Source organism: Hymenobacter rubripertinctus (assembly GCF_003583925.1).
Lineage (GTDB): Bacteria > Bacteroidota > Bacteroidia > Cytophagales > Hymenobacteraceae > Hymenobacter > Hymenobacter rubripertinctus.
On record NZ_QYCN01000017.1, the window covers coordinates 1 to 56,378 of the forward strand.

The following is a 56,378-nucleotide window of genomic DNA, read 5'->3' on the forward strand; positions in this document are numbered from 1 at the left end:
GCAGGACGATAAGCAAAATGTCGCTCAGGGCGTGGGAGCAGCGACCCGCTACGCGAAAGTCCTGGACGTCGGCAAAATGGTGGTGCAAGTTCATCTGACGAAGGTACCATCCCAGCCAAAATCACCCTATTTGGTGCGGTAGCCCTATACTGCCACCCACAACCGCACAGGACTTACGCGGAAGACAGGTGGCGGAAACCGCCGTATAGCACAGCTGCCGCTTCGCTTGGCGTTGCCGATGGCCTCTTTTTGCGGAAGTCCTACGCCTGCATAACCCAAGTGCGGCGGGAGCTTATTGAAACGACGTGGGGTGCGGGGCTTTGCTTCGCACCCCACGTCGTTTCAATAAGCTCCCGCCGCACTTGGGCTAGATAAGATAAGGCCCAGCGGCGAGTCGGCCGTGCCGTCTGGGTGCAGCCCCAGGTCGCGCTTGCCATTGCCGTAGTGGCTGCCTGCTTCAGCCGGCGCAGAAAGTCGGGGAGGCGGGCGGGTTTCGCCGTGGCGCTCAGTGTTGGTGGGGCCAGGGGGCGGCGGCGCGGATCAGCCGTCATAGCGGGCGGGAGGATAACGGGGAGCAGCCGGGCGCCTACCAGATACGGGCCGCCCCCACAATGCCTCCGCCCCCAGGTAAACACCTGTCCAAAAAAACGGCAGGTGTTTACCTCATAGGTAAACACCTGTTCAAAAAAACGGCAGGTGTTTACCTATGAGGTAAACACGTGTCCAAAAAAGCGGCAGGTGTTTACCTCATAGGTAAACACCTGTTCAAAAAACTGGCAGGTGTTTACCTGGGAGGCCGCAGCCTGCCGCCGCGTCGCACCCGGTGGCCGGGAATGTGCATGATTTCGGGTGAATCCTGTACGCCCTGAACCATGGGGTGGCCGTATTATTGTACCCTAGCACAAAAGGCCGCGTGGCGGCCGCTTCTCTTTTCACCTCGAACTTCTTTGCTGATGGATACGCTCCAATTCAAGACCAACATCAACTGCGGCGGCTGCGTTAAGGCCGTAACGCCCACGCTCAACGGCGAAAAAGCCATTGCCAAGTGGGAGGTAGATACCGCCAACCCCGCCAAAACCCTGACCGTAACCGGCGACCTGACGGCCGCCCAGGTAGTAGCGCTGATAGTGGAGGCCGGCTTCGAGGCCCAGCCGGTTTAGGCAGCTTATTCGACCCGTAAAACCAGCGCTCATTACCCGGGGCGCTGTTTTTTTTGCTCCCCCAACAACATGCCAGGCGCGTGGGGTTGGGGGGCGGCGCAATCGGGCGGCCTCGGTTTTTCCCTTTCGGCCGGTTTGCGCGTATCTTTGCCGCGTTGGCTTGCTTACTTTGCAATGTGAAACGTTTCACCGGTTTTTTCCTGCTCGTTGCCTACCTGTTGGCCAGTCCCGGACTGGTCTACAGTCTGCACCTGTGTGGGGAGCAGGTAACGGGTGTGTCGCTGCGGGCAGGGGAGGAGCCTCCGGACTGCTGCGCGGGCCGCACGAAGCCCACAAAAGGCTGCTGCCACAACGAGCAGGTAAGCAGCACGCTCAAGGACGTGAAGCTGGCCAGTGCCCAGCTCAAGCTGCCGGCGGCCGTGGCCCTGCCCGCCCCGCCGGCCCTGCGGCTGGCCCTGCGCCTGGCCCTTACCTATCCGGCCGAAGAGCCGCTTACCCGGGGCGCCGCCACGGCTGCCCCGCCGCCCCGGTGCCCCGCCTACGTGCGCGGCCACGCCTTCCTGATCTAGCTTCCTGGTTTTCTGCCTTGCCCCCGGCCCCTCGGCCGTGGGCTTTTGTGGCTTGTGTTTGAGCTGTTAGCTGATAGCGGTAAGCTGTTGGCTCTTAGGTTCAGAAACGCCGCCAGCCAGGATTTCGACCCATCCTGAATTCGGTCGAAAAAAGCTAACGGCTAACAGCTGTCAGCTAAAAGCCAAAAAGCGTGATTGAACGGCTTATTTCCTTTTCCCTGCGCAACCGCGTGCTGGTGCTGCTGCTAGCGGGCGTGCTGCTGGTGTGGGGCTCGCTGGCGGTGCGGGCCAGCAAGATCGACGCCATCCCCGACCTGTCCGAAAACCAGGTTATCGTGTTTACGGAGTGGATGGGCCGCGGTCCCCAGATTATTGAGGACCAGGTGACCTACCCGCTGGTGACCAACTTGCAGGGGCTGGCCGAGGTGAAGGCCGTGCGGGCTGCCTCCATGTTCGGCATGAGCTTCGTGTACGTCATTTTCAACGACAACACCGACATTTACTGGGCCCGGGAGCGGGTGCTGGAGCGCCTCAACTACGCCCAGCGCCTGCTGCCGGCCGGCATCACGCCCACCCTCGGCCCCGATGGTACGGGCGTGGGCCACGTGCTCTGGTACACCCTCACGGCCCCCAAGCTGGACCTGGGCGAGCAGCGCGCCCTCCAGGACTGGTACGTGAAATTCGGGCTGCAAACGGTGCCCGGGGTGAGTGAGGTAGCCAGCTTCGGCGGCTTCCAGCCCGAGTACCAGGTAACCGTGGACCCCACCAAGCTTACCTACTACAACGTGAGCCTGCCCCAAGTGCTGGCCGCCGTGCGCAGCAACAACAACGAGGCCGGCGGCCGCAAATTCGAGCAGGCCGGCGTGGGCTACATCATCAAAACCAATGGCTACATCCAGGACGTGGCCACCCTGGAAAACGTGCCGGTGCTCACCCGCCCCGGCGGCGTGCCCCTGCGCCTCAAAGACCTGGGCACGGTGCAGATGACGGGCGAAAGCCGCCTCGGTATTTTCGACTATAACGGCCAGGGCGAGGCCGTGGGCGGTATTGTGGTGATGCGCTACGGCGAAAACGCCGACGAGGTAATCCGGCGCGTGAAGGCCAAGATGCAGGACGTGGCCAAGGGCCTGCCGGCGGGCGTGTCGTTCAACATCGTGTACGACCGCAGCGGACTGATTGAGGAATCGGTGACCAACATCCGGCACACGCTGCTCGAGGAAATGGCGGTGGTATCGGTGGTGGTGCTGGTGTTCCTGTTCCACTGGCGCAGCGCCCTGAGCATCCTGCTCCAGATTCCGATAACCATTGCCGCCAGCTTCATCCTGCTCAACGCCTTCGATATCTCCTCCAACATCATGTCGCTCACCGGCATTGCCCTGGCCATCGGCGTGATTGTGGACAACGGCATCGTGATGGCCGAAAATGCCTACCGCAACCTGGCCCTGCACCAGGCGGCGGAGGAAGCCGCTGCGAGTGGGAGCGGGGAGCCTTAAGCAGGCGTCGCGCCTCACCCCCTGACCCCCTCTCCTCAACAGGAGAGGGGACACCGGTTTCGCTTCTAACGCTTGGCACCCCCTCTCCTGTTGAGGAGAGGGGGCCGGGGGGTGAGGCGAATCGTTGAACATCATTCAAGACTCCACCAAATGACCAACGACGAGCGTCTCGCCATCATCGAGAAATCCAGCAAGCAGGTGTCGCGGGGCATTTTCTTCTCCACGATTATCATTGTGGCGTCGTTTCTGCCGGTTTTTCTGCTCACCGGGCAGGAGGGCAAGCTGTTTCATCCGCTGGCCTACACCAAAACGTTTATCCTGCTCATTGATGCCGTGCTGGCCGTGACGCTGGCCCCGGTGCTGCTGTCTTTTTTTATGAAAGGCAAGTTCAAGACCGAGGAGCAAAACCCCCTCAACCGGGGCCTGGAGCGGGTGTACGCGCCCCTGATTAACTGGTGCCTGACCTGGCGCAAAACCACCATCGGCATCAACCTGGCACTGCTGGCCATCAGCATTCCGTTGCTGCTGAGTTTGGGCACCGAGTTCATGCCCCCGCTCGATGAGGGCTCGATTCTGTTCATGCCCATCACCCAGCCCGACGTGTCGAACACCGAGGTGAAGCGCATTTTGCAGGTCCAGGACAAGATTATTATGCAGGTGCCGGAGGTGAAGGGCGTGCTGGGCAAGGCCGGCCGGGCCAGCACCGCCACCGACAACGCCCCGCTGAGCATGATTGAAACCATCATCCAGCTCAAGCCCCGCAGTGAGTGGCGGGCCGGCCTGACCAAGGCCAAGCTCATCGAGGAGCTCAACCAGAAGCTCCAGATTCCGGGCGTCGTCAACGGCTGGACCCAGCCCATCATCAACCGCATCAACATGCTCTCAACCGGTATCCGGACCGATGTGGGCGTGAAAGTGTACGGCCAGCAGCTCGATACCATTTACCGGGTGTCGCAGCAGGTGCGGGCGGCCCTGAATGGGGTGCCGGGCGTGCAGGACCTGTACGTGGACCCCATCACGGGCGGCAAATACCTGCAAGTCGACCTCAACCGGCCCCAGCTGGCCCGCTACGGCCTAAGCGTAGACCAGGTGAACGAGGTAGTGGAAACGGCCATCGGGGGCGCGCCGGTGGCCAGCACCGTGGAGGGCCGCCGCCGCTTCAGCATCAATGTGCGGCTGGCGGAGGATTTCCGCAACAGCCTGGCCGCCCTGGAGCGCATTCCTATCCAGACGACCGCCTACGGACCGGTGCCGCTGTCGGCCGTAGCCACGCTGCGCTTTGAGAACGGCCCGCCCATGATCAACTCCGAAAATGCCCAGCTGCGCGGGGCCGTGCTCTTCAACGTGCGGGGCCGCGACCTGGGCAGCACGGTGCAGGAGGCCATGGAGCGGGTGCAGCAGCTTAATGGCCGCCTGCCCGCCGGCTACTACCTGGAGTGGAGCGGGCAGTACGAGAACCTGATCAGCTCCCAGCGCACCCTGCTGCTGATTCTGCCCCTCGTGCTGCTCGTGATTTTCGGGTGCCTGTACTTCGCCTTTCACTCGGTGCGCGAGGCCCTGCTGAGCCTGGTTACCATCCCGTTTGCCCTCATTGGCGGGGCCTACATGGTGTATTTCTACGGGGTGCATTTGTCGGTGGCCGTGGCCGTGGGCTTCATTGCCCTGTTCGGGCTGGCCGTGGAAACGGGCGTCATCATGGTTATTTACCTCAACGATGCCATGCAGCAGCTGGTGGCCCGTAAGGGCAATTCGAGCGAGACAATTACCCGGCAGGATTTGCGCGAGGCCGTGTTCAACGGGGCTGCCAAGCGCCTGCGCCCCAAGCTGATGACCGTGTCGGTGGCCCTGTTCGGGCTGGTGCCGGTGCTCTGGGCCAGCGGTACGGGCTCCGATGTGATGCTGCCCATCGTGCTGCCTATGATTGGCGGCGTGTTCACGTCGTCGACCCACATTCTGCTCGTTACGCCCCTGATTTTCCTGATGACCAAGGAGTACGAGCTGCGCAAATTCGGCAAGCTGGACGTGCTGGACGTGACGCATTGACCTCACGGGACCCTTCAAGGGGCAGAGGCAGTCCGTTCTGACGGTGCGCCTCACCCCCCGGCCCCCTCTCCGAAAAAGGAGAGGGGGAGCCAGCAGATTTTTGTATCAACCCGAACCCGAATTCGTTCAGCATTGAATTGAAGAACCGCCTCGATACCTGATAAAAGCAACCGCGCCGCCGTGGCTCCCCCTCTCCCCGAAGAGAGGGGGCCGGGGGGTGAGGTCCACACCAGCACGACGACCATGAACCGGATACTTCTCTTCCTCTTACTGCTGCTGACCAGTACTCCGCTGGCCCGCGCCCAGCAGGTGCTGCCCCTGGATTCGGTGCTGCGCGCGGTGGCCCGCGCCAACCCGGCCCTGCGCGAGTACGACTACCGCAGCCAGGCCCGGGAAGCGGCCGTGGCGGGGGCCAGCAGCTGGGAAGCGCCCAAGCTCAGCGCCGGCTACTTCATGAAGCCCTACCGCGCGCCCGGCGGCGCCGAAATGGCCGGCGAGCGGGGTATGCGTATGGTGTCGGTGGAGCAGATGATTCCGAACCCGGCCAAGCAGCGCAGCCGCCGCGCCTACCTGACGGGCCAGGCCGCCGTGGAGCAGGCCGACCAGCGCAGCCTCTACAACCAGCTGCGCGCCCAGGCCCGGGAACGATACTTCACCCAGGTCATCCTCACCCGCCAGCTGCGCGTGCTCGACGAGAGCCAGAAGCTGCTGGAGTTTCTGCTCAAAATTGCCCAGGCCCGCTACCCCTACAACCAGAGCACGCTCGGCAGCATCTACCAGGCCCAGGCCCGGGTGGCGATGCACGACAACGACCACGCCCGGCTCTACGGCCAGCTGCGCGGCAACACCATTGCCCTCAACACCCTGATGGCCCGCGACGCCGCCGCCGCCCTGGCCGTAGACACCCTGCTGCCCGAAGCCGCCGCCGGGCCGGATCCCGACACGACGGCCCTGGCCGCCCGCCGCAGCGACGTGCGCGGCCTCGATGAGCGCCTGCAAGTGCTGCGCCTGCGCCAGGACGTGGAAGCCAACCGCCGCCGCCCCGATTTTGGCATCCGCTACGACCACATGAACGGCATCGGCCCCCGGCCCGACCAGTTTTCGCTCATGGGCATGGTTACGCTGCCGATTGCGCCCTGGGCGGCCCGCGAGTACCGCGCCAACACGGCCGCCCTGGGCTACGAGGCCCGGGCCGTGCAGCAGCAGCGCGCCAGTCTGCTCAACGAGGCCACCGGCCGCATCCGCGCCTTGCAATCGGATCTGCAAACCCGCCGCGAGCAGGTGGCCAGCTTCGAGAAGGCAGTTCTGCCCGCGTTGCGCAAGAATTACCAGGTTACGTTGCTGGCCTACGAGCAGAACACGGCCCAGCTGCCGGCCGTGGTGGAAGCGCTGGAAACCTGGCTGCAAATGCGCCTCACCTACCTCGATACCCAGCAGCAACTGCTGATACTCCGCGTCCGCTATGATCAGGAACTTGAACAATAACGGCCGAAGCCGCCGCCGGCTGCGCGGAGTTGCCGTGGTACTCGTGCTGGGCCTGGCCCTGGCCGGCTGCCAGGGCCAGGCCCACGGCCCCGAGTCGGCGGCCCCGGCCCMGCCGGTGGCGGCTTCGGCGGCGGCCCGCTACACCTGCCCCATGCACCCCCAGATTGTGCGCGCCGCCCCCGGCCAATGCCCCATCTGCCGGATGGACCTGGTGCCCAAAGTGCTCGATAACGCCGCCGCCGTTGCCGAACCCGGCCTGAGCAACGTGCTGAGTTCGCCCGACCAGGCCGTGCTGGCCGCCCTGGCTACCGTGCGCCCCGCCGCCGCCGCCCTGGGTACTGCCGATACACTCGTGCTGCCCGGGGTGGTAGAGTACGACCCGCGCCGCAGCCGGGCCGTGGCCGCCCGCTTCGGGGGGCGCATCGAGCGGCTGCTGGTGCGCTACAACTACCAGCCCGTGCGCCGGGGCCAGAAGCTGCTCGAGCTTTATAGTCCCGAGCTGGTGACGGCCGAGCAGGAGTATATTTTCCTGCTCACCAACGATGCCGCCAACACGGTGCTCGTGAGCGGAGCCCGCCAGAAGCTGCGCCTGCTGGGCCTCACCGACGGGCAGCTGCGCGAGCTGGCCCGCACCCGTCGGCCCGGGTACCGGGTAGCCCTGTTCAGCCCCTACGACGGCTACGTAGTGGAAACACCCGCCGCGCCGGCTGCCCCCAACCCCGCCGCGTCGGCCGCTTTGGCCGGCGGCGGCGGCATGGGCGGCGGCATGAGTGGGGGAGGAGCCCCGGCCCCCGCACCGGCCCCGGCCGCCGTTCCCGCATCATCTGCCCAGCTTAGCCTGACGGAGGGCACCTACGTAGCCACCGGCCAAACCCTGTTTCAGGTGGTGAACACCGCTCAGGTGTGGGGTATCTTCCAGCCCACGCTCGCCGAGCTGGCCCGGCTGCGGCCCGGCCAGCAACTGCGCGTGCGGGCCGAGGGAACCAGCCTGCCGCCCCGCACGGCCCGCCTGGAGCTGGTGGAACCCGAGTACCGGGCCGGGGCCAGCGTGGCCAGTGTACGCGTGTACCTGCCCAACCCGGCCGGTAGGTTGCGCCAGGGCCAGCGCCTGCGCGGCCAGCTGATACCGGAAGTTGCCCCGGTTGCTGCCGGCTCCTTCTGGCTGCCCCGCACCGCCGTGCTCGACCTGGGCACCCGGCAGGTAGTCTTCGTACGGCGCGGGACCACCTTTGTGGCGGTACCCGTGGGGGTGGGCCAGCGCACTGCCACCCAGGTGCAGGTGCTCAGCGGTCTGGCGGGTACGGAAGACGTAGCCGCCAACGGCCAGTACCTGATAGATAGTGAAGGTTTTGTTCAAACTACTGCTCCCGATGCAACAGCTCCGACCCCTCGCTGATCCGCCGCCCGTTGCCCCGCGCCGGCTGACGCGCGCCGCGCCCCGGCGCGGGTGGGCGCTGCTGACTTTGCTGCTGCTGCTGCTGCTTGGGGCCGCCGCCTGCCGCAAGGCCGCGCCCGCTACCGAAACGGCCGCCGCCGCTACCTACTACACCTGCTCCATGCATCCGCAGATACACCAGGACAGCCCCGGCAGCTGTCCCATCTGCCACATGGATTTGATTGCCGTAAAAGCCGCGCCCATTCCGGCGGCCACGGCCACCCAGTACACCTGTCCCATGCACCCGCAGGTGCTGTCGGCCACGCCCGGCAGCTGCCCCATCTGCCACATGGACCTGGTGCCCAAGTCCGCCGCCCCGGCCGGCGCGGGGGCCGGTGAGCTGACGCTGACGGCCCAGCAGGTGCAGCTGGCCAACATCCGGACCCAGACCATTGGCCCGGCCCCGGCTTCCCCAACGGCCCCGGCGGCCCCGTCCGTACTCACCGGCACCGTGGTGGCCGATGCCCGCCGCACGACTACCGTGAGCAGCCGGGTAGCGGGACGGGTGGAAAAGCTGTTCGTGCGCCAGACCGGGCAGGTGCTGCGCCAGGGAACCCCACTGTTTTCGGTTTATAGTGAGCAGTTGCAGATGTTGCAGCAGCAGTACGTGCTGGCCCTGGCCCAGAGCCGGGCGGCGGGCGGCACCTACCAGCAGTTTGCCGAAGCCACCGCCCAGAAACTGCGCCTGCTCGGCGTTACGGCCGCGCAGCTGCGCCGGCTGGCCGCCCGCGGCACGGCCCCGCCGCTGGTCACCTACTACAGTCCCGGCACCGGCACCGTGCAAACCCTGCGCGTGGTGCAGGGCCAGTACGTGGCCGAAGGCAGCCCCTTGCTCACGCTCACCGACCTGGGCACGGTGTGGGTGGAAGCCCAGCTTTACCCGGCCGACGCGACCCGGTTGCCGGTGGGCCGCCCCGTAGCCGTGCAGGTCGCCGGCGAGGCCCAACCCCGGCGTGGTAAGGTGATCTTCCTGAGCCCCGAGCTGAGTGGCACCAGTCAGATAACGCTGGCGCGCATTGAGCTGGCCAATCCGGACGGGCGCTTGCAGCCCGGGAGCCAGGCCAACGTGCTGCTGGCCCCGGCTGCGCCAACCGCCCCGGGTGCCCCGGCCGGACTGGTGGTGCCCCCGGCGGCAGTGCTGCACGAAGGCGCGGCCAGCTACGTATGGGCGCAAACCGGCGAGCGGCAGTTCCGCCGGGTGCGGGTGCGTACCGGCGCGGCCACGGCCGCCGCAGTGCCCATCCTGGCCGGTCTGGAGCCCGGGGCGCGGGTGGTTACCACCGGGGCCTACCTGCTGCAAAGCGAATGGACGCTCCGCCAGGGCAGCGCCGAAACCATGAACGGCGTCCCGCTCTGAGTGCGCCCGGTGCCGGCCGCCTCATCTGTTTTCCGTGGAGGACTGCGGTTCAGTCCTCATCTTTTGGCACTTTTTTTCTTTCACTCTTTTTTTTCAAGCTCATGCAAAAGTTCTTTCTCGCGGCCCTGGCCCTGGTAGCCCTCACCTTTGGCACCGTCGCCTGCTCCGAAAACCAGCCCGCCACCGAAGCCACCACCGACACGCCTGCCACTCCGGCCGCCGACTCTACTGCCCTGCCCGCCGAGGGAATGGCCACCGTTTACACCTGCCCCATGCACCCGGAGGTCACCAGCGCCCAGCCCGGCCAGTGCCCCAAGTGCAAAATGGACTTGGTGGCGAAGGAGTAACGCCAACTCACCCGGCATAAAACAGGCCCCGGTTGTCCGGTACGCAGGAGCAGTTCCTGCGCACCGGACAACCGGGGCCTGTTTATAGTACTAACTGCTGTTACGCAAGTTGCTTCCGGTATCTGCGGTGGCAGGTCGTTTTTCGGTGCTCGGTGCTCGTTTTTTGGGGCTGATTTACCTTCAGTAACCAATCAGCCCCGAAAAACGAGCAACGAAAAACGAATGCTTCAACGGCTACTGCGTAACAGCAGGTACTAATGCCGGACGGCGAGCTTCGGAAGCCGGATCAGTGCCCCCCCGGACCCGCGCAGCTGGTGCGGGCAAGAAGGCGGGTAGCTGCTACTGGCCGCGCGCCAGCACCTCCCGCACCGGCGTCCAGCGGATGTCGGGGTAGCGGGCGTTGTCGAGGGGGCCGGCCAGCTTGGCCTGGCCGCTGAGCATGTTGTGCAGGTACTGCATGCCCTGCCAGGGCGGAAATACCTCATCGGGGGCGGGTGCCAGGGCTTTGCTGACTTTGATGAGCGTGCCGAGCAGGCCCAGGCTGCCGGCCCGCAGTAGCCGGAACCGGTGGCCCGTAGCCGCCGTGGCGGCCTCGCGCAGGTCCCGGATGCTGGCTACCTCGCCGGCCACGCGTAGGTAGCGGGGCGTGGTGGCATCGAGAGCGGCGGCGGCCGTGAAATCGGCCGTGTTCACCAGCGTCGTGAAATCCAGGGGCTGATCGGCCGAGCCCCAGTACAGCACCCGGCGCGGCCCCGTCAGCACCACCGGAGCCTGGCCGGTGAGCAGGTCCATGAACATGCCGTTGAGAATGGACGTGGCCTGGATAGGAGCCTGATCGAGGTGGCGCTGAAACTCGCGGCGTAAATCGAAGTTGCGGTTGCTGCCTTCGGGCAGGCGGGAAAAGTCGGCCGAAAAATCGGAGGGGATGAAGCGCGGCACCCCGGCAGCTACGGCCGCCGCCAGCAGCCGCGTCTGGGCGTCCACGATGATGGGGCGCAGCCCGTTCAAAGCCGAAACCACGCAGCCGGCTCCCTGGCAGGCCCGGGTGAGGTCGGCCACGCTGTCGTAATTCACCACCACCACCTCTGCCCCCTGGAGGCGCAACGATTCTGCCTCCGCCCCGGTATTGCTTTGCGCCCGCACCAGAGCCCGCACGGTGGCTCCGCGTCGTCGCAGGTGGTGGGCAATGAGCAGGCCCAGGGCGCCGGTGGCCCCGGCCAGCACAACGCTGGGCACTTGCGCCGCCCGTTGGGCAGTTGGTGGTAAAGTAGGTGTGGTCATGAGTAAAGAAGAAAGGAGCCGCCGCAAAGGAGGCTACACTGTCGAAAAAAAGTCCCCCTGAGTTTTTCCCGTTGGCAGCAGCGCCACGCGTATTCAACGGCCGGCTGCAAGCCGAGTTGCGGGGCACTACCGAAGCCGGGCCGTTGGCGCCTGCACCACCGCCGCAGGCCGGTACGGGCGTTAGTCGCCCGGCGGGTCTCCTGCTCACCCTGATGGGCTTAGGGGTTATGGCGCAGGATTATAAATGAGAGGGTGAATTATTTGTATTATTACTATTGCTTGCGGCCGGTAGGTAAGGAGCCCGGCCGGCCGCCGGCAACAACCCAAGCAAAGCCCCCGCACTATGTACCATATCGTGTACCACAGTCTGGCGATAGGGCAGCCCACTACCGCCGATTTGCGCTACCTGCTCCAGCAGTCGCGCGCCAACAATAACCGCCTCAGTATTACGGGCCTGCTGCTGTACGGCAATGGCAACTACCTCCAGGTGCTGGAGGGAGAAGCTGCCACGATCCGCAAAATGTTCGGCGTTATCGAGTCGGACTCCCGCCACAGAAATGTCATCAAGCTCTCGGACGGCCCGATGCCGCGCCGCACCTTTGCCGGGTGGTCGATGAGGTTTCAGGAGCTGTCAGAGGAGAATTTCACGCGCCTGATGGGCTATCTGAACCCCGACCGGCTTGGCTTGCCCAGCACCCGTGCCCCCGAAGCCGATGAGGCACTGAACGAATTGCTCAGGTCATTCTGCGTCAATGAAGGAATCCAGATGTAACGGCGCTCGACGCGGCCAGCCGGCTTATTTCGCGCCCGCTGACCACCGGCACCCCAGAAGTCAGGAGCGCCCCGCGCCGGGCAGCGGCCGGGCTGCGCCGGCCCGGCCCGGCGGATTGGCGATGCCCGTCAGCGCATTTCAGCGGAGGCTCCTGCAAGGCGGCGGCATTCTGCAAGGGGGAAGATGCGCCCCAGAACAACGAAATCGGCCCGCGCTGCCATCGTCAGGAGATATTTCCTGCCCTATCTGAGGAGCTTGCTGCCCGGTTGTCGAAATAAAGTATACCTTTACACTGTTAAAAGGCAAATCGCCAACGAGTCGCTATCATAATTCAGAGTGTTGAATTAGTAATAGGGTTCCGCTGCTGCTTGCTTCATCATCCATCACCTCCTACAAAGCATCATGCAGACGGGAACCGTAAAATTTTTCAATGAGACCAAAGGGTTTGGTTTCATCAACAACGCCGAAACCGGCGAAGACATCTTCGTACACGTAACCGGTCTCATTGACGAAATCCGCGACAATGACAAGGTAGAATTCGAAGTGGAGCAGGGCCGCAAGGGCCTGAACGCTGTTAAAGTGCGTCGCGCTTAGTACAGCCCGCTTTCGTTAGCTTAAAAAGCACGTTTCCACCCGGAAGCGTGCTTTTTTATTATGCAACAGTTGGCCCGGTAGCTTGGCTGCGGGTCGGAATTCCAAGGCCTTTGCCGTAGCTTGGGCGCATGAAACAAGCTGCTTCCACCGTATTCGTCGTTCGGCCTGCTAGCTTCGGCTTCAATGCCGAAACGGCCGCTTCCAACCATTTCCAACAACTGCCGGGCCACCTGAGCGCCGTGCAGACCGAAGCCCGGGCCGCCGCCGAGTTCGAGGCTCTGGTCGCTACCCTGCGCAACCACCGCGTGCGGGTACTCGTCTTCGACGACACGGCGGCGCCTGCCAAGCCCGATGCCGTGTTCCCTAATAACTGGCTCAGCCTGCACGCCGATGGCCGGGTGGGCCTCTACCCGATGTGCGCGCCCAACCGCCGCCCCGAGCGCCGGCCCGATATTATTGCGGCCCTGGCCCGCGAGTTTCGGGTGGGGGAGGTGCTGGACTGGTCGGGAACCGAAGACGCGGGTCGGTTTCTGGAAGGCACCGGCAGCATCATTTTCGACCATGAAAACCGCCGGGCCTACGCCGGCCTTTCGCCCCGTACCGAACCCGGTTTGCTGGCCGAAGTCTGCGCCCGGCTGGGCTACCGGCCGGTGCCGTTTCGGTCCGTGGATGCCCGGGGCCAGGAAATTTACCACACCAACGTGATGCTCAGCATCGGGCCGGGCTTCGCAGTGGTGTGCCTGGAAAGCATTCCGGACCTCCCCGAGCGCGCCCTTGTTACGGACTCGCTGACCGAAACCGGCCACGAAATCGTGGACATTTCCCTGGCCCAGGTGGCGCGCTTTGCCGGCAACATGCTGGCCCTGCAACCCACCCCCGGCCCCGTGCTGCTGGCCCTCTCGCAAAGCGCCCACGATGCCCTCACCCCGGAGCAGCGGACCCGGCTAAGCCGCCACGCCACGCTGCTGCCCCTCGCCATTCCTACCATCGAAACCATCGGAGGAGGCAGCGTGCGGTGCATGCTGGCAGAAGTGTTCCTGCCGGAAATCTGACGGGCTGTTGGGTGGTATCCTCCTAAACCAGCACGTGATTCCTCGGCCAGCTCGGAATGACGTGCTTTCTAAGTCCTAACTGCTAACCTGTTCCGAGGACGGTTCCACCAGGCCCAGCACGGCGCTGGTGCGCTGCCGGATTTGGGCCACCAGTTCGGGCTCAGCGGCGAGGTGGTGGCCGAAGGAAGGAATCATGGTGCGGAATTTGGCCTGCCACTCGGGCGAGGCGGCCTGTTGCGGGAAGCACTGCTGCACCAGATTCAGCATGATGCTCACGGCCGTGGAAGCCCCGGGCGAAGCGCCCAGCAACGCGGCAATGGATCCGTCGGCGGCCGTTACCACTTCGGTTCCGAATTCGAGCACGCCGCCTTCTTTTTTATCCTTTTTGATGACCTGCACGCGCTGGCCGGCAATGGCCAGCTCCCAATCCTGGGCCTGGGCCTCGGGCATGTATTCGCGCAGGGCCGCCACCCGGTCCTGGGGCGACTGGCGCACCTGCTGGATGAGGTATTTGGTGAGCGAGAGGTTTTTGAGGCCGGCCATAATCATGGGCCGTACGTTGCCCAACTGGATGGAGGCCGGCAAATCGAAGTAGGAGCCGGTTTTGAGGAACTTGGTGCTGAAACCGGCGTAAGGGCCGAACAGCAGCTGTTTTTCGCCGTCGATTACGCGCGTATCGAGGTGGGGGACCGACATGGGCGGTGAGCCGACCGACGCTTTGCCGTACACCTTGGCCTCGTGGCGGGCAATGATGGCGGGGTTGGTGCAGCGCAGCCACTGGCCGCTCACCGGGAAGCCCCCGAACCCCTCGGCCTCCGGAATATCCGATTTTTCGAGCAGCGGCAACGAGCCACCCCCCGCCCCGATGAACACGAACCTGGCCCGCACCTTTAGCTCTTCGCCGGTGTGGCGGTTTTCGGCCTGCACCCCCCAGGTGCCGTCAAACTTGTGGCGCAGCTTTTCCACCTCATGGTGGAAGTGAAACGTGACGCCGGGTTTCTGTTGGAGCAGCGCGAACATGCCCCGGGTCAGGGAGCCGAAATTCACGTCGGTGCCCAGGTCCATGCGGGTGGCGGCCACGGGCTGGGCCGGGTCGCGGCCGTCCATCACCAGCGGAATCCAGTCCTGCAACTCGGTGCGGTCCTCGCTGAACAGCATCCCCTTGAACAGGGCCGACTGGGTGAGGGCCGCGTAGCGCTTACGCAGGAATTCTACGTTCTCGTGGCCCCACACGAAGCTCATGTGCGGGATGTGGTTGATGAAGCGCTGAATTTCCTGCACGTCGTACTGCTCCGTGAGGTAGGCCCAGAACTGCTTACTCTCCTCAAACTGCTCGGCAATTTTGAGCGCCTTGCTGATGTCGATGGAGCCGTCGGGCTTTTCGGGCGTGTAGTTCAGCTCGCAGAAGGCCGAGTGGCCGGTGCCGGCGTTGTTCCAGGCATCGGAGCTTTCGGCGGCGGCCACATCCAGGCGCTCAAAAATGGTAATGCTCAGGGTGGGGTCTAACTCCTTGAGCATGAGGCCCAGGGTGGCACTCATGATGCCGGCCCCGATCAGGACTACGTCGGTGGTGAGGGGAGAAGGTAGGCTGGTGGTGCTCATAGGGCAAGTCGGAATAGGATGTAGGAAGTACGGCCGCAAGGGGAAAAGGTAACGGCCGGCCCTCACTTTGCCGCTGCTTCCGCGCCGAAATCCAACGCTCACCGGCCCAACGAAACGCGCGCCGCCGCTCCCGGCGCACACCCGGAGTAACGGCGCGCCCCAATCAGCACGGCCTGTAAGGGCAGTGGGCTAGGCGGCCTGGCTTTCCGCCACCATGGGTAGCTGCGCGGGCAGCGGAGCAAGCAGCGGAGTAGGCACTTGCTGAGCGGCGGGCTGAAGCGGGGTTTGCCGGGCATGCCACTCGTGGTCGAGCATGCTCATCTCGATGAGGCTCCAGTATTCGTTCTCGTAGCGCAGAATGTCGCGGGAAAGCCCTTCCTGGTGCATACCGGCTTTCTGGTAGCAGCCAATGGCAGCGTGGTTGAAGTCGTACACGCCCAAATCAATGCGGTGCAGGCCCAGGTCTTCGAAGCCGATGCGCAGCAGGGCCTTCATCATGCCCTGGCAGATGCCCCGGCGGCGGGCCGTGTTGTGGCCCACCAGCACCCGGCTGATGCGGGCCGCGCTGTTTTTGCGGCTGATGCCACCCAGGGAAATGTGGCCTACTACCTCGCCGGTGTTGCTCTCAATGGCCTTGTAAATCAGGGCGTCGGAGGTAAGCGGGTCGTTGGTATCTTCCAGGTACCAGGCCAGCTTCTCCTCGGTGAGCGGGAAGCTGAACAGCGCGCCCGACCAGTTCATGAGCAGGCGGGAATCGGTAATCCAGGAAATGAGTTGCGGAAAATCGGCGGGGGTGAAGTATTCGAGGCGAATCATGCGGCAAATGGCAGTTTCCGGCGGCACGGCCGGACTTGGCAAAGGTAAGGCCGCCGAGGGCAGTTTGACGCTGACCCGCCCGCCCGCCGGCCGGATTTTATTTGCCCCGGCGCGGCAGTGCTACGCTAGCCAACCGCCCCAATCGGTGCCGGCGAAAAGGGCTGGTCGGTGGGCTCGGTGAGGGCGCGGGTTTTGGGCAGGCTTTCGGGGTGGTGCTGCTGAATGAAAGCCACCAGCTGCTCGCGGATGTCGCAGCGCAGATCGAAGGCGTCGCCGGAGTTGCGGGCGCTCATCAGGCAGCGCAGCTCCAGGGTGCGCTCCTTGGAATCCGTGACCTGGAGCACGCACACGCGCTGGTCCCAGAGCGGGTGTTGGGCCACCAGGCGCTGCAATTCGGCCCGCACGGCCTCCACCGGAATCGAGTAATCGGTGTACAGAAACACGGTGCCCAGCAGGTGGGCCGTGCTGCGGGTCCAGTTCTGGAAGGGCTTCTCGATGAAGTAGTTGAGCGGCAGCACCAGCCGCCGCTCGTCCCAGATGCAGAGCACCACGTAGGTGAACGTGATTTCCTCGACCCGGCCCCACTCGCCCTCCACTACCAGCACATCGTCGAGGCGGATGGGTTGGGTGAAGGCAATCTGAAAGCCGGCCAGCAGGTTGCCGATGGATTTCTGGGCCGCGAAACCGATGATGACGCTGGCAATGCCGGCCGACGTGAGCAGGCCCGTCCCGATTTTGCGCACCGTGGCGAAGCTCATCAGCACCAGGGCCACGGCCACGAAGATGATAAGCGAGACTACCAGTTTTTTTACGAATTGCAGCTGGGTGAAGAGCTTGCGTACCCGCAGGTTGTCCCCGTTGTCGGTGGCGTGGGCGATGCGGTAGTGCTGCTGGACCAGGTCCTGGATTACGTCCACGGTTTTCACCAGGCCCCAGGCGAAGGTGGTGAGCAGGGCCGTTTCGACGAGGCGGCGGGCTACTTCCAGAGTGCGGGCCGTGAGTGGGGTGAGGGGCAGCAGGAAGGAGAGCACCAGCACCGGAAAAAACCAGGCGCTGGGCTGGCGCAGGTGGCGCAACACGGAACTGGCCAGCAACGGGGCCGGCTCGCGGCGCACGTAGGCCGTGAGCAGGCCAAACACCGCCAGCTTCAGCAACCAGCCCGCTACCACACTGCCCGCCACGATGGCAACAGTGGAAAGCACCTGCGGAAGTTGCGCGGGCACGAAGTCGGGAAAGGCAATGGACATGCGGCAGCAGCGTAGTAAATGAAAAAAAGCCCGGGGCAAGCGGAGTTAACTACCCGCAAGAACCGGCAAAAATTATCGGCCGCCGCCAACGGGTAGTGGGGAAGCAGCAAATTTTCCGCAACTTCCCCGGAGCAGATTGCCCCCTGAGCGCTGGCAGACCGCCTGGCCACCGCCGCCGCATCCCCGGTTCGTCAATCGCCCGGTCATGCATCATATCGTATACCTGAGTACAGTTGTTGGATAGTTGAATAGTTGAATGAGGCCATGTTGCAAGAGCTGCTGTTGCCGTGGCGTCTGCGCAATGAGCAATGCGCCATTACGGGCGTGCTGCTCTACAGCGAAGGCCCCATTTTGCAGGTGCTGGAAGGCGAGCAGCAAGCCGTGGAAAGCCTTTGCGCGCATATTGAGCACGATTATCGGCACACGGCCGTTGTCAAGCTGGCCGACGGCCCCTCCGCCCACCGCGAATTCCCCGATTGGTCGATGGGCTTTGTGGTGGCCAACGCCGAGGCGTTTGCCCGGCTGGCGGGCTACTGCAACCCGGCCCACGCCGATTTCCCGGCCGCCCGCAGCCGTCACCTGAGCCCGGCCGTGCTGGCCCTGCTCCGCGAGTTTGCCCAAACCCGCGAAATGCCCTTCCAGGAGTTGTCGGTTATACACGGCTCCCTTTGTTTCCCCGCTCCGCATGCCCGACTACCCCGCCAACTACGCCGAGTTGAACCGCCGCCTCTGGAATGCCAAAACGGCGTACCACGTGCAGTCGGCGTTCTACGATGTGTCCGGGTTCGTGGCCGGTAAAACCTCGTTGAACGACATCGAGCTGACTCTGCTGGGCGACGTGAGCGGGCAGCGGGTACTGCACCTGCAATGTCATTTCGGACAGGATACGCTGGCCCTGGCCCGCCTCGGGGCCCACGCAACGGGCGTGGACCTGGCCGATGAAGCCATTGCCCACGCCCGCCGCCTCAACGAGCAGCTGGGCCTCGGGGCCGAGTTTATCTGCGCCGACGTGTACGACCTGCCTGCCTTACTGCACCAGTCGTTCGATGTGGTATTCACCACCTACGGCGTGCTGGGCTGGCTGCCCGATCTGGACCGGTGGGCGGCCGTAGTGGCCCGGTTCCTGCGCCCGGGCGGCCGGCTGGTGCTGGTGGAGTTCCACCCATTCGTGTGGATGTTCGATAATGGGCTGAACCGTATTGAGTACGCCTACTTCAACCGCGAAACCATCGTGGAGCAGGAAACCGGCACCTACACCGACCGGAACGCGCCGTTGCAGGAAACGTCGGTTTGCTGGAACCACAGTCTGAGCGAGGTGTTGGGGGCGTTGCTGCGGCTGGGCCTGGCAATAGAGCACTTCGACGAGTACGACTACTCGCCCTACAACTGCTTCGCGGGGCTGGTGGCGGTGGGGGAGCGGCGCTACCAGTTCGCCCACCTGCCCGGCAAGCTGCCGCTGGTGTACTCCCTGGTGGCCCGCCAGCCTGGCTAGGGCACCTGCGCCGCCGTAATGAACCGCGCCCCCCGCTGCGCCAGGTCGTGGCGGGCCTGCTGGTAGCCTTCGGCGGAAATAGCGCGGGTGGCATCTTCCACGAAGAAGACCCCGAAGCCCTTCCCGAGAGCATCCTTGGCGGAGAAATACACGCAGTAATCGGCCGCGAGGCCCGCCAGGTATACCCGCCTCACGCCCCGGCCACGCAGGTAATCGGCCAGGCCGGTGCTTTTGCGGTGGCCGTTGTCGAAGAAGGCGCTGTAGGAGTCGATGGCCGGGTCGGTACCCTTGCGGAAGATGGCCTCCAGGCGGTGCTGGCTGAGGGCCGGGTGCAGTTCGGCTCCGGTGCTGCCCTGCACGCAGTGGTCGGGCCAGAGGGTTTGGGGCAGGCCGTGCAGCTCGCCCTGCTCGAAGGGCCGGCATCCCGGGTGCTGGCTGGCAAAGCTGCCGTGGCCGGCCGGGTGCCAGTCCTGGGTGGCCACCACCAGCTCGAACTGCGGTTGCAGCCGGTTAACCAAGGGCAGAATGGCGTCGCCCTCGGGTACGGCCAGGGTCCCGCCGGGCATGAAATCGTTCTGAATGTCGATCAGCAAAAGAGCGTTCATCGGTAGGGGGTAGGAGGAAAGTGCGAATTCGGGATGAATTCCTCAGAATGGGACGGTTTGCGGCTCAAAACAGAACGAAAGCGCGCTGTTTCTGAGGGGGTGAGTTGCGTAAGTTCTACCAACGCTTTTGTCAACAGGAGCCAGCACAAACTATACGCAGATGCTACACCACCTCATTTACCAGAGTACGGCCCTGATAGTTTTCTCCGAAGGGCAGCTGGGGCAGCTCATGCACCACACCCGCCAGCGCAACCAGGCGGCCGGTATTACGGGGATGCTCTGGTACGATGGCCGCCGCTTCCTGCAAGTTATGGAAGGCCCGGCCCCCATTCTGGACTGTCTGTTCGCCCGCATCCGGACCGACTGCCGCCATGCCCGCCTGCAAGTGCTGGCCAACGGCCCCATCAGGCACCGGCAGTTCGATACCTGGCTGACGGCCATCGTCAACGGCCCGGCCCAGCCTTCGGCGAATGGCTGCCCGGACCCCGGTTCGTCGTTGCCGGCCGTCGGGGACGAGGAGCTGCGGCTGTTGCTGAACGATTTCCAGCGCACTGCCCTCAGCACTGCGGCTCACCTGAGCTAGCGGCCCCGGCCGGCTTCTTCGGCTCCTGAATGCCCGTGGAGGCCAATTCCTGCCTACCTTGCAGCTGGGCGGCCCTGGCGCCGGCATCCCTTACTGATTCAGGTAGAGTAGCAATGAGAAGTCGTGTTGTGGCAGCTGTGAGTGTAGGAGTCGGCTTGTGGCTGATACCTGAATCGGCCTGGACCCAGGCCCTGGCTACCCAGGCCATTGCCGGTACTCAGGTGTGGCTGGTGCCGCCGGCTGGCTTCGGGGCTGCGGCCGGCTTCACGGGGGTGCGCCACGGCGGAGCCGCCTTGCAGGTGCTGGATCTGAAGGGCAGCAACTACTTCCGGCAGGCGGCGGGTTTCAGTCCGGCCCGGTTTGAGGCCAAAGGCGGCAAGGTGATGGAGTACCGGCAGCTAACGGCCGGCGACTACCCGGCCCGGCTGGTGCGCGTGCGCCTCACGCCCACCCAGGAATCGGCCCAGCTGCTGTTCGGCGACTCCACGTTTGCCGTGCTGCTCGATGCCCGCTACCCCGCCGCCGACACGGCCACCGGCAGCGCGCTGCGGCGCAGCCTGCTGTCGGCCACCTACCAGAAGCCTGACCGGGCCGCAAGCCCCCTGCTGGGCAACACCGTGTTCGTGCTGGAAGAGCAGAAGTCGGCCTTCGCGCTGGCCCGCGCCAGCCAGGGACAGTACACGTACACGCTGGGCGGCCAGCAAAAGCCCGATTACGGCACGGAGCCGCTGGTTACGGTGACTACCTGCGCCTACAACCCCTCGGTTACGGCCGCCGACATCAGCCGCCAGGCCCTGAGCCGCCAGAGCGGCCTGACGGGGTATACGGCCCGCAAAATGACCTCGGGCAAAGTCAACGACCTGGTGACTTACGAAACCGAAGGCTTCGCGCAGTGGCAGGGGCGGCGGGTGCTGGTGTACCAGCAGGTAACGGTTATCGGGAGCACGGCGGTGGTGCTGCACGGCCTGGCTCACCAGGACTTCGACAGTGCCCCAGCTCAGTTCCAGTGCCTGACCCATACCATCAGGCCCCGGTAGGCGGCCGGCGCAGCCTTACTTCCCCGCAAACGCAAACTGGTCCAGCGCCTCCCAGGGGCCGCCCCGGTAGGCCCACAGCCCCAGCCCCACGCCCGTTGCCAGGCCGGGCTGAAAGGTAAGGGCCAGCTGCGCGTGCAGCTCCCGGGCCACGGCGGGCAGCACTTTGTTCTGCACCGTTACGTGGGGCCGCAGCGGCTGCCGGTCCTGGGGCGTGAGCCAGTTTGCCCAGGTGGTTTGCAGGTGGCGGTGCAGCTGCTGGAGTGCGGCATTTTCGAGCGAATAGGCCACGCCCTGGCCCAGAAACCGCAGGCCCGTTACCTGCACGGGAAGCGGGGCAGTGGTTGCGGCCAGATTCCGGAGTTCGGCTGCCACGGCCGCGTACCCGGAGCCGGGCAAGTGGTGAAACAGCGTAACGTGGGCCTGAAGGTAGTTGCGCGCCGCCGGAAAGTGCGCCTGCCGCAGGGCGTTGAAGCGGTGCTGGGTGGCTTCATCGAGCAGCAGCGTAACAATCAGCGGGGCATCAGGGAGAACGGACACAAGCAGCAACTGGGAAAACGGAAAAATACAGCGGACCCTTCGGGGCTCAGAATGGCAGTCGTTCTACCAACTGGTTCCAACCACTGAAGGGTCCGCTGGTGTAGTCGGCCGGGGTTGTTACTGGCCCACTACCACTAAGCGGGAAGTAAAGCTGGTGCCTGCCTGCTGTACCCGCAGCAGGTATACGCCGCCGGGCAGGCCGGCCGTGCGCAGGCTGGCGTGGGTGGAGCCGCCGGGCGTTTGCAGGTGGCGCACTACCCGGCCCTGGGCCGTGAGCAGGTCCAGAGTCGCCGCTTGCTCACTATTGGCCAGTATCACCTCAACCTTATCGCGGGCGGGGTTGGGGTACACTACCAGCGTGGTGGCCTGGGCCAGAGTCTGCACCGAGGAGTAGGCTACTTTGCCATCCCGGTCGTGCATGGCCAGGCGGTAGTAGGCCAGGCCGGCCAGGGGGCGGGCGTCGGTGGCGGTGTACTGCTGACCGTGGGGCTGGTTGCCAGCGGCCACCCGGGCTACCGGCTGCCAGCTGCGGCCGGTGGCGCTGCGCTCCACCTCAAAATAGGCCGCCTCCTGCTCGCTGGCGGTGGCCCAGCTCAGGCGCACGGCTGGGCCGCTCAGCTTCACCTCAAACCGCACCAGGGTCACGGGCAGGGGCAGGGCGTCGGGAAAACTCACCGCGTCGCCCCGGTTGCAGCCCAGGGCCGAGCCGAAGGTCTGGCCGGTCCAGTTGCCGGTCAGGCGGTCAATCTTGTAAATCGTGCCGTCCTGCGCGTTCACGGCGTACACGCCCCCAAAGCGGTCCGTAAACATCGAGCCGATGTCCTGGGTGGCCGGAATGGGCGTGGTGGGCGTAGTCGTGACGGCCACCGGGCTGCTGCGGATACCGCTGATGGCAATGAACTTGTCATCCTGCCCGGCGTAGCTCAGCAGCTGATCGGAGCCCGGATCGAACACCCAGTCCTGGATGCCGCCTTCCGGGGCCGGGCCATTGAAGCCGCTACTGATGTACGCCTGGGTCTGGAGGGCGAACTGCGCGATGAGGGCCGCCGTGGCCGGGTCACTCACGTCGAGCAGCCGCCAGGTGGGCGCGGCGCTGGTGAAAGGATTCAGCTGCACCTGCCCCACGTAGAAGCGGAAATCCGAAATAAGACCGGTAAAAAGACTGTAGTTGAATGATACCCCCCCCACGAAGTAGCTCGACGTATTATCCCCGTCGCCAATAAAATTGAGGGTTTGCCGGTACTGAACGATGCCAAAGCCTCCTCCCGGGGAGGCCGGCGGCGGCAGCACCTGCCCCAGGTTGGTGGCCTGGGCGCTCGTCAGGCTCACGCGGTAGAGGTTGGGGGGTGTGTTGAAGTTGGCCAGCGTAACGGGCTGCACCACGCTGAGGGCGTACAGGTTGTCCCGGTCCTGGGCGTCGTTGCCCAGCGCATTGAGCACCGGCCGGGCGCTCCCGTCGCGAATGGTGTCAATCAGCGTCAGGGATCCATCGGTATTGATAATTTCCAGCACCGATGGGTTATTGGCGCTACCCGGGCACTCGGAGCGCACGGCAAAACTATTGGTCGGGAACTGGGCCCGCACCTGGGGGGCAATTCCCAGTAAAAGGCAGATAAGGAAAAAGTTTTTCATTTTGAGAAAGGAAGGAGCGCGGTAAATAGGGCGCTAATGACTTTATAGTTACCTTTTTATCGGTAGAGTAACGTGCGCACCGTAGGTCTGTTAACTCCTCTTTCCCGAATTTAGATGCATTTTGATCAGTGTATTTTTATTAGGTTATATAGCTGAAAAACAATAAGTAGCCGTCATTCCTTGGCTTGCACGCGCCCCGTAGTGCCGGTAATCCGGAGGGTTCTGGGCATCTTTGGTACATGTCCTATACCCTGCTCCTGCGCAACTGCGGCCAGCTCCTGACGCTGGCCCCCACCTCCGCCACCGGCCCCCTGGCTGGCCCCGACCAGGCCGACTGGCCCATCATTACCGATGGCTACGTCGCCTGCGTCCACGACCGGATTGTGGCCCTGGGGCCGATGGCGGAGCTGGACGAAGCCCAGGTAACGGCCGCTACCCGCGTCGTGCATGCCGCCGGGCGGGTGGTGTTGCCGGGGCTGGTGGAGTGCCATACCCACCTGGTGTTCGGCGGCAACCGGGCGGCGGAGTTTCAGCGCAAGCTCCGGGGCGAGTCCTACCTGGATATTCTGGCCGGCGGCGGCGGCATCCTCAGTACCGTGCGCGCCACCCGGGCCGCCCCCGACGCGGAGCTGCTGGCCGCCGCCCTGCGCCACCTGGCCGGGTTTCGCCGCTACGGCATCACCACGCTCGAAGCCAAGAGCGGCTACGGCCTGGATGCCGAAACGGAGCTGCGCCTGCTGCGCGTGGCCCGCGAAGCGGGCCGCCGCCAGCCCATCCGGGTGGTTTCCACCTTCCTGGGAGCCCACGTGCCCGGCCCCGAGTACCCGGGCCGCCCCGCCGACTACCTGACTATGCTGGCGCGCGACGTGCTGCCCCAGCTCGATCCGGCCGAAGTACCGTTCGTGGATATTTTCTGCGAAGAAGGCGCGTTCAGCGTGGCCCAGGCACGGGACTACCTCACGCGGGCCCGGGAGCTGGGCTTTGGCCTGAAAATCCATGCCGAGCAGCTCCACGAGCTGGGCGGCTGCGAAATGGCCGCCGCGCTGGGGGCCATCAGCATCGATCACGCCGACTACCTGTCGGCGGCCGGGGCTGCCCGCATTGCCCGGGCTACGGGGGGGCGCACGGTGGCGGTGCTGCTGCCGCTGGTGCCGCTGTTTCTGCGCCAGGAGCGCTACGCGCCGGGCCGCAAATTCATCGACGCGGGCCTGCCGGTGGCGCTGAGTACCGATTTCAACCCCGGTTCCTGCCCCAGCAAAAATCTGTGGCTGGCCCTGAGCATGGCCTGCCTGAAAATGGGCCTCACGCCCCGCGAGGCTCTGGCCGCCGTCACCATCAACGCCGCCTGGGCCATCGGGCAGCAGCAGCAGTGCGGCTCGCTGGAACCCGGCAAGCGCGCCGACCTACTGGTGCTGGACGTGGCTACGGCGGAGGAAATCCCCTACTGGCTGGGCGAAAACCCGGTCCGCCACGTCATCATCGGCGGCGAGTTGATGGCGGATGATAACGGCTGGGAAAACGCATAAAAGAGCCCGGCCGCCGTGTTGGCAACCGGGCTCCGGGGGAATGTCTCTTGACCTGCGTTTGCGCTCAGATCATAACGTGTTCAGGGCCGTGAGCAGGGCAGCGGCGGTGGTTTCCTGGAGCACGGGCGCGAAAGGTGTGCCGGCCTGCACCGTGCCATCCTGCCGACCGTAGTAAAGCGTATCGTTTGCCGTGCGGATGACCACAATGCTCACGCGGGCTCCCTGGGGCACGTTGGGGGCCTGGAACGCATTGGGGGCGGTGAAATCGCAGACCGAAAGCGTGCCGTTAAAGTCCCGGAAGATGGCAAAGACCATGGTGTTCAGGAGGCTCACATTGGTAGCGGGCACATTTACCACAAGGGGCAGCGGGTTGGGCGTGTTGTAGAACCGGTCGCAGTTGAACCAGCCAATGCCGTTGTTGTAGAGCACGCTGCTGACGGTGATGGTATTGCCCGTGGCAGTGGGCGTGAGGGTGGAGCCCGGATCAATGTTCAGGTTCCAGTTGAAGCAGTTGTTGGGGACCATGCCCGACGGAGCCACAAACAGGCGCATGGAGTCACGGCTGGTCAGGTTAGGTGGGTTCTGGGTCTGGAGTTGAATGACGGCCCCAGGAGCCATGCGCACGGTGGAGTCCTGATCGAGGGCGCGCAGGAACACTTCCCCCGCCGACTCCAGCAGTGCGCCGTTGGAAACGGTGGGCATATTGCTGAGCACCATATCGGTCCGGCTATAAATTTCGCGTAGCGTGAGCTGGATCGGGACCGTCAGGGGCTGGCTGTTGCGCACGAAGGCGTTGCCCGGAATCGTGACGATGGTGCCTTTCGCGCCGGTGAACACATTAGTTTGGCCGGGCGTGTAGGTAAACGTCTGGCGGGCGGCCCCGAGCTGGGTTTGCAGCTCGCGGATGGTGGCCGGCACCGGCAGCTGGGGGCCGGGCGTGGTGCCGTCCTCACAGAAAACGGTGCCGGCATCGAATCGGCAGGCGGATAGCAGCGGCAGCAGCAGCAGGGCGGCAGACAGAAGACGTTTCATAAGGCAGTGGGGGCTAGCGGAGGATAGTTGAATGAGGGATTAGTGGTGCGGGTCGAGGTCCCAGCTGTAGCCGACCTGCACGCCCCCGCTCCAGGGCCGGCGCGGGGTGCCGGGTGGTTGGGTAAGGGAGTTGAGGAAAAGCTGGCCCTGGGGGCGGATGGTGAGCCACTGGCCCGGCGCAAACTGGTAGTTGGCAAATGCCCCAACGGTCAGGGCCAGGTTCAGGCGCTGGAAGGTGGAATCAGCGCTACCGGGAATCCAGCGCCGCTGGCCGCAGTTGCAGGCCGAGCCCTCGGTGGTGCGCGCGCCGGTGAGCAGGGCCGCCGTACCGCCGCCCAGCACGCCGTAGCGCCAGCGGTGGTTGCCCCCCAGCGTAAGCTGGGCCTGCACCGGGAGGGTCACGAAGTTGTACACGTCGCGGAAATCAATCTGCCGGGTCTGGTCCGAAGCGGTTTTTTTGAGCGTGTAGCGCAGCGAGTTGGCGTACTGCGCGAAGCCCAGGCCCCCGGCCACCGTCAGCTGGCGCGAGAAGGCATAGGCGCCCAGCAGTTGCCCGCTGCCGCTTACGGTCGGCCGTTCCAGGCCTTCGAGTTGGGTGGGTGAGCCGCCCAGCAGCCGGTAGGTCAGGCCCGGGCCGCCGGTGAGCTGCACGCTCCAGTCGCGCAGGCGCAGCTCCTGGCGGGTGGGGCGCTTGGTGCGGGGCTGGCGCTGGCGGTTCACCTCGGCGGGCGCGGCTGCCAGTGGTGGCGGCGTCAGCAACGGGCGCAGGGCCAGCGCTTCGTTCGTGAGCGAGGTCGCTGGTTCAGGTTGGGCAGGTTGGGTGGCCTGGTCCGTCCTCCGGTGCCGGCGGCTGGCGAAGCGGCTACCGGCGCGGGCTTCCGGGTCGCCCTGGCCCGTGCGCCGCCGGGACTGGCTGCCGTTCCGGTTGCCGGCCACCACCAGGCGGCGGGCCGCCGCCAAAGCAGCCGTCCGCCGTTCTTCCGCCGTCCGTGGTCGCCGGTTCCGGCGGTTCGCCGCGCCTGGGCTCAGGGCCGATTGATCAGCTGCTGAAGCCTCCCGGTTGGCCAAGGTACGGGTGCGGCGGCGGTTGGGCACTACGCCGAACCGGCCGCTGGGTCGCGTAGTTGGTTGGCGGAAACTCTGGCCGGCCGCCGGCAAAGATGCCCCGGACTCAGTGGCGGCAGCGTTGGACGCAGCAGCGCTGTTCGTGGATGCATCAGAATCGGGGCTGGCAGCCGTAGCCCGCGTGGTGTTGCTGTTGCTGGGCCGACCAGCCCGGGCCGTAAGCGCATCCGGCTGCGGCTGCGGGCCGTGGTGCGCGGCAACGGTGGCAGCAGGGGCAGTGGTGGCAGTTGCGGCTTGCGTGGGCGCGGCGCGTTCAGTCCGGCCGCCCCGGAAGAAGGGCCGCCAGTAGGAGGTCGTGGCCGTGATGCCAATCAGCAGCAGCGCCAGCAGCAGCACCGGGGCCAGCCGCCGCCAGCGGGGCGGCGGCGGCGGCACTTGCTGCTGAATGCCCGCCCACACCGATTCGGGCGGCGGGCTGCCATAGTTCTCCAGCTTGCGGCGCAGGTCCTGGTAGAAGGGGTCGGAGTCGTTCTCAGTCATGACAATGGGAGATGTGGGCCTGCTGGTGCAGGCGTCCTTCGAGCAGGCGCCGGGCCCGGGAAAGTTGCGACTTGCTGGTGCCTTCCGAGATACCCAGCAGCTCCCCGATTTCGGCGTGCGAGTAGCCCTCAATGGCGTACAGGTTCAGCACGGTGCGGTAGCCCGGGGGTAGGGCGTTGAGCTGGCGGATCAGGTCTTCGGCCGAAAGCTGGTCGAAGGGCGTGCCGCCGGGTGCGGGCACGTCGTGGGCCTGGTCGGCATCCAGGTGAAGGCCGCGCTGCTGGTGCTGGTGCCAGAGGTTGAGGGAGGTGGTAACGGCAATGCGCCGGGCCCAGGCCTCAAACGGCCCCTGGTGGCGGAACTGGTCGAGGCGGGTAAAAATCTTGACGAACGTGAGCTGCAAGGCATCTTCGGCTTCCTCCCGCGAGGGGCAATAGCGCAGGCACACGCCCATGAGTTGGGAGCCCAGCCGCTCGTACAAGCCCCGCTGGGCCGCCGGCCGGCCACGCCGGCAGCCCTCTAGCAGGGTATCAATCGATTCGGTCATAGGCGGGCAGGAATAAGCTCATAAACATGTCGTACGCTAGCGTTCTGCCCCCATGACCGGGCGGGGTTGCTCCGGGGTTGCGTGGGAGGTAAAGTATTTTTCGGGCGCTGATGACCTGCTGTTACGCAGGTCGCTTCCGGTAGCTGCGGTGGCAGGTCGTTGCTCGTTTTTCGTTGCTCGTTTTTCGTTTTTCGGGGCTGATTCACTTTCAGGAACCAATCAGCCCCGAAAAACGAAAAACGAGCAACGAAAAACGAATGCTGCAACGGCTACTGCGTAACAGCAGTGATTAAAAAGCCCGCCCGGCGCGCAATAGCCCCCGAAACCGTAGCTTCGCCCGGTGGCTGCCCGGCCGCGTTTTTCTTCCCGCTTCTTCGCCTTCCGCTATGCTGCTGCCCCTCTACCAGATCGACGCCTTCACCGACCGGCCCTTCGCCGGCAACCCCGCCGCCGTGTGCCCCCTCACCGAGTGGCTGCCCGAGGCCACCATGCAGGCCATTGCGGCCGAGAACAACCTGGCCGAAACCGCCTTCTTTGTGCCCAGAGCCGGGAGCGAAGGGGAGTATGAAATCCGCTGGTTTACGCCGGCCGTGGAAGTGGAGCTGTGCGGCCATGCCACCCTGGCCTCGGCCCATGTGCTCTACCGCCACCTCAACTTTCAGGGCGCGCAAATCGTGTTTCACTCCAAAAGCGGCCCCCTGCGCGTGAGCAGGGGCGAAGGCGGGATGCTCACCCTCGACTTCCCGGCCCGGCCACCCCACCCCATCCAGCAGCACCCCACCGGCCTGCTCGACGGGCTGCGGGCTACGCCCCTGCACCTGCTGGCCGGCCCCGATCTGGTCTGCGTGTTCAAGTCCGAAGCCGAAGTACGCGCCCTGCACCCCAACCAAAGCCGGCTGGCCGAGGTCGAATACCGGGGCATTATTGCCACTGCCCCCGGCTCCGACGGGGTGGATTTCGTCTCGCGCTTCTTCGGCCCCCGGGTGGGCGTGCCCGAAGACCCGGTAACCGGCTCGGCCCACACTACGCTGGTGCCTTACTGGGCCGCGCGCCTGGGCAAAACCCATCTGCACGCCCGCCAGGTATCGGCCCGGGGCGGCGACCTGTGGTGCGAGCTGCGCCAGGACCGCGTGCTGATGAGCGGCCACGCCGTCACCTACCTCAAGGGCGAAATCGAGCTGGGCCAGCGCGCATGACGGCGGCGGCGGCGGGGCTGCACTACCTGCTGGCGGCGGTCTGGCTCGGGAACGGGCTGCTGTGCAAGGTGCTGCACCTGGTGCCCCGCCACGAAGCCATTGTGGCGCGCATTCTGGGTCCGCAGTACGCCGCCCCCCTCACCCGGCTCATCGGCCTGGCCGAAATCGGAATGGCGCTCTGGGTGCTGAGCGGGCGGTGGGTGCGGCTGAGCGCGGCGGCCCAGGTAGGGCTGGTGCTGCTGATGAACGCCCTGGAGTTCTGGCTGGCCCCCGACCTGCTGCTCTGGGGCCGGCTGAACCTGGTTTTCGCGGCCCTGTTTGCGCTGCTGGTGTATTACTACGGCTTCAGGTTAACTGCTCCGCAACCAGCGGCCCAGTGAGGGTGGTCGTCGCCTAACCGAGCTAGCTGGTTGTTCCTGAATGATATCCCGCGTGTCGCTTACCCATCATCCTTTCGGCGTGGAGGCCCTGCTGAGCCGGACCACCGTGCTCACCTACGCCGCGCCCGCCGCCGAGCTGCGCTGCCTGCTGCCCGAGTGCCTGACCCTGGACACCCTCGACGACCAGTGGGGCTTCGTGGCGGTGGCCCTGGTGCAAACCCGGCAGCTGCGGCCCCAAGGCCTGCCCGCCTGGCTGGGCCAGGATTTCTTCCTGATTGGCTACCGGGTATTCGTGCGCTATACCACGGCCGCCGGCAAGCGCCTGCGCGGGCTCTACATTCTGCAATCGGCCACCGATAAGCGCCGGATGCAGTGGCTGGGCAACCTGTTCACCGGCTACCACTACCGCACCATTGACATCCGGCACGCCGCTACCGAAACCAGCCTGGAGTTTCATTCGGAGCGGGCGGGACTGCACATTGCGGTGGCAACCGTAGCAGCGGCGGCGGGCGAGCCGGGGCTGCCGGCCGGGTCGCCGTTCGGGAGCTGGCAGCAGGCCCGGCGGTTTGCGGGGCCGCTGCCCTTCACCTTTTCCTACCAGCCCGCGCGGCGCGAGGTGGTGATAGTGGAAGGCGAGCGGGAGCAGTGGCGGCCCCGGCCGGTGCGGGTGCAGGCGGCGGTAGTGCCTTTTATTGAGAGTTTGGGCCTGAGCGACGTGCGGCTGGCCAGTGCCTTTACCATGACCGATATTCCGTACCGCTGGAAAAAAGGCCGCACCGAGCGGTGGCAGCCATGAGAAGGGCGGGGGAGGGCGTCGGAAACATCATCCGCTTCAACTGGCACTTCTACGCCGGGGCCGCCGGGGTGGCGCTGGCGCTAACGGCCGGCCTGGTCCTGCGGGCCGACAGCGCCGCGTGGCGGCTGGGGTTGGGGCTGGCGCTGGCGGCGGTGCTGGTGCCCACGGTGGTTTCGCTGCTGGTATCCTGGTACGTGTACGATTTGGCCGGGCTGTATTCCTTTGAGTGGCTGGACACGGGGGATGCCCCCCCCCGGCAGCTGGTCAACATCCACGCCGGCTTCGACGAGAGCAGCGCCCGGCTGTGTCAGCGGTTCCCGGCCGCCCAGCTGCGGGTTCTGGATTTCTACGACCCCACCGAACACACCGAAGTATCCATCCGCCGGGCCCGGGCCGCCTGCCCGCCCTACCCGGGCACCGAAGCGGTGCGCCCCCCCGCGCTGCCCCTGCCCGCTGCCGCCACCAATCTGGTGGTGGTGCTGCTGGCCGCCCACGAAATCCGCCGGCCGGCCCAGCGGGTGGCGTTTCTGCGGGAACTCGGGCGGGTGCTGGCCCCGGGCGGCCGCGCCGTGGTGGTGGAACACCTGCGCGACCCGGTCAACTTTCTGGCCTACACCATCGGGTTTCTGCACTTCTATTCCCGCGCCACCTGGCTGTCGGCCTTTCACCAGGCGGGGCTGAGGCTGCGTACGGAACAGAAAATAACTCCCTTCATTTCGGTTTTTGTGCTGGAAAATGAGTCGGCGATGATGAAATAGCTGGCGGGTTTTACAATTTGCTTAACACTGACCCTCAGTCAAGCAGCGGTGTTAAGCAGCAATTCAGTACTTATCCGGGCCAAGGGCCGGCTGTTTTTTTACCTCCGGAATGGAAACGCAACTCAACCTTATCGGCGGCCTGCTCACGGGGCTTGCGCTGCTGCACGCCGGGTTCCCGCGCTACTTCAACTGGGCGGCCGAATTTGCGCCGCTGAGCCTGATTAACCGCCAGATGATGTACGTGCACACCCTGTTCATTGCCCTGCTCGTGCTGCTCATGGGCCTGCTGTGCCTGGGCTATGCCCCCGATCTGGTGCACACGCCCCTGGGCCGGGTCGTGTGCCTGGGCCTGGGCGTTTTCTGGCTGTTGCGGCTGCTGGTGCAGTTTTTCGGCTACTCGGCAACTCTGTGGCGGGGCAAGCGTTTCGAGACGACCGTTCACGTAGTGTTTTCGCTGTTCTGGGCTTACCTAACGGTGGTTTTTCTGGCGGTTTATTGGTCGGGGCGGGCTTAGCACGAAGGACGTCGTGGACCCGCCGGCCGAAACCGGTGCTTTTTGTCAATCTTGCCCCGCGCTTTCACCTCGTCAGCTCCCTGCTTATGTTCTTTATCCGCCTATCCTCCGCGCTGCTGCTCGGCCTCAGCCTGAGCGCGCTGCCCATTTACGCCCAGCAAACCGATACTCCCGCGCAGCTCGTGAAGCAGGGCGTAGCCCTCTACGACCAGGGTAAATACGACGAGGCCGTGCTCCGCTACAAACAGGCCCTCAAGCAGGACCCGGCCCACCACACGGCCCGCTACGAGCTGGCCATGACCTATAATGCCCTGGGCCGGAATGAGGAAGCCGTGGACCTGTGCCGCAAACTGGCCAAGGACGACCCCGAGCCCGGTCCCAGCCTCTACGACACCTGGGGCAACGCCCTTGATGGCTTGCACAAGGCCAAGGAAGCCGTGAAAGTGTACCAGCAGGGCCTGCACCACTACCCCAATGAAGGCTCGCTCTACTATAACCTGGGCGTAACCCAGGCCGCCAGTCTGGGGCAGTTGGAGGAGTCGCTGGCGAGTATGCAGCAAGCTGTGCGCTGCCGGCCCACCCACCTCAACTCGCTCAACACGCTCCTGCAACTCACCCTCAAGCAGGGCAACCGCGTGCCGGCCCTGCTCGAAATGTTGCGCCAGTTGCAACTGGAACCCACCGGTGAGCGGGCCACCACCACCCTGGCCCGCTTCGATGAGCTAGTAGGCCAGGGGGTAGAAAAAACCGGCGAGCAGGCCGTCACCATCAACGTGTCGGCCGAATCGTTGAAGAACGCCGGTAAGAAGGGCCGCCCCGACAATTTCGGTCCCGCCGATATGCTGCTCAGCATGAGCGGGGCCCTGGATTACAGCGAGGAAAACAAGAACAAAACGCCCACCGAGCAGCTCATCCGCAAGCTCGAATCTTTGGTTGGCGTGCTCGATGAGCTGCACCCGGAAAAGCAGCCGGGCTTTGCCTGGCAGTACTTCGTGCCCTACTTCGTGGCGCTGAAAAAGCAGGGCTACTTGCCCGCGCTGGCCTATTCGGTGCAGGCTTCCCGCGCTGCCGCCACGCCCGAGGTGCAGCAGTGGCTGGCGGCCCACACGGCCACGCTGGCCGAGTTCCGGCAGTGGTCGGACGCTTACGCCTGGCCGAAGTAGCGGCGGCGGCTACCCCCGTAGCTGCTCGCGCCCGAAGCCGCCACGCTCCACTACCTGTTCCACGAACAAGGCCTTGCCCGGCACCCGCAGCAGCGCCTGATGCAACTCGGCCGGCACGCCGGTATAGCGCACCAGCCCGCCGTGGCGGTACTCAATTTCCAGGGTTTGGGTGGCCGGGTCGTAGCCCACGGCTTTAAGGGAAGTAGAACGGATAGGGCGGCGGAGCATAGATTTTTAATTAAAAAATTATAGTTATAGTTACAGATATATTAGTGAAAATTAGTTAATTAATGTTATTTAAAATTGCATTAAACGTCTTTAAAGATTAAAAATAACACAGGGATGTTCAATAAATCAGAGATGCTATTCTGGTCGTCTGCGTTGGTTCCGCTAATGATGACTTTGCTTATCGTATATTCCAGAACATACGGATTGAGAAGAAGAATGCGGCATGTAATATGCCTGATTTCTGCTCTTGCTCTATGTTACTTAGTTTTCTTTGAAAGAAATATAGGATTTGATCATATAATATACGGCGCGTTTTCGTGGCCTATTGTTGCGGGTGTTTTATATGAGTTATTTGACTGTATGTCTTTAAGAAAGAATAAAAGAACCTTTTACTTGTTTGCCAGAGGTGCAAAAGATGTAGTAGGCTTGGGATTTAAAAAGCATAACCCCCATTTTACTTTCTATGACCGTGTGTTTTCATTTATAATGATTACTGTACTAATGATGTGGCCTATATTTTATGTCGGATTTTTCATGCTTATTTCATCTATTTCCTGAAGGACTAAAGTGAACCTAAAATAACCTTGCCTACGCCGTCGGCTTCTTTTTGGCGGCCACCTTCTTCCCCGCCACCTGGGCGGCGAGTTTGCCGGGGTTGTCGGCCAGAAACTTGCCCCAGCTTTTGCCGCCGGCCTTCACGTTGTTGCCCTTCTGGTAGTGGTGGCAGAGGGCCACGCCCAGCGCATCGGTGGCGTCGAGGAACTTGCTGGCTTCCTCAATGGGGGGCAGCGTGAGCGTCTGGCGCAGCATGTGGGCCACCTGCTCCTTGGTGGCGCTGCCCGAGCCCGTCACGGCCTGTTTCACCTTGGTGGGCGCGTACTCCACGTACGGAATCTGGCGGGAGAGGCAGGCGGCAATGGCCATGCCCTGGGCCCGGCCCAGCTTGAGCATACTCTGCACGTTCACGCCGAAAAACGGTGCTTCAATAGCCAGCTCGTCGGGCAGGTACTCGTCAATCAGCTCCAGCATCCGCTCGAAAATGCGCTTGAGCTTGAGGGCGTGGTTGGTGCCCAGCTTCTGCATGTCGATAACGTCGTAGCAGAGCACCGTCACCTTCTGGCCCCGCACCTCAATCACGGCGTAGCCCATAACGGACGTGCCGGGGTCGACGCCCATAATTACTTTGGGCAGCAGTTCGGAGGAAGAGGCAAGGGGAAGAATCATGTTTTTGAGCTGATGGCTATTAGCTGACAGCTGTTAGCTTTTTTGGTTCTGGCACCGGTCTGTCCAGCGAATAGACTACCCTATATCAGCCGGTATTTGAGCCGACAGTTTTTTAGAATGAGCGTTTACTCGTTAGCTTCGCCTGAAATAAAGCTAACAGCTAATAGCTGAATGAATGGCTATCAGCTCAACTATGTTGCCACCCCAAAGCTACGTCCAAACCCCCGAACCGCGCCCGGCCCCGGCGCGGCGGCGCGGCTGGGTGGTGGCGGGCAAGCTGGGCATTACGCTGCTCACGCTGGGTTTGCTCTGGCACTCGGTGGTCGATAACGACGCCACGGCCGCCGCGTGGCGGGGGCTGCTGGCCCGTAGCCTGGGCGGCCAGGGCCGCGCCCCCGTGCTGGTGGCGTTGCTGCTAATGCCCGTCAACTGGGGCCTGGAAGCCTGGAAGTGGTGGCGCTTGGCCCGGCATCTGGAGCCCGTCTCGTTCCGGCGCAGCTTCCGGGCGGTGCTGGTGGGCCTCACGCTGGGCTTCGTAACCCCCAACCGGGTGGGCGACTATGCCGGGCGCATCATGGAGCTCAAAAGCCGCCGCCTCGATGCGCTGGGGGCCGTGTTTCTGGGGCGCTACTGCCAGCTGGTGGCTACGGTGGCGGCCGGTACGCTGGGGCTGCTCTACTTTCTGCTGCGCTTCTACCTGCCCGGCTACCCGGCCGCCCAGCTGGGGCTGGTGGTGCTTACGGTAGTGATTAACCTGCTGGTGCTGCTGCCGCTCTACCACTCCGAGCTGCTGGTGGCCGCCGTGCGGGCCGTGCAGCCGCTGCGCCGGTTTACGCCCTACCTGGCCGTGATGCCCACCTACCCGGCCCGGCTGCTCACGCACGTACTGCTGATTTCGGGCCTGCGCTACCTGGTGTTCGCCGCTCAGTTCGGGCTGCTGCTGCTGGCCTATGGAGTGCACGCGCCGCTGGGGCCGGCGGCGGCGGCCGTGGCGGGCACGTTTCTGCTCAAGTCGCTGGTGCCCTCGCTCAACGCCCTGGCCGATGTGGGCGTGCGGGAGCTTTCGGCCACCCATCTGTTCGGGCTGCTGGGCCAGCCGGTGCTGCCGGTGCTCAGCGCCAGCCTGAGTTTGTGGGTGCTCAACATCGCCGTGCCCAGCGCCTTGGGCCTGGTGTTCGTGTTGCGGCTGAAAGTGCTGCGCCGTAAAAAGCCGGACGCGGCCCCCGCCGCGTGAGGGCCGCCACTTGGCTCAGCGCCGCCGCGTTGCTGGCACCCGCTGCGCTGTATCTGGGACAAATGGGGCGGTTTCGGCGGGCGTGGAAATCACTTGCCAGTGGTGAGTTGCCAGTGGCCAGGGGCCAGTGGCCAGGGGAAGCGTCCAATAAGAACAGCCTGACAACCGGCAACTGGCAACTTGCCAGTGGCAACTCGCCACTGGCAAGTGATAACCCCGCCTTCTCCGTCCTGATAGCTGCCCGCAACGAGGCCGAAAACCTGCCGCACCTGCTGCGTGACTTAGCGGCCCAGCAGCCGGTGCCGGGCGGGTTTGAGGTGTTGATTGTGGACGACCACTCAACCGACAACACGGCCCGGCTGGTGCTAGAGGCCGCTACCACGCTGCCGGTGCGCCTGCTCACGCTGGCCGACCAGCCCGGCAGCCCCACCGGCAAGAAAGCCGCCATCCGGGCCGCCGTGGAAGCCGCCCGCACGCCCTGGCTGTTGTTTACTGATGCCGACTGCCGGCTGTCGGCTGGCTGGGTGCGGGCCTACGCCGGGGCCGTGGTCCGCGACCCGGCGGCCCGTTTTATCAGCGGCCCGGTGCTGCTCACGGGTGCGGGTGCTTTGGCCACCTTGCAGGGCCTGGAGTTGGCGGGGTTGGTCGGGGKGGGGGCGGCCGGTATCGGGCTCGGGCAGCCCACCATGTGCAACGGGGCCAACCTGGCCTACCGCCGCGCCGACTTCTTCGCCGTGGGCGGTTTTGCCGGCAACGAAACCGTAGCCAGCGGCGACGACGAGTTTCTGCTCCACAAGCTGCACGCGGCCTTCCCGGGCAGCATTCGGTTTCTGGCCGAGGAAGCTGCCATTGTGCGCACGGCCGCCCAGCCCACGCTGAGGCAGCTGCTGCGGCAGCGGGTGCGCTGGGCCAGCAAGTGGCAGCACTACCAAACCCGCGCCCCCCAACAACTGGCCGTGCTGGTGCTGGCCGCCAACCTCACGTTCCCGGCCGGGGCTGGCCTGTGGGCCACTGGGCTGGTGCCGGCCCCGGTGGTCGGGCTGGCCTGGGCCGCCAAACTGCTCGGCGACGCGCTGCTGCTGCGGCCGGTGCTACGGTTTCTGGGCCGCCCCGGCTGGCTGCGTTGGGTGCCGGTGCTCCAGCTGACTTACGCGCCCTACGCCCTGCTCACGGGCCTGGCCGGCCTGCGCGGCGGCTACGAGTGGAAGGGCCGGCAACTTGGGCCCTCGGCGATAAACCCCGTCCGAACATCTACCTTTACCTCCCAACCCGCTCCCCACTCCGTGAACGACGCCGAATTTGATGTCCTCGACGAACTGTATTTCGTCACCCCCTTCGCCGAGCTGCTGAAAAAAACCGGCCTGCCCCGCCCCGAGCTCGTCGAAACCCTGCGCCGCCTCATGGACGTGGGCTACGTGCGCAGCTTCTGGCCCGACCCCGATACCGAGCTGGCCTACGAGGAAAGCTCCTTTGGGGCCCTGGTGGGCGACTGCCAGTTTCTGGCCTCCAAGGAAGGACTGCTCCAGCATAACACCCGCTAAATGGCCGTTGCCGCGCCCGCTGCCCCTGCCGCGCCCGTAGCCGCCGCGCTGCCGCCCGCCCGGCCGCCGGGCTACTACGTGCGCCAGCGCCTGCTGCGCAATACGCCGGCCATGCTGGGCCTGGGCTTCATCGTGCTCTGCACGCTGGTGGCGGTGCTGGGCTACTGGGTGCTGCCCGACAACTCGCCCTACGCCAACAACGGCCTGGTGCAGCTGCAAAAGGAAGCGCCCGGCTTTCGGGCTACCATCCTGCGCCTGCCCCGCCCCGCCGCCGTGCGTGGGGCCGATAACCCGCTCCTGACCTGGTGGCAGGGCCGCAGCCCGCGCTTCCGCGAAGTGCCCGTTGCCGGTTACCGGATCCGGGGCGACTCGCTCATCACAACCCCCTACCAAAATCACTCGGCCCTGGCCGACCGGCGGCAGGCCTACGCTTTGAGCGCCGTGGCGGGCCAGCCGGGTTCGGCGGCCGAACTGGCCCCGCTGGCCCGCCAGAACATCATCAGGCGCACCTACTGGCTGGGCACCGACAAGGCGGGGCGCGACGAGCTGAGCCGGCTGCTGCTGGGCACCCGCATCAGCCTGGGAATCGGGCTGGTGGCGGTGCTCATTTCGGTGCTGCTGGGCATGCTGGTGGGGGCCGTAGCCGGCTACGTGGGTGGCTGGGTCGATTCGCTGCTGCTGGGCCTGATGACGGTGGTGTGGAGCATTCCGGGCATCATGCTCGTAATTGCCATTTCGCTGGCCCTCGACAGCAAGGGCGTCTGGACCTCGTTTGTGGCCGTGGGCCTGACCATGTGGGTGGATGTGGCCCGGGTGGTGCGGGGGCAGATGCTGAGCTTGCGCTCGGCCACCTTCGTGGAGGCCGGCCGGGTGCTGGGCCTGCCCCAGAGCCGCCTGATTGCCCGCCACCTGCTGCCCAACATGACCGGCCCGCTGATTGTACTGGCCACGAGTAACTTCGCGGCGGCTATTCTGCTGGAAGCCGGCCTGAGTTTCTTAGGTTTGGGGGTGCAACCGCCGGCCCCGTCCTGGGGCCTGATGGTGAACGAGGGCTTCCAGCTGCTCGGCACCCGGGCCGGCCTCTGGCTCACGCTGCTGCCCGGCCTGGCCATCAGCCTGCTGGTGCTCAGCTTCAACCTGCTCGGCAACGGCCTGCGCGACGCCTACGACCCCAAAACGCCCCTTTAGAGGTGAGATGGTGAAATAGTGAGATGGTGAGTTGACGTTTCTGTGGCCTGGCGGCGCTAATTGGGCTATAAGCCCCGTCAATTGAACCGTTGAACTCCCCCTTCGTACTTCCCCCTCGCGCCGTCAGGCCCCCCGAACAGCAACTCACCAACTCACCATTTCACCATCTCACCTCCGCTATGCCGACTATCACCGCCGAAAAGAAGCTCTTTTTGAAAGAGCGGGAGCTGGGTGCGCTGCTGGAAATCACGCAGGCCATCAACCAGGACCACACGGAAGCCGCGTTGTATAAGATCTTCCAGTTCACCCTGCTCGGCCAGCTCAACATCCGGCGGCTGGTGCTCTACGTGAAGGAGGAAGGGGAGTGGGAGTGCACCGTATCGTTCGGGGCCGGCCTGCCGGATTTCCGCAAGGTGCCCCTGCCCCCGGCTATTGCCGACCGCAGCACTGCCGCGCCCTGCCTGCTGCGGGACCTGCCCGGCCTGGGCACCGCCTGGGAAAACCTGGAAATCGTGATTCCGGTGGTACGCAACGGCGTGGTGCTGGCCCAGGTCATCATCGGCAACGTGTACGAGGACTATGCCGGCGAGGAAGCCACCAAGTTTTTGCAGACGCTGAGCAACATTCTGGTGGGCGCCATTGAAAACCGCCGCCTGGGCCGGCAGCGGGTGGCGTCGGCGGCTATGCGCAAGGAAATCGAAATTGCCCGCGAGGTGCAGACTATGCTCTTCCCGCGCACCCTGCCCAACGACGCCCACGTGGCCGTGCACGCCAGCTACGTGCCCCACACGGCCGTCGGCGGCGACTACTACGACGTGGTGGAGCTCGACGCCGACCGCTTCCTGTTCTGCGTGGCCGACGTGTCGGGCAAGGGCGTGGCCGCCTCCCTGCTGATGTCCAACTTCCAGGCCGGGCTGCGCACGCTCATGCGCCAGAAGGTAGACCTGGCCACCGTGGCCCAGGAGCTCAACAACCTCATCTTCCGCAATGCCGGCGGCGACAAGTTCATCACCGTGTTCTTCGGTCTCTACGACCGCCGGACCCGGGAGCTCACCTACGTCAACGCCGGCCACAACGACCCTTTGCTCATCCCCGATTCGGGGCCGATACTGCCCCTCAAGGAGGGTACCATTATGCTTGGGGTGATGGACGAGCTGCCCATGCTCAAAGTTGGTCGCCTCACGGTGCCCCCGCGCAGCCTGCTGCTGGCCTACACCGACGGCCTGACGGAGGTATTTGATGCCGACCAGAACGAGTTCGGGGAAGAAGGCGTGCTGGACGTGTTGCAGCACACCCGCTACGCCCCCCTGCGCACCGTGCACAGTGAGCTGCTGCGCGAAATCACTGCCTTCGACCGCTCCGGCTCCGGCTTCGCCGACGACGTAACGATTCTGAGCTGCCGGTTTAAATGAATGAGTGAGGTGGTGAACTGGTGAGTTGATGTTCGGTAGGTCCTGACTGCGCCAGTTGCGCAAATAGGAATATCGAACATCAACTCACCAGTTCACCACCTCACTCATTCACCATATTCTCCTCCCGCACCCAGGTGCCCACGCGGATGAGCAGGGCCAGGTTGATAAAGAAAAAGGAGCCGATTTTGTCGACTTCCACCAGCTCGTTGAGCAGCAGGTGGAACACAATGATAACAAAGCTCATCCCGCAGGCCAGCAGCACATGGCGCACTGGGGTACCCGGCCGGGTGCGGTGATAGAGCGTTTCGATGGTAATCAGGGCCGCGCCTACCAAAATGGCGAACAGCAGCACGCCCGGAAAGCCCTGCTCGGCCAGCAGCAGCAGGAAGTAGTTGTGGGTGGTTGATTTTTCGGGGTTTTCGCTCACGTAGGTGCGGAAGCTGCGCACCGTGTAGCGCTTGTACTCGGGGTAGAAAGTGCTGGGTCCGCTGCCCACCAGGGGCTTATCGGCGGCCATGCGGCTGGCCGCCACCCAGCGGTACACCCGCTCCATGCCCGATACGTCTTTCAGCTTGTAGGTCGCCTCCAGGTGCTTGCCGAAGTTCTGGCCGTTGAAAACGGTCGTCTCGAAGTTAGGGGCGTAGAGCATGTAGTTGTTCTGGCTCAGAAAGTAGGTGGCCCCACTCAGCACCGCTACCAGCACCGCCGCCAGCACCAGCCGCGTCTGGCGCAGCCGGACAACGAGGTAAAACAGCCCGGCTACCGGCACCGACAACACCGAGGCCCGGGTGTAGGACGTGAGCAAGCCCAGCAGCAAAACTGCCAGCCCCAGCCACCAGGCCAGTTTTTGCGGCCCCCGCACGCTCCGGAGGCGGTACACGATGAACGGCAGCAGCAGCGCCAGCACCGTGGCATAGATAACGTGGTTGCGGTACAGAGGCTGCACCGATTCGTTGACGGACTCGAAGCTGAACCCGTGGCCCGCGTGCTTTACGGCCACGAACAGTACGCTCACCGCGGCCCCAATGGCATACAGGCCGGCCAGCCGCCACACGTCGGCCGGCCGGCGCACTAGCAGGAGCGTGCCCAGACCGAACGGCACCAGGTACCACACCTTGGCCAGCAGGTACTTGATGGACTTGGTGGTATCCACCGAAAAAGCGGCGGATACGGCTGACCAGAGCAGCATCAGCCCGATGATCAGCACCAGCGGATGCCGCAGCTCGCGGCCCGGAATACTGGCCCGGCGCATGAGCAGGGTGGCCAGGATGCAGCCCGTGAGCACCAGCAGCAGGGGCTCAGACGGCACGTCGAGGCTCAGGCCGCCCGGCAGGCTGATTTCGCGGGAAAAGGCCAGCGTCAGGAACAGCAGGTAGTACAGCAGCCGCCATTCGGTGAGCACCACCAGCAGGCCCAGGGCCCCGGCCACGGGCAGCAACGCCAGGGGCGAACTCAGCAAAGCGGCCGCGCCCCCGCCCAGCAGCAGCACCACGAACCCCACGAAAATACGCTGGGCCGGGTCGCGGGGCAGCAGGAAGGCTAAAGGGTGGTTCACTACGCCGGGTTACGAAGCGGACTGGGGGTGCGCCGCCACAGCTCCAGCAGCGTGATCACCACAAGGGAGAGGGCCAGCGTCAGGAACACCGAACCCACCACAATCAGCCAGCGAATGGGCTTGCTCTTTTTGGTGGCCGGGTAGGCTTTCTGCACGATGTAAAGGGAGGAAATCTTGCCTTTCAACGACACGTCAGCCGTTTCGTAGTCGCCCCTGGCCCGCACCAAACGCCCTTGCAGGTCCGTCATGCGGGCCGTAAACAGGTTGAGCGAGTCTACGCCGCGGGTATAGTCTTCCAGGTTGAGCACGTTGCCGGCCTCCGAGCGGGTGAGGCCGCGCAAGGCCCGGCGCAAACCGGCCGCCTTGCCGCCGTTGCCCTCGCCCTCGGCCTGGTGGAGCTTGCTTTCGACCTCGATGATTTCCCGGGCCAGGTAGCGCGACTGCTGTTCCAGGCCATAAATGCCGTACCGGCGGCGGGCCTGCAGCAGCTGCTGGCGGGAGCGCTCAAACTCCTGATCCAGAAACTGATACCGCTGCCGGTAAATGCCCAGCACGTCGCGGCGGTTGTCGAGCGTGAGCTGCTGATTCACCGAGTCGATGATTTGCACCAGGGCGTTGGCAATGCGGGCCGCCAGGTGCTTGTCGCGGTCGAAAAACGTAAGCTCAATAGCGTCGCGCTCCGTGTGCACGATGCCCAGGTTGGCGCTGAACTCGCGGAGCGTGGCGTCGTCGGCCAGGTCGTTGCCGGGCGTGCCCGTTTTGTAGTGCTTATGGAGCTGAAACCGCTGGATGATTTCGTCGGCCACGGGCTGCGACTCCCCAATCGTGATAACCCGGTCCAGGTCCTCGGTCCGGCCGTTGAGCTCCAGGCGGGAGCCCTCGGTGGATATGCGGTCGGGGTCGGTGGTTTGGGGGTTGGTGGGGAAGAAGACGGCGGTGGACTTATAGATATTGGGCAGCAGCAGCACGACTATAATGCTGACTACGGCCGCCAGCACCAGGGCCGCTCCTACCAGTTTCTTCCAACGATTAACAATAGGCCACAGGCCCAGAAGGGAATAAGATGGCTCCGACATACTACGAACTAAGCCGCGCAACCAAAAAATGAATAGTGCGGGCGGTGGCGGCAGGCAAATATAGAGGAAAAATGCCCGCTCCCGGTCAGCTTTTGTGGCATGAACCCCACGCCGTTTTGCGTAGTTTTGCGCCCGGTCCTCCGGTTCCGGCCCGGGCCGGAACCGGAGGACCGGGCGCAAAACTACCTTTTTAGTCCTTCCGCGCATCAAACGCCTCTTCGGAAATATCGGCTTCGTCGTGCTGCTCAACCTGCTGGTAAAACCCGGCTGGGTGGTGCTGGAGAACGTCGTGCAGGACCGGGTGGGCCACGCGCTGTTCGGCACGTTCACGGCCCTGCTCACGCTGGCCACCATCGTGGCGGCCGTATCCGATCTGGGCACCACCCAGCTCACCACCAAGCGGCTGGCAGCCTCGGCCAGCTACTTCACCGATTTTTTTCCGACGCTGCTCCCGCTGCGGGCCGGGCTGGGCGTGGGCTTTCTGGCCCTCACGATAGGGCTGGGCTGGCTGCTGGGCTACGAGGGCCATTGGCTGGTAGTGCTGGCCGTGACGGCGGCGGGCCTGCTGTTCACCCAGTACACGCAATTTCTGCGGGGCGTGCTCCAGGCCCATCAGCGCTTCACTACCGATGCCGTGCTCTCGGTGCTGGAGCGGGTGCTGCTGGTGGCCCTGGTGCTGGCGCTGCTCCCGCTGGGCCTCACCCTGGATCGGTTCGTGGGCGTGCGCACCGTGGCGGGCCTGTTCACGCTGCTGCTGCTGGCGGGCCTGATCCGTCGCCTCTACGGACGGGTGGGGCTGCGCCCGCGCTGGCGGCAGGCCCGGCAGGTGCTGCTCGAAAGCCTGCCGCTGGCCTTCATCACGCTGGTCTACGGTCTCAACGAGCGAATCGACATGCTCATGCTGGAGCGCCTCGTGTCGCCCCAGGAGGCGGGCTACTACGCGGCGGCTTACCGCTGGGTTGATGCCGTGATGATGTACCTCTGGACGGTGCTGCCGCTGTTTTTTGCCAAGTTTGCCCGCGCCACCGGCCGGCCCGCCGAGCAGCAGCAACTGCTCTGGTTCGGCCAGCGCGTGGTTACGGTGCCCTTGCTGCTGGTGGTCGGGTTCGGGCTGTTCCGGGGGGAGTTGTTCTTCTTTCAGTTTCAGCACAGCTCCCCGGCCGAAATTCTGCGCATGACCCAGTGCCTGCATATCCTGTTTCTCAACGTGCTGGTCCACGCGTTCTTCGCCATCTACAGCACCCTGCTCACCAGCACCGACCACGAAAAGCCGGTTTCCTGGCTCGTCACGGGCAGTATTGTGCTCAATACGGGGCTCAACTTCCTGCTCATGCCCCGCTACGGAGCCCTGGCCGGGGCGGCCAACACGCTGCTGTGCGCCGTGTTCGTGTCGGTGGGCTACGTGTGGCTGGTGCCGCGCCGCACCGGCGTGGCCCTGCCGCTGCGGATGCTGGCCCGGCTGGCCCTCACCTTCGCGGGCCTTTGTGGCGGCTGGTATGCGCTGCGTACCTACGCCGGCCTGCCCTGGTGGCTCGAAACGGCCCTGGCCGCGTGCTGGCTGCTGGCCCTGGTATTCGCGCTGGGCGTGGTGCGGGTAGCAGAAATAAAGGCCGCGCTGCAACGCGCCCCCGGCCCGGCGAAACCCGGCGAGGAGGCGTAGATTCCGCCGCCGGATTGCGCCAGGTTGCCCGAACGTCAAACTCACCACCTCACCACCTCACCACCTCACCACCTTGCACATCGCCGTCAATGTCCGCTTTTTGCTGCCAGGCGATAAGCTGGAGGGTATCGGGCGCTTCACGCTCGAAACGCTGCGGGAGCTGGTGCGGCAGCAGCCAACGCACACGTTTCACTTCCTCTTTGATCGGCCCTTTGATGAGCGGTACCGGCTGGGGCCGAACGTGGTGGCCCACGTGCTGAGTCCGCCCGCCCGGCACCCGCTGCTGTGGGTGGCCTGGTTTGAGGGCGCGGTGGCCCGCTGGCTCAGCCGCCACCACCCGGCCGTATTCCTGAGCCCGGACGGTTTCACCACGCTCCGTACCCAAGTGCCCCGCGTGACGGTGCTCCACGACCTGGCCTTCGAGCACTTCCCGCAGGATGTGGGGCGGCTGGTGCTGGCCTACTACCGCTACTTCACGCCCCGTTTTGCCCGGGCCTCGGCGCGACTGGTGGCCGTGTCGGAAGCCACCAAGCAGGATATTACGGCCCGCTATGCTACCGATCCGACCAAGATTAGCGTGGTGTATAACGCCGTGGATGCGCACTTCCGGCCCCAGCTGCCGGCGCAGCAACTAGCTACCCGGGAGCGGTACGCGGCCGGCAAACCCTACTTCCTGTTCGTGGGGGCCTTGCAGCCGCGCAAAAACCTGGTAAACCTGCTCCGGGCCTTCGACGCGTTCAAAACGGCCACCAACGCCCCGGTAAAGCTGCTGGTAGTCGGCCGCACTGCCTGGAAAGCCGGCCCCATCTTCGACGTGTACCAGCAGCTGGCGCACCGCCCCGACGTGCACCTGACCGGCCGCGTGACGGACGCCGAGCTGGTAGAGCTCTACGCCGCCGCCCTGGCTACCTGCTACGTGCCCTATTTCGAGGGTTTCGGCATTCCCGTCATCGAAGCCCAGGCCTGCGGCTCGCCCGTCCTCACCTCCAACGTCAGCTCCCTGCCCGAAGTAGCCGGCGACGCGGCCTGCCTCGTCGACCCGTTTTCGGTCCAATCCATTACTGCCGGCCTCACCCAGGTCTACCAGTCGGCCGCTTACCGGGAGGAGTTGGTAACGCGGGGTTACCGCAACGTAATGCGTTTCAGTTGGGCCGAAAGCGCCCGCCGGTTGTGGCGGGAAATTGAACTGGCGGCAGCGGTGAATGAGTGACTCGGTGAGTAAAAGTATGACTGTCATCCTGAGCGGAGCGAAGGACCTTATCCCGCTAAAACGAGTAGTTTCGATTATTCAGGCGGGGCAAGGTCCTTCGCTCCGCTCAGGATGACAGTCGTACTTTTACTCACTTACTCACTTACTCACTTACTCACTTACTCACTCACAGCTTGCACTTACACCACCTGCCGGCGCTGGTGCGGGGGCTGTTCCCGGACTGCCTCTGGACCATGCCCGCCACCGACCCGCCCACGCTCTACCTGACCTTCGACGACGGCCCGATTCCGCGGGAAACGCCTTTCGTGCTGGAGCAATTAGCCCGCTACGAGGCGCGGGGTACGTTTTTCTGCGTGGGCGAGAACCTGGAGCGCCACCCGGAAGTGGCCCGGCAGGTGCTGGCCGAGGGGCACCGGCTGGCTAACCATACTTATCACCATATCAGCGGCTGGAGCCATGCCCGCCCAGCCTACCTGGCCGACGTGGCCCGCTGCCAGGCGGTGTTGCAGGCCCTCCAGCCCGAGGCGCGGCCCCTGCTGCGCCCGCCCTACGGCCGTATCACGCCCGGTCTGGCCCGGCAGTTGCACGCCAGCCATCAAGTAGTGATGTGGAACCTGCTCACCTGCGACTACGACCCGGACTACGCTCCCGCCCAGTGCCTGGCCACCGCCATCCGCCTCACCCGCCCCGGCTCGGTCGTCGTGTTTCACGACAGCCTCAAGGCCAGCCCCAACCTGCGCTATGTGCTACCCCGCTACCTCGCCCACTTCGCCGCGCTGGGCTACCGGTTCGCGGCTTTGTAGGGGGGGGGGGTAATGCTTGGCGCAGGCCAAAAAGAACGTCATTCCGAGCTTGCCGAGGAATCTCGGAATGACGTTCTTCCCTAAAACCACCCACCACAAACCAGCAATATGCTTCTGTTCGCGCTCTATTTCTCGGGTTGGTTCACCTTGCTGGTGGTGGCCGCGTTGGTGCTGGCCCGGTGGGAGGGGAGCCAGCCGGGGCCAGTACCGGAGCCGCTGCCGCGGGTAAGCATCCTGATTGCCGCCCGCGACGAAGCCGCCACCATCGGCCGCTGCCTGCGGGCCATCCGGGCACTGGATTACCCAGCGGAGCTGGTGGAAGTGCTGCTCGGCAACGACGGCTCGACTGACCAGACTTCGGCCATGGCGGCAGCGGCCATGCAAGGGTATGCGGGCACGTTTCGGGTGCTGGAAATCCGGGAAAACCTGGGCTTGACCCGGGGCAAGGCCAACGTACTGGCCCACCTCACGCGGGCCGCTACCGCCGACTTTTTCTTCATCACCGACGCCGATATTGCCGTGCCCGCCACTTGGCTCACCGGCTTGCTGGCCCACCTGGGTTCGGGCGTGGGCAGCGTTACGGGCCTCACGCTGGTAACCGGTCCGGCGCTGTTCCACCGCCTTCAGGGGCTCGACTGGCTGCTTTCCCTGGGGCTGGTGCAGGTGGTAACCGACCTGGGCCAGCCTGTAACGGCCATGGGCAACAACATGCTCGTGCCCCGGGCTGCCTACGAGGCCACCGGCGGCTACGAGGCTCTGCCATTTTCCGTAACCGAAGATTTCGAGCTGTTCAAGGCCCTGACGGCCCTAGGGTTCGGCAGCCGCAACCTGTACCGGCCCGACGTGCTGGCCGAGTCGCTGCCCCAGTATAGCTGGCAGGGGCTGCTGCACCAGCGGCGGCGGTGGCTGCGCGGGGTGGAGCAGCTGCCCGGTTGGTTGCAGGCGTGCCTGGTAGTATATGGCTCGTTTTACCTGGTGCTGCTGGCACTGGCCGTCGTGGTGGGGCCGGGAGTGGCGCTGGCCGTTTGGGCTGCTAAACTGGTGGTGCAGGGCGCGTTGGCCGGGGTGTGCTTCCGGCGGGTAGGCCGGCGCCCGCCCCTGGAGTTGCTGCCCCTGTTCGAACTCTACACCCTGGCCCTTTCCGGCAGTTTGGTGCTGTTCCGGCTGTTGCCCCTGCACTTCGAGTGGAAGGGGCGCCGGTACCGGTAAATATTTGGTTGTTTTTTAACCGTTTCGGGTTCTGCTTTTGGATGCCGGAGGAGTTCGTATGAGGCCGGAGTGCGTGTGCCCTAAGCGTATGGGGGGAAACAAGTAGCTAGGCATGAAACGCTGTTTGGGCTGCCTGTGGGTGGATTTTGCTGGTTGAGAGGCTTACATTTGGATAACCTGGCCCGTTGGTTTCGGCCGACCAGATGTAGCTGTGCTATTCCTTCCACTGAAATCCCACCACGTTCTACGTTTCGCTATGTTCCTATTCCACTCCCGGGCTGCAATTCTGGCGGCCGCTCTGTTCTGCGCTTCCTGCCAGGCTTCCACGTCCACCTCCGAAACTGCCGCCGCCGACTCTCCTTCAGCTGCAGCGGTCAACCGCCAACAAGAGCTGCTGGCCAACGAAACCAAGATTGACGCGCTGCTGCAAAAGCTGACACTGGAGGAGAAAATTGCCATGATCCATGCCAACTCGTCCTTTACCTCGGGCGGTGTGCCCCGGCTGGGCATTCCGGAGCTGGTGACTTCCGACGGCCCCCACGGCGTACGCGTGGAGCACGGCCGCGACTGGGAAGTGGACAAGGACGTGAACGATGCCGGTACCTACCTGCCCACCGGCAACACGCTGGCTTCTACCTGGAACCCTGAGCTGGGCTACGCCTTCGGCACGGTGCTGGGCAGCGAGGCCGCCTTCCGGGGCAAAGACGTAATTCTGGGCCCCGGCATCAACATCATCCGCACGCCCCTCAACGGCCGCAATTTCGAGTACCTGAGCGAGGACCCCTACCTGGTGTCGAAAATGGTGGTCGGCTATATCCGCGGGGTGCAGGACCAGGGCGTTTCGGCCTGCGTGAAGCACTACGCGGCCAACAACCAGGAGGAGCACCGCAACGACATCGACGTGGACATGAGCGAGCGGGCCCTGCGCGAAATCTACCTGCCGGGCTTCCAGGCTGCCGTGCAGGAGGGGGGTGTGAACACGCTCATGGGCTCCTACAACAAGTTTCGGGGCACCTACGCCACCCACAACGCCTACCTGATGAACGACATTCTGAAGGGCGAATGGGGCTTTAAGGGGCTGGTGATAAGCGACTGGGGCTCGGTGCACGACACCCAGGAGGCCCTGCGCAACGGCACCGACCTGGAAATGGGCACCGACCTCTCGCTGATGTATAACACCGTCGACCAGACGGCCAGCGCCGGCATGCCGGCCCTCACCCCGGCCCTCTACGACCGGTTCTTCTTCGGCACCGCCGCCCTGGAAGCCGTGAAAAAAGACAAGAGCCTGGAGCCGTTAGTCGACGACAAAGTCCGCCGCATTCTGCGCGTGATGTACGCCACCAACATGCTGGACGGGGCCAAGCGCAAGGCTGGCGTCTATAACTCGGCCGCCCACCAGGCCACGGCCCTCCAGGTGGCCGAGGAAGGCATTGTGCTGCTCAAAAACGAGGGCAACCTGCTGCCCCTGAGCAAAACTGCCAAGACCTTTGCCGTTATCGGGGCCAACGCCACCCGGCCCAACTCCATGGGCGGGGGCAGCTCCCAGGTGAAGGCCAAGTATGAAATTACGCCCCTCCAGGGCCTGCAAAAGGCTCTCGGCCCCAACGCTCAAATCAACTACGTACCCGGCTACACCATCGCCCGCGGCCAAAAGGCCGACCCGAAGCTGATTGCCCAGGCCGTAGCCGCCGCCAAGGCTGCCGACGTCACCATCTTCGTGGGCGGCTCGACCCACGGCTACGACTACAAGGTGTGGAGCGACAACGCCTACGACGCCGAGGGCTACGACAAGCCCGATATGAAGATGCCCTTTGGCCAGGATGAGCTGGTGAATGCCGTGCTGGCGGCCCAGCCCAACACCGTGGTGGTGCTCATGGGCGGAGGGGCCATCGACGTGTCGGCCTGGGCCGGCAAGGCGCGGGGCATCGTGGAGGCCTGGTACCCGGGCATGGAAGGTGGCAACGCCCTGGCCCACGTGCTGCTGGGCGACGTGAACCCCTCGGGCAAGCTGCCCTTCACCTTCCCCGTCAAGCTCGAAGATTCGCCCGCCCACAAGCTCGGCGAGTACCCCAGCACCCCCGGCAACCCGCTCAAGCAGACCTACAAGGACGATATCTACGTGGGCTACCGCTACTTCGACACGTATAAGGTGGCGCCCCAGTTTGCCTTCGGCCACGGCCTGAGCTACACGAGCTTCGAGTATGGCAAAATGGACGTGAAGCCCGGCTCGCGCAACGCCACCGTCACGCTCTCGGTGCGCAACACCGGCAAAGTGGCCGGGGCCGAAGTGGTCCAACTCTACGTGCACGACGACCAGGCCAGCGTGAAGCGCCCCGAAAAGGAGCTCAAGGCCTTCCAGAAAGTGTTCCTGCAGCCCGGCGAAAGCAAAACCGTCACCCTCACGCTCAGCCCCGACGCCTTCCGCTTCTACGACGAAGCCCGGAAGCAGTGGACCCTGGAACCCGGCCGCTTCACCTTGCTCGCCGGCTCCTCCTCCCGCGACATCCGCCAGCAGGGCACGGTGGAGTTGTAGAACCTGGGGGGGCTGAACTAGTAAACTGTCATCCTGAGCGGAGCGAAGGACCTTATCCCACCGAAATAGTCAAGACTACTCGTTTTGGCGGGATAAGGTCCTTCGCTCCGCTCAGGATGACAGTATCTTTGTGGCCTATCCCCATACCCCAGTTCCCCAGTCCCCCAGTTCCCCAGACCTCCCACAATGACCTTTTCCGATTCCCACGCCCACGTCTACTCACCCCAGTTCCAGCCCGACCAGGACGAGATGCTGCTCCGGGCCTACGAAAACGGCATCGAAACCATCTTCATGCCCAACATCGACCACGAAAGCATTGAGGCCATGCTGGATGTGGAAGCGCGCTACCCCAGCCAGTGCTTTGCCATGATGGGCCTGCACCCCTGCCACGTAACGCGCAACCTGGAGCGGGAGCTCTACGAGGTGGAGGAGTGGCTGGGCCGCCGCCCGTTCGCGGCGGTGGGGGAGTGCGGCATTGATCTGTACTGGGATAAAACCCTGCTTGCCGAGCAGCAGGAGGCCCTGCGGGTGCAGGTGGCCCTGGCCAAAAAGTACAACCTGCCCCTGGTGCTCCACACCCGCGAGGCCTTCCGCGAAACCGCCGACATCATTACCGAAGCCCAGGACGGCACCCTACGGGGCGTGTTCCACTGCTTCTCGGGCACCCCGGCCGAAGCCGAGGAGGTAATCCGGTTAGGCTTCCAGCTGGGCATCGGGGGCGTGGCTACGTTCAAGAACGGCGGCCTCGATAAGGTGCTGCCGGGCCTCGGTTTGGAGCATCTGCTGCTGGAAACCGATTGCCCCTACCTGGCCCCCATACCCCACCGTGGCAAGCGCAACGAGCCCGCCTACGTGCCCCTGGTGGCCCGTCGGGTAGCCGAGCTGCTGGGTTGCCCGCTAGAGGAAGTAGCCGCCGCCACCAACCGCAACACGCTGGCGCTGTTTGGGGAGGCGGGGAAGTAGCGGGAGTGAGAACGGGGCAGAAAGAACTGTCATTCCGACGCAGGAGGAATCTGAGTCAAACCGTTGAAACGATTATGTTCAATGGTTTGACCCAGATTCCTCCTGCGTCGGAATGACAGGCTTCTTCATCTCACCCCTCTGCCCAGCCACCACCTACCAAAAACCAACTACTACCTTAGCAGCTCCACCCGAACCCCTTGCCGCCCGTGCCTGCTATTTCCGAAGCGCCCCAGACCTCCATCCTCGTGATTTACACCGGCGGCACCGCCGGCATGGCCTACAACAAGCGCGGCGAGCTGGTGCCGATGAATTTCGAGCAGATCCGGCGCAAAATGCCCGAGCTCCGGCAGCTCAACATGCAGGTGGACGTGACCAACCTGGGCGAGCCCATTGATTCGAGTAACGTAACCACGGCCGACTGGCTCCGGATGGCCGCCCTCATTGCCGAAAATTACGCCCGCTACGACGGTTTCGTGGTGCTCCACGGTACCGATACCATGGCTTACTCGGCGGCGGCGCTCAGCTTTCTGCTGGAGAACCTGGGCAAAACGGTGGTCTTTACCGGGGCCCAGGTGCCCGTGGGCCGTATCCGCACCGATGCCCGCCGCAACCTGGTCACGGCCCTGGAAATGGCCGCCGCCCGCCACCCAATGGCCAAAACCGTGCGCGTGCCCGAGGTATGCCTGTTCTTCAACGACCTGCTCATCCGGGGCAACCGGGCCAAGAAGGTGGAAAGCCAGCAGTACGACGCCTTCCGCAGCGAAAACTACCCGCCCCTGGCCCGGGCCGGCATCGAACTCGCCTTCAACGACAAGCAGATCCGGCTGCTGCCCGCCGCCCGCCTGCGGGTGCACGAGCGGCTGGACGAGCGGGTGAGCGTGCTGCGCCTGTTCCCGGGCCTGACCGAGCGCATGGTGCGCGCCCAGCTGGAAGTGGCTGACCTGCGCGGCTGCGTGCTCGAAACCTACGGCTCAGGCAACGCGCCCACCACGCCCTGGTTCCTGAACTGCCTGCGCGAGGCCACCGACCGGGGCGTGCTGCTGCTCAACGTGAGCCAGTGCGAGGAGGGCCGGGTGCTGCAAGGCCGCTACGAAACCAGCGCCTACCTCTCCGAAATCGGGATTGTGGGCGGCGACGATATAACGGTGGAAGCGGCCATCACCAAGCTCATGTTCGTGCTGGGAATCAGCGAGAACCCCGCCCAGGCCCGCCGCCTGCTCGGCCAGGATCTGCGCGGCGAAATCACGCCAATCTGAGGTTTAGGGCCGCCCGGGCTTGCGTATCCCGAAAATCGGGTGTTATTTTGCGCCACCTAACCGCAGCCCGGCTGCACACCCAGAGAGGTGTCCGAGTGGTTGAAGGAGCACGCCTGGAAAGTGTGTATGGGTGCAAGCTCATCGTGGGTTCGAATCCCATCCTCTCTACATAAAAGCCCGTTTGCAAACTGCAAACGGGCTTTTTTTATGGCCGGGTCTCGTCCGGGCGCGGCCCCATCGGGCGCGGCTGGTTCTTCTTTTTGGCCTGGTACTGCTGGAACTGCCCGGCCGTCAGCACGGCCTTCCTTTTGCCGTCCGTGGCCTCGTCGAGGGTGCGCATCTGCTGCATCAGGGCGTCCCGGTCGGTGGAGCCGGTGCTGCATCTGCTGCTGCATCTGCTGCTGCTCAATGGCGGCCACCTGGGGCTGCTGCTCGGCCGTCAGGTGGAGGTCTTTGGTCATTTCAGCCAGCTGGTTGCCCCGGCCACCGCGCCCGGGTCCAGGCTTTTCGGCCTCGTCGGTTCTGGTGTTGAGCCTGTCTTTTTTGACGTTGACTTTGGTTGAGGCCGTCTGGGCATGGGCGGCAGGAGCAGCCGCGCCGGCCAGCAGGCCAAGCAGGAGGGAAGCAGCCAGTAGCTTTTTCATGGAGCAGGGGAAATGAAACGCAGTCGGGCCAGTGCCAACTGTTGCCCAAACCTAGCAGGCGAGCCGCCGGCTCACAAAAAACAGCTGCCAACCCCCTATGCCCTCGGCCCGCCCCCAGTCCGGGATGTTATCGGCCGCTGGCGGCCTCGGTGGGTGGCTAAACAATTTTGGGGTAAACAATTTCAAATTGTTTACCCCAAAATTGTTTAGCCGGCTGTAGGTTCAGGCCGGCTCTAGGGAGTTGTGGGTCCCTGGCACCGTTTGCCCCGGTCCGGTGGCTGGTCCGCCTACGCCCGCTGGTGGCCCAGACCGACCCTGCGCTGGTACCCCCCCCGGCTGGCGGTGTAGGTCCGCGAAAAGCTGCACCTGCGGTCGGTGCCCCGGGTGCTGGCCGTGAAGCTGGCCCGCCGCCACGGCGCGGGCCGGGCCATGTTGCGTACCCGGGCCAAGGCCGAGTTGGGCAAAGCCGACCTGCGCCGCTACCTGCGCCAGCACCAGGGGGAGCTGCTTGGCGGCGGCCCCGACGAAGCCCTCCAGGTCTACAAGGACAGCCGGCAGGTGATGCAGAGCCAGCCGGAACTGGTAGACGTGCTCGGTTACTTCACCCTGCGTATCGTGCGCATGGAAGGGGCGGCATAGCCACCCGGTAGCCGCAAAAGCAGAAGGGACGCTTCAGCAGACTTTCTAAACAGGTTTCCTATGAGAAGACTGCCGGCCAATCGTGTTGGTGGGAGCCGAACCCACAAACCCCAACGCCCGCCCACCGGAAATCCGGTGGGCGGGCGTTGGGGTTTCAGCAACGCCAAGCGCTCCGTCAGGACTGCCTGACCGTGCGACGCTGGCGTAGTTTTTTAAGGCCGTAGGCTGCTCCGGCGGCCAGCAGCAGCGAAGCCCCCCCGTCGATGGGTACCGCCGTGGGGTCGGTGGGGTCGGGAACGGGGCCACCCGAACCCGGGCCTTGGGCGGCTGCGGGTTGAATGGACGTAAGCAGGAGGCCAACAACGGCGGCTCCCAGGAAATGACGGAAAGCAGGAGAGAAGTGATTCATTCGTGTGAAAGGGTGTAGGGCCTGAGATGCGGAGTTCCGGGCAGGCAGCCGCGAGGCGCGGCCGACCACCCGGAATGCCGTTTTATTCAACCATGAGGCGCTTGCTGACCGTGCCCCCGGCCGTCTGAAGACGCACCGTGTACACGCCCGGAGCCACGCCCGAAAGCGAGAGTTCCGTGGCTGCTACCGAATTGGAAACGTTGAGCGTACGGCGGAGCACCTGCTGGCCGATGGTGTTGATGAGCGACACCTGCACGGGCTGCTGACGCAGTTGGGCGGGCAGCACGATGGACACCTGACCACGCGCCGGGTTCGGATACACGTTTACCTGACGCACCAGCGCGGCCGGGGCATTGGCCAGCACGCGCTGGGCGGTAATCAGCACGGAGAAGCGGCCCGTGAGGGAGGCTGCATTCGTCACCGCGAAAGCGTAGCCGGTGGGCTGGCTCAGGTCGGTGGTAGTGCCGGTGAGTGCGTCCTGGAGGTAGGCATAGGTGCCGGCGGGCAGGCGCAGCAGCTCCGTCGCCCGTAGCGTGTAGGTGCCGGCCGCCGCTTGCAGCCGCAGTGGCACGGTTACACCGGCGGCCGTTAGGGCGGGCAGCGCGTTCACGGCCAGCAGGGGGCCGGAGCCGTTGGTGCTGGCCAGTGCCAGGGGCGAACCGCCCAGGAGCTTGTAGGCATCCAGGGCCGGGTCGAAGCCGGCGGTGGCCGCGTCGTCGAAATACAGCACGGCTTCGTCGGCGGCCCCGGCGGCGTTGCGCAGGTCGAGGCGCACGAGTGGGGCCGTTGCCGCGCTCCGCTGGAATACGGGGTTGGTGTAGGCCGTAATCCGGGCCGCGTTGTTGAACGTGAGGGACGCCCCGCTGGTGCTGGCCCGGACGAAAAAGCCCTGCGAAGTGGCAATTTCGCGGGTTCCGCCGTTGGTGCCCGTGCCGTTCACGGTGTAGGTAGAGTACGTGCCGGCGTACTGGCCCGTCGAGCGGTACACGTACACGGTGGCATCCACGTTGTCCCGCACCACGAAGTTCCAGTCGATGGCGGAAGGGTAGGGGTTGCCCCGCAGGTGGAAGCCGGATTCGGTCTGGCTGCCGCGGCTCAGACTGCCCGTGGCGTACGAACCGTTGTTGAGCGCACCCACGAAGTCCACGGTTTCCGAAGCCGGCAGGTTAACCGTGTAGCCACGGGTAACCACCAGCGGATCAGCAGTCGAGCTGGGTGAGAAAAAGCCCTTGTCGAAATCCTGGGGAGCCGGGTTGCCGCTGGTGTTCACGCGGCTTTCATCGTAGCCAAACACCGTGGGGAAGGGCAGGACGGCCCCCGGGTTGGCCGCCGTGTTGTAAGCCGGGTTCACCGTGGGCGTGAAGTTGGTAGTAGCCAGGTCGGCTACGGTGCTGCCACTCACCGGAGCGGCATAGTGGCGGTACCCAACGCCGCCGTTGCGACTGGGGTCGATGTAGCGCTGCACGGTGGTAGTACCACTCGTGGTGCCGGTACCGCTGTTAACTACCTCGGCCGAGCCGGAAGCGTTGGAGAGCAGCGTCAGGTTGCCGTTGGTCGTGAGCGTACCGATGTTCAGCGTGAGTACCCGCTGCACGCTGGCGGGGGCATTCAGCGTAACGCCGGCCGGGCCGGCCGTCAGGTTCTGAAACTGAGTAGCCGTGCCGCTGATGGTTTGCAGGGCGGGGCCGGCGAAGCGCACCTCGCCGTTGCCCGCGCCGAGCACCGTGCCGCCGCTGTTCACAAAGTTGCCGTTCAGCGTAAGCAGGCTCATGTTGGCCGTCGTCAGCGTCGCACCGCTGCCCAGCGTCAGGCTGTTCACCTGGCGCGGGTCGCTCACAACCGGGTCGTTGGCAGTGTCCGGAATCAGCACGTCGTCGGAGGAGGTCGGAATCTGCATCGGCGACCAGTTGCCGGCCAGAGCCCAGGCGGTGCTTACGGCTCCGGTCCAGGTGATGGTGCCGTTCGGGGCCGCGATGAATGCGGCTACGTCACGCACCGTAATACCCAGTCCGATGGCGCCCACCAGCGTGGGCGCGCCACTGCCCAGGTTAAGGGTGTACAGGTTGTTGAAGTTCTGGCCGTTGGGGTTGGCCGCCAGGTAAGCGGTATTGGTGGAGGCCGTCTGGTCGAAGAAGATGTCCAGGTCCACCAGCGCGTTGCTGGTGCTCAGGTTGAGGCCCGTGCTGCCAACCGTATTGAGCACGCCGGCATTGGGCGGGTTCTGGATCACCAGGTTGCTCAGGGCCTCATCGATGTCGTAGAGCGTGGTGGTGGTAGTGCCGGCGAAGCTGTTGGTGTAGGCCGCGGAGCCCACCCGCGGCGTGGCCCCGGCATTTATATCGGTGGCAGCGTAGGCCAGCGTGCCATCGGTGGCGGCCAGCGCGCCGTCGTTCGGGTTCAGGCGGAAGTCGGCCCCGGTCGTGCTGACCACGCGCAGGCGGTCCACGGTAGGGTTGAAGTCGAAGCCAATATTATCGGTGCTACCGCCCAGGTTCAGCGCAATGGCCGGCCCTACGGCGGTGGCTACGGCCGAACTGCGGTCGATGCTGTACACCTGCGTAGCGGTTGTTGCCGGGTTGTAGCCCAGCCCGATGAGCTGGCCGGTGGCCGGGCGAAAGTCGGTGCCCACCAGCGTCTGGCCCGCCGCGATGCCCGTGATGGGCGTGGCCGAGTTGATGTAGTTGGGAGTGCCCGAGTAGAAGCTGAGCAGGTTGTTGGTGGTGCTCACCGCGTACAGCAGTTGCCCGCTCGCGGCCGGAGCCGTGCGGTCGATACTGATGGCAATGTCCGTGATGCCCACGCCCGCACCCATCTGGTTGCCTACCGGCACCAGGGCCCCGGTAAGCAGGTTTACCTGGTAGAGCGTGGCGCTGAACGTAGCCCCAACCGGCGTATTGATAATCAGAAAAGCCTGGTTGGCATTCGGCCCGGTGGTCAC

52 protein-coding genes and 1 tRNA gene (1 of these 53 running past the window's edge) are annotated in these 56,378 nt (G+C 64.7%); 36 read left to right on the forward strand and 17 right to left on the reverse strand.

The features are described 5' to 3' along the window. The first annotated feature begins 953 nt into the window (after positions 1 to 953). The 8 genes from D0T11_RS12270 (at position 954) to D0T11_RS23150 (ending at position 9,889) form a co-directional block, all read left to right on the forward strand. On the forward strand, positions 954 to 1,160 hold the full coding sequence (locus D0T11_RS12270; protein ID WP_119656091.1) for a heavy-metal-associated domain-containing protein: 207 nt from the start codon (positions 954 to 956) through the stop codon (positions 1,158 to 1,160). 176 nt (positions 1,161 to 1,336) lie between these two features. Further along, the gene (locus D0T11_RS12275) at positions 1,337 to 1,729 is read left to right on the forward strand and encodes an HYC_CC_PP family protein (RefSeq protein ID WP_119656092.1); all 393 of its coding nucleotides are present in this window, start codon (positions 1,337 to 1,339) and stop codon (positions 1,727 to 1,729) included. Positions 1,730 to 1,920: 191 nt separating this feature from the next. Then, entirely contained in the window at positions 1,921 to 3,222 is a 1,302-nt protein-coding gene (locus tag D0T11_RS12280) for an efflux RND transporter permease subunit (RefSeq protein WP_119656093.1), read from the forward strand. A gap of 111 nt (positions 3,223 to 3,333) precedes the next feature. Beyond that, positions 3,334 to 5,265, forward strand: a complete 1,932-nt coding sequence (locus D0T11_RS12285; RefSeq protein WP_262681974.1) for an efflux RND transporter permease subunit — start codon at positions 3,334 to 3,336, stop codon at positions 5,263 to 5,265. Between the two features lie 180 nt (positions 5,266 to 5,445). Further along, positions 5,446 to 6,750, forward strand: coding sequence for a TolC family protein (locus D0T11_RS12290; RefSeq protein WP_147374635.1), 1,305 nt, complete (start codon positions 5,446 to 5,448; stop codon positions 6,748 to 6,750). After that, on the forward strand, positions 6,728 to 8,146 hold the full coding sequence (locus D0T11_RS12295; RefSeq protein ID WP_147374636.1) for an efflux RND transporter periplasmic adaptor subunit: 1,419 nt from the start codon (positions 6,728 to 6,730) through the stop codon (positions 8,144 to 8,146). Before D0T11_RS12290 ends, D0T11_RS12295 begins: the two co-directional genes overlap by 23 nt. Continuing rightward, positions 8,121 to 9,542, forward strand: a complete 1,422-nt coding sequence (locus D0T11_RS12300) for an efflux RND transporter periplasmic adaptor subunit (protein WP_182888375.1) — start codon at positions 8,121 to 8,123, stop codon at positions 9,540 to 9,542. The genes D0T11_RS12295 and D0T11_RS12300 overlap by 26 nt, the downstream gene beginning before the upstream one ends. A 101-nt stretch (positions 9,543 to 9,643) precedes the next feature. Continuing rightward, positions 9,644 to 9,889: a heavy metal-binding domain-containing protein gene (locus D0T11_RS23150; RefSeq protein ID WP_119656096.1), complete on the forward strand. Its 246-nt coding sequence runs from the start codon at positions 9,644 to 9,646 to the stop codon at positions 9,887 to 9,889. Positions 9,890 to 10,228: 339 nt separating this feature from the next. On the opposite strand, the gene D0T11_RS12310 is transcribed toward D0T11_RS23150, so the two are convergent. Continuing rightward, positions 10,229 to 11,170 carry an NmrA family NAD(P)-binding protein gene (locus D0T11_RS12310; protein WP_119656097.1) on the reverse strand — a complete coding sequence of 314 codons (942 nt, stop codon included), beginning with the start codon at positions 11,168 to 11,170 and terminating at the stop codon, positions 10,229 to 10,231. Between the two features lie 343 nt (positions 11,171 to 11,513). On the opposite strand from D0T11_RS12310, the gene D0T11_RS12315 reads away from it, so the two are divergent. The 3 genes from D0T11_RS12315 to ctlX all read left to right on the forward strand — a co-directional run bounded on the left by D0T11_RS12315 (position 11,514) and on the right by ctlX (position 13,588). Then, positions 11,514 to 11,942, forward strand: coding sequence for a BLUF domain-containing protein (locus D0T11_RS12315; protein ID WP_119656098.1), 429 nt, complete (start codon positions 11,514 to 11,516; stop codon positions 11,940 to 11,942). Positions 11,943 to 12,344: 402 nt separating this feature from the next. Next, positions 12,345 to 12,536 (forward strand): cold-shock protein, encoded by a 192-nt coding sequence (locus D0T11_RS12320; RefSeq protein WP_019949498.1) that lies wholly within the window; start codon positions 12,345 to 12,347, stop codon positions 12,534 to 12,536. Between the two features lie 128 nt (positions 12,537 to 12,664). Continuing rightward, positions 12,665 to 13,588 carry a citrulline utilization hydrolase CtlX gene (gene ctlX, locus D0T11_RS12325; protein WP_119656099.1) on the forward strand — a complete coding sequence of 308 codons (924 nt, stop codon included), beginning with the start codon at positions 12,665 to 12,667 and terminating at the stop codon, positions 13,586 to 13,588. A gap of 75 nt (positions 13,589 to 13,663) precedes the next feature. On the opposite strand, the gene D0T11_RS12330 is transcribed toward ctlX, so the two are convergent. From D0T11_RS12330 to D0T11_RS12340, 3 genes are all read right to left on the reverse strand, one after another. Then, on the reverse strand, positions 13,664 to 15,190 hold the full coding sequence (locus D0T11_RS12330; protein WP_119656100.1) for a malate:quinone oxidoreductase: 1,527 nt from the start codon (positions 15,188 to 15,190) through the stop codon (positions 13,664 to 13,666). Between the two features lie 189 nt (positions 15,191 to 15,379). Next, positions 15,380 to 16,006: a GNAT family N-acetyltransferase gene (locus tag D0T11_RS12335; protein WP_119656101.1), complete on the reverse strand. Its 627-nt coding sequence runs from the start codon at positions 16,004 to 16,006 to the stop codon at positions 15,380 to 15,382. Positions 16,007 to 16,131: 125 nt separating this feature from the next. Beyond that, on the reverse strand, positions 16,132 to 17,253 hold the full coding sequence (locus D0T11_RS12340) for a mechanosensitive ion channel family protein (protein WP_119656102.1): 1,122 nt from the start codon (positions 17,251 to 17,253) through the stop codon (positions 16,132 to 16,134). Positions 17,254 to 17,517: 264 nt separating this feature from the next. On the opposite strand from D0T11_RS12340, the gene D0T11_RS12345 reads away from it, so the two are divergent. After that, positions 17,518 to 18,051: a BLUF domain-containing protein gene (locus D0T11_RS12345; RefSeq protein ID WP_119656186.1), complete on the forward strand. Its 534-nt coding sequence runs from the start codon at positions 17,518 to 17,520 to the stop codon at positions 18,049 to 18,051. Further along, a complete protein-coding gene (locus D0T11_RS12350; protein WP_119656103.1) occupies positions 17,939 to 18,745 on the forward strand; it encodes a class I SAM-dependent methyltransferase in 807 nt (268 codons plus the stop codon). Before D0T11_RS12345 ends, D0T11_RS12350 begins: the two co-directional genes overlap by 113 nt. Here D0T11_RS12350 and pncA read toward each other — a convergent pair. Continuing rightward, on the reverse strand, positions 18,742 to 19,350 hold the full coding sequence (pncA, locus tag D0T11_RS12355; protein ID WP_119656104.1) for a bifunctional nicotinamidase/pyrazinamidase: 609 nt from the start codon (positions 19,348 to 19,350) through the stop codon (positions 18,742 to 18,744). The two genes, D0T11_RS12350 and pncA, sit on opposite strands and share 4 nt — an antisense overlap. 160 nt (positions 19,351 to 19,510) lie before the next feature. Here pncA and D0T11_RS12360 point away from each other — a divergent pair, with 160 nt between their 5' ends. Beyond that, entirely contained in the window at positions 19,511 to 19,933 is a 423-nt protein-coding gene (locus tag D0T11_RS12360) for a BLUF domain-containing protein (protein WP_119656105.1), read from the forward strand. A 155-nt stretch (positions 19,934 to 20,088) separates the two neighbouring features. Next, the gene (locus D0T11_RS12365; RefSeq protein WP_119656106.1) at positions 20,089 to 20,970 is read left to right on the forward strand and encodes a hypothetical protein; all 882 of its coding nucleotides are present in this window, start codon (positions 20,089 to 20,091) and stop codon (positions 20,968 to 20,970) included. A gap of 15 nt (positions 20,971 to 20,985) precedes the next feature. On the opposite strand, the gene D0T11_RS12370 is transcribed toward D0T11_RS12365, so the two are convergent. Both D0T11_RS12370 and D0T11_RS12375 read right to left on the reverse strand, forming a co-directional pair. Beyond that, positions 20,986 to 21,507, reverse strand: coding sequence for a 2'-5' RNA ligase family protein (locus tag D0T11_RS12370; protein WP_119656187.1), 522 nt, complete (start codon positions 21,505 to 21,507; stop codon positions 20,986 to 20,988). Between the two features lie 117 nt (positions 21,508 to 21,624). After that, positions 21,625 to 23,139 (reverse strand): T9SS type A sorting domain-containing protein, encoded by a 1,515-nt coding sequence (locus D0T11_RS12375; protein WP_119656107.1) that lies wholly within the window; start codon positions 23,137 to 23,139, stop codon positions 21,625 to 21,627. A 239-nt stretch (positions 23,140 to 23,378) separates the two neighbouring features. Between D0T11_RS12375 and hutI the strand changes: the two genes are divergently transcribed. Then, positions 23,379 to 24,665: an imidazolonepropionase gene (gene hutI, locus D0T11_RS12380; RefSeq protein ID WP_119656108.1), complete on the forward strand. Its 1,287-nt coding sequence runs from the start codon at positions 23,379 to 23,381 to the stop codon at positions 24,663 to 24,665. A gap of 69 nt (positions 24,666 to 24,734) precedes the next feature. On the opposite strand, the gene D0T11_RS12385 is transcribed toward hutI, so the two are convergent. The 3 genes from D0T11_RS12385 to D0T11_RS12395 are packed head-to-tail and all read right to left on the reverse strand — an operon-like array spanning position 24,735 to position 27,849. Then, positions 24,735 to 25,697, reverse strand: coding sequence for a hypothetical protein (locus tag D0T11_RS12385; RefSeq protein ID WP_119656109.1), 963 nt, complete (start codon positions 25,695 to 25,697; stop codon positions 24,735 to 24,737). A 39-nt stretch (positions 25,698 to 25,736) separates the two neighbouring features. Continuing rightward, on the reverse strand, positions 25,737 to 27,302 hold the full coding sequence (locus D0T11_RS12390; protein WP_119656110.1) for an outer membrane beta-barrel protein: 1,566 nt from the start codon (positions 27,300 to 27,302) through the stop codon (positions 25,737 to 25,739). After that, entirely contained in the window at positions 27,295 to 27,849 is a 555-nt protein-coding gene (locus D0T11_RS12395) for an RNA polymerase sigma factor (RefSeq protein ID WP_119656111.1), read from the reverse strand. Before D0T11_RS12395 ends, D0T11_RS12390 begins: the two co-directional genes overlap by 8 nt. Positions 27,850 to 28,235: 386 nt before the next feature. Between D0T11_RS12395 and D0T11_RS12400 the strand changes: the two genes are divergently transcribed. From D0T11_RS12400 to D0T11_RS12425, 6 genes are all read left to right on the forward strand, one after another. Beyond that, positions 28,236 to 29,045: a PhzF family phenazine biosynthesis protein gene (locus D0T11_RS12400; RefSeq protein ID WP_119656112.1), complete on the forward strand. Its 810-nt coding sequence runs from the start codon at positions 28,236 to 28,238 to the stop codon at positions 29,043 to 29,045. Next, the gene (locus D0T11_RS12405) at positions 29,042 to 29,425 is read left to right on the forward strand and encodes a DoxX-like family protein (protein ID WP_119656113.1); all 384 of its coding nucleotides are present in this window, start codon (positions 29,042 to 29,044) and stop codon (positions 29,423 to 29,425) included. Before D0T11_RS12400 ends, D0T11_RS12405 begins: the two co-directional genes overlap by 4 nt. A 40-nt stretch (positions 29,426 to 29,465) precedes the next feature. Continuing rightward, entirely contained in the window at positions 29,466 to 30,221 is a 756-nt protein-coding gene (locus D0T11_RS12410; protein WP_119656114.1) for a DUF2071 domain-containing protein, read from the forward strand. Further along, positions 30,218 to 30,979: a class I SAM-dependent methyltransferase gene (locus D0T11_RS12415; protein WP_119656115.1), complete on the forward strand. Its 762-nt coding sequence runs from the start codon at positions 30,218 to 30,220 to the stop codon at positions 30,977 to 30,979. Before D0T11_RS12410 ends, D0T11_RS12415 begins: the two co-directional genes overlap by 4 nt. A 109-nt stretch (positions 30,980 to 31,088) precedes the next feature. Continuing rightward, positions 31,089 to 31,493: a hypothetical protein gene (locus D0T11_RS12420; protein WP_119656116.1), complete on the forward strand. Its 405-nt coding sequence runs from the start codon at positions 31,089 to 31,091 to the stop codon at positions 31,491 to 31,493. Between the two features lie 86 nt (positions 31,494 to 31,579). After that, a complete protein-coding gene (locus D0T11_RS12425; RefSeq protein WP_119656117.1) occupies positions 31,580 to 32,656 on the forward strand; it encodes a tetratricopeptide repeat protein in 1,077 nt (358 codons plus the stop codon). Positions 32,657 to 32,665: 9 nt separating this feature from the next. Here the strand turns inward: D0T11_RS12425 and D0T11_RS12430 are convergent, their stop codons facing one another. Further along, on the reverse strand, positions 32,666 to 32,884 hold the full coding sequence (locus tag D0T11_RS12430) for a KTSC domain-containing protein (RefSeq protein ID WP_119656118.1): 219 nt from the start codon (positions 32,882 to 32,884) through the stop codon (positions 32,666 to 32,668). 588 nt (positions 32,885 to 33,472) lie between these two features. Beyond that, on the reverse strand, positions 33,473 to 34,108 hold the full coding sequence (gene ruvC, locus D0T11_RS12435) for a crossover junction endodeoxyribonuclease RuvC (RefSeq protein WP_119656119.1): 636 nt from the start codon (positions 34,106 to 34,108) through the stop codon (positions 33,473 to 33,475). A 193-nt stretch (positions 34,109 to 34,301) separates the two neighbouring features. On the opposite strand from ruvC, the gene D0T11_RS12440 reads away from it, so the two are divergent. The 4 genes from D0T11_RS12440 (at position 34,302) to D0T11_RS12455 (ending at position 39,483) form a co-directional block, all read left to right on the forward strand. Next, a complete protein-coding gene (locus D0T11_RS12440) occupies positions 34,302 to 35,342 on the forward strand; it encodes a lysylphosphatidylglycerol synthase transmembrane domain-containing protein (RefSeq protein ID WP_119656120.1) in 1,041 nt (346 codons plus the stop codon). Next, positions 35,339 to 36,883, forward strand: a complete 1,545-nt coding sequence (locus D0T11_RS12445; protein ID WP_147374638.1) for a glycosyltransferase — start codon at positions 35,339 to 35,341, stop codon at positions 36,881 to 36,883. The genes D0T11_RS12440 and D0T11_RS12445 overlap by 4 nt, the downstream gene beginning before the upstream one ends. Beyond that, entirely contained in the window at positions 36,884 to 38,071 is a 1,188-nt protein-coding gene (locus D0T11_RS12450) for an ABC transporter permease (RefSeq protein ID WP_119656122.1), read from the forward strand. It begins immediately after the preceding gene. 179 nt (positions 38,072 to 38,250) lie between these two features. Continuing rightward, on the forward strand, positions 38,251 to 39,483 hold the full coding sequence (locus D0T11_RS12455; protein WP_119656123.1) for a PP2C family protein-serine/threonine phosphatase: 1,233 nt from the start codon (positions 38,251 to 38,253) through the stop codon (positions 39,481 to 39,483). A 100-nt stretch (positions 39,484 to 39,583) separates the two neighbouring features. Here D0T11_RS12455 and D0T11_RS12460 read toward each other — a convergent pair whose 3' ends face one another. Together D0T11_RS12460 and D0T11_RS12465 are read right to left on the reverse strand one after the other, a co-directional pair. Beyond that, positions 39,584 to 41,038, reverse strand: a complete 1,455-nt coding sequence (locus tag D0T11_RS12460; RefSeq protein ID WP_119656124.1) for an O-antigen ligase family protein — start codon at positions 41,036 to 41,038, stop codon at positions 39,584 to 39,586. Then, entirely contained in the window at positions 41,038 to 42,114 is a 1,077-nt protein-coding gene (locus D0T11_RS12465) for a GumC domain-containing protein (RefSeq protein ID WP_182888376.1), read from the reverse strand. Before D0T11_RS12465 ends, D0T11_RS12460 begins: the two co-directional genes overlap by 1 nt. Before the next feature lie 238 nt (positions 42,115 to 42,352). Here D0T11_RS12465 and D0T11_RS12470 point away from each other — a divergent pair, with 238 nt between their 5' ends. From D0T11_RS12470 to D0T11_RS12505, 8 genes are all read left to right on the forward strand, one after another. Beyond that, positions 42,353 to 43,774 (forward strand): oligosaccharide flippase family protein, encoded by a 1,422-nt coding sequence (locus D0T11_RS12470; protein ID WP_119656125.1) that lies wholly within the window; start codon positions 42,353 to 42,355, stop codon positions 43,772 to 43,774. A 73-nt stretch (positions 43,775 to 43,847) separates the two neighbouring features. Continuing rightward, positions 43,848 to 44,984 (forward strand): glycosyltransferase family 4 protein, encoded by a 1,137-nt coding sequence (locus D0T11_RS12475; RefSeq protein WP_119656126.1) that lies wholly within the window; start codon positions 43,848 to 43,850, stop codon positions 44,982 to 44,984. A gap of 173 nt (positions 44,985 to 45,157) precedes the next feature. Further along, positions 45,158 to 45,787: a polysaccharide deacetylase family protein gene (locus D0T11_RS12480; protein ID WP_245990823.1), complete on the forward strand. Its 630-nt coding sequence runs from the start codon at positions 45,158 to 45,160 to the stop codon at positions 45,785 to 45,787. Between the two features lie 108 nt (positions 45,788 to 45,895). Next, complete coding sequence (locus tag D0T11_RS12485) at positions 45,896 to 46,996, forward strand: glycosyltransferase (protein WP_119656127.1); 1,101 nt, start codon at positions 45,896 to 45,898, stop codon at positions 46,994 to 46,996. 256 nt (positions 46,997 to 47,252) lie between these two features. Continuing rightward, a complete protein-coding gene (locus tag D0T11_RS12490) occupies positions 47,253 to 49,529 on the forward strand; it encodes a glycoside hydrolase family 3 C-terminal domain-containing protein (RefSeq protein WP_119656128.1) in 2,277 nt (758 codons plus the stop codon). Positions 49,530 to 49,715: 186 nt separating this feature from the next. Next, positions 49,716 to 50,492, forward strand: coding sequence for a TatD family hydrolase (locus tag D0T11_RS12495; protein ID WP_119656129.1), 777 nt, complete (start codon positions 49,716 to 49,718; stop codon positions 50,490 to 50,492). Positions 50,493 to 50,698: 206 nt separating this feature from the next. Then, positions 50,699 to 51,748, forward strand: coding sequence for an asparaginase (locus D0T11_RS12500; protein ID WP_245990826.1), 1,050 nt, complete (start codon positions 50,699 to 50,701; stop codon positions 51,746 to 51,748). Positions 51,749 to 51,829: 81 nt separating this feature from the next. Beyond that, positions 51,830 to 51,916 (forward strand) — tRNA-Ser (locus tag D0T11_RS12505). A gap of 37 nt (positions 51,917 to 51,953) precedes the next feature. On the opposite strand, the gene D0T11_RS23350 is transcribed toward D0T11_RS12505, so the two are convergent. Continuing rightward, positions 51,954 to 52,088, reverse strand: coding sequence for a hypothetical protein (locus D0T11_RS23350; protein ID WP_262681975.1), 135 nt, complete (start codon positions 52,086 to 52,088; stop codon positions 51,954 to 51,956). Positions 52,089 to 52,122: 34 nt separating this feature from the next. Between D0T11_RS23350 and D0T11_RS12510 the strand changes: the two genes are divergently transcribed. Both D0T11_RS12510 and D0T11_RS12515 read left to right on the forward strand, forming a co-directional pair. Beyond that, on the forward strand, positions 52,123 to 52,311 hold the full coding sequence (locus D0T11_RS12510) for a hypothetical protein (protein ID WP_182888377.1): 189 nt from the start codon (positions 52,123 to 52,125) through the stop codon (positions 52,309 to 52,311). Between the two features lie 456 nt (positions 52,312 to 52,767). Continuing rightward, positions 52,768 to 53,031, forward strand: coding sequence for an RtcB family protein (locus tag D0T11_RS12515; protein WP_119656132.1), 264 nt, complete (start codon positions 52,768 to 52,770; stop codon positions 53,029 to 53,031). 175 nt (positions 53,032 to 53,206) lie between these two features. On the opposite strand, the gene D0T11_RS12520 is transcribed toward D0T11_RS12515, so the two are convergent. Together D0T11_RS12520 and D0T11_RS12525 are read right to left on the reverse strand one after the other, a co-directional pair. Next, positions 53,207 to 53,440: a PID-CTERM protein-sorting domain-containing protein gene (locus D0T11_RS12520; RefSeq protein ID WP_245990830.1), complete on the reverse strand. Its 234-nt coding sequence runs from the start codon at positions 53,438 to 53,440 to the stop codon at positions 53,207 to 53,209. Positions 53,441 to 53,522: 82 nt separating this feature from the next. Then, positions 53,523 to 56,378 carry the 3' portion of a DUF4394 domain-containing protein gene (locus tag D0T11_RS12525; protein WP_182888378.1) on the reverse strand. Its footprint extends 735 nt past the window's final position, so the window shows 2,856 of its 3,591 coding nt (coding positions 736-3,591); the start codon falls outside the window, past its right edge — the gene reads right to left on this strand; the stop codon is at positions 53,523 to 53,525.

What these genes read in the sequence shown, in the direction of transcription:
- D0T11_RS12450 (WP_119656122.1), top strand. Translation starts at nt 36,884, where the DNA reads ATGGCCGTTGCCGCGCCCGCTGCCCCTGCCGCGCCCGTAGCCGCCGCG.
- D0T11_RS12400 (WP_119656112.1), top strand. Translation starts at nt 28,236, where the DNA reads ATGCTGCTGCCCCTCTACCAGATCGACGCCTTCACCGACCGGCCCTTC.
- hutI (WP_119656108.1), top strand. Translation starts at nt 23,379, where the DNA reads ATGTCCTATACCCTGCTCCTGCGCAACTGCGGCCAGCTCCTGACGCTG.
- D0T11_RS12440 (WP_119656120.1), top strand. Translation starts at nt 34,302, where the DNA reads ATGTTGCCACCCCAAAGCTACGTCCAAACCCCCGAACCGCGCCCGGCC.
- pncA (WP_119656104.1), bottom strand. Translation starts at nt 19,350, where the DNA reads ATGAACGCTCTTTTGCTGATCGACATTCAGAACGATTTCATGCCCGGC.
- D0T11_RS12315 (WP_119656098.1), top strand. Translation starts at nt 11,514, where the DNA reads ATGTACCATATCGTGTACCACAGTCTGGCGATAGGGCAGCCCACTACC.
- ruvC (WP_119656119.1), bottom strand. Translation starts at nt 34,108, where the DNA reads ATGATTCTTCCCCTTGCCTCTTCCTCCGAACTGCTGCCCAAAGTAATT.
- D0T11_RS12335 (WP_119656101.1), bottom strand. Translation starts at nt 16,006, where the DNA reads ATGATTCGCCTCGAATACTTCACCCCCGCCGATTTTCCGCAACTCATT.
- D0T11_RS12490 (WP_119656128.1), top strand. Translation starts at nt 47,253, where the DNA reads ATGTTCCTATTCCACTCCCGGGCTGCAATTCTGGCGGCCGCTCTGTTC.
- D0T11_RS12495 (WP_119656129.1), top strand. Translation starts at nt 49,716, where the DNA reads ATGACCTTTTCCGATTCCCACGCCCACGTCTACTCACCCCAGTTCCAG.
- D0T11_RS12425 (WP_119656117.1), top strand. Translation starts at nt 31,580, where the DNA reads ATGTTCTTTATCCGCCTATCCTCCGCGCTGCTGCTCGGCCTCAGCCTG.
- D0T11_RS12330 (WP_119656100.1), bottom strand. Translation starts at nt 15,190, where the DNA reads ATGAGCACCACCAGCCTACCTTCTCCCCTCACCACCGACGTAGTCCTG.
- D0T11_RS23350 (WP_262681975.1), bottom strand. Translation starts at nt 52,088, where the DNA reads ATGCGCACCCTCGACGAGGCCACGGACGGCAAAAGGAAGGCCGTGCTG.
- D0T11_RS12465 (WP_182888376.1), bottom strand. Translation starts at nt 42,114, where the DNA reads ATGTCGGAGCCATCTTATTCCCTTCTGGGCCTGTGGCCTATTGTTAAT.
- D0T11_RS12375 (WP_119656107.1), bottom strand. Translation starts at nt 23,139, where the DNA reads ATGAAAAACTTTTTCCTTATCTGCCTTTTACTGGGAATTGCCCCCCAG.
- D0T11_RS12410 (WP_119656114.1), top strand. Translation starts at nt 29,466, where the DNA reads ATGATATCCCGCGTGTCGCTTACCCATCATCCTTTCGGCGTGGAGGCC.
- D0T11_RS12395 (WP_119656111.1), bottom strand. Translation starts at nt 27,849, where the DNA reads ATGACCGAATCGATTGATACCCTGCTAGAGGGCTGCCGGCGTGGCCGG.
- D0T11_RS12405 (WP_119656113.1), top strand. Translation starts at nt 29,042, where the DNA reads ATGACGGCGGCGGCGGCGGGGCTGCACTACCTGCTGGCGGCGGTCTGG.
- D0T11_RS23150 (WP_119656096.1), top strand. Translation starts at nt 9,644, where the DNA reads ATGCAAAAGTTCTTTCTCGCGGCCCTGGCCCTGGTAGCCCTCACCTTT.
- D0T11_RS12345 (WP_119656186.1), top strand. Translation starts at nt 17,518, where the DNA reads ATGTTGCAAGAGCTGCTGTTGCCGTGGCGTCTGCGCAATGAGCAATGC.
- D0T11_RS12320 (WP_019949498.1), top strand. Translation starts at nt 12,345, where the DNA reads ATGCAGACGGGAACCGTAAAATTTTTCAATGAGACCAAAGGGTTTGGT.
- D0T11_RS12390 (WP_119656110.1), bottom strand. Translation starts at nt 27,302, where the DNA reads ATGACTGAGAACGACTCCGACCCCTTCTACCAGGACCTGCGCCGCAAG.
- D0T11_RS12415 (WP_119656115.1), top strand. Translation starts at nt 30,218, where the DNA reads ATGAGAAGGGCGGGGGAGGGCGTCGGAAACATCATCCGCTTCAACTGG.
- D0T11_RS12350 (WP_119656103.1), top strand. Translation starts at nt 17,939, where the DNA reads ATGCCCGACTACCCCGCCAACTACGCCGAGTTGAACCGCCGCCTCTGG.
- D0T11_RS12520 (WP_245990830.1), bottom strand. Translation starts at nt 53,440, where the DNA reads ATGAATCACTTCTCTCCTGCTTTCCGTCATTTCCTGGGAGCCGCCGTT.
- D0T11_RS12385 (WP_119656109.1), bottom strand. Translation starts at nt 25,697, where the DNA reads ATGAAACGTCTTCTGTCTGCCGCCCTGCTGCTGCTGCCGCTGCTATCC.
- D0T11_RS12455 (WP_119656123.1), top strand. Translation starts at nt 38,251, where the DNA reads ATGCCGACTATCACCGCCGAAAAGAAGCTCTTTTTGAAAGAGCGGGAG.
- D0T11_RS12485 (WP_119656127.1), top strand. Translation starts at nt 45,896, where the DNA reads ATGCTTCTGTTCGCGCTCTATTTCTCGGGTTGGTTCACCTTGCTGGTG.
- D0T11_RS12360 (WP_119656105.1), top strand. Translation starts at nt 19,511, where the DNA reads ATGCTACACCACCTCATTTACCAGAGTACGGCCCTGATAGTTTTCTCC.
- D0T11_RS12300 (WP_182888375.1), top strand. Translation starts at nt 8,121, where the DNA reads ATGCAACAGCTCCGACCCCTCGCTGATCCGCCGCCCGTTGCCCCGCGC.
- D0T11_RS12270 (WP_119656091.1), top strand. Translation starts at nt 954, where the DNA reads ATGGATACGCTCCAATTCAAGACCAACATCAACTGCGGCGGCTGCGTT.
- D0T11_RS12430 (WP_119656118.1), bottom strand. Translation starts at nt 32,884, where the DNA reads ATGCTCCGCCGCCCTATCCGTTCTACTTCCCTTAAAGCCGTGGGCTAC.
- D0T11_RS12420 (WP_119656116.1), top strand. Translation starts at nt 31,089, where the DNA reads ATGGAAACGCAACTCAACCTTATCGGCGGCCTGCTCACGGGGCTTGCG.
- ctlX (WP_119656099.1), top strand. Translation starts at nt 12,665, where the DNA reads ATGAAACAAGCTGCTTCCACCGTATTCGTCGTTCGGCCTGCTAGCTTC.
- D0T11_RS12310 (WP_119656097.1), bottom strand. Translation starts at nt 11,170, where the DNA reads ATGACCACACCTACTTTACCACCAACTGCCCAACGGGCGGCGCAAGTG.
- D0T11_RS12340 (WP_119656102.1), bottom strand. Translation starts at nt 17,253, where the DNA reads ATGTCCATTGCCTTTCCCGACTTCGTGCCCGCGCAACTTCCGCAGGTG.